This window comes from uncultured Mobiluncus sp., from assembly GCF_947087965.1.
Taxonomy (GTDB): Bacteria; Actinomycetota; Actinomycetes; order Actinomycetales; family Actinomycetaceae; genus Mobiluncus.
Genome location: NZ_CAMUES010000002.1, coordinates 57,672 through 115,342 on the forward strand (window position 1 = coordinate 57,672; position 57,671 = coordinate 115,342).

Below are 57,671 nucleotides of genomic sequence, written 5' to 3' on the forward strand. Positions count from 1 at the left end.
TGTCGCGTTTTTGCAAATTTGTGGATGAAAGTGGAGTAAAGTGGGGTGTAACGAAAACCGTAACGGTATCGGGTCAAAAATCAGCATCACGCTGAGGGTGAAAGGGAAGGTTGTGTTCTTAGGGACCTACGAGCCAAAGCTCGACGACAAGGGTCGCCTGATACTGCCTGCCCGTTTTCGGGAGCAACTCGCAGGCGGAGTGGTTTTGACCAAGGGTCAGGACCACTGCGTTTATGCGTTTGAGACTGGCGAGTTCCAAACCCTGTATACGGAACTTCGCCAGGCTCCCATCACCCACAAGCAGGCGCGGAACTTTTCGCGTGTGCTGCTGTCCGGGGCGAGCGATCAAATCCCGGATAAGCAAGGACGGATTAACATTCCGCCCGCCCTGCGTGAGTATGCCGGACTGGGTCGTGACCTGGCGGTTTTCGGAGCGGGTTCCCGCGTGGAGATTTGGGACCTGAAGACCTGGAACGAATTCTTGGCTGCCGCCGAGGAGGACTTCTCGGAAGTTTCGGAAGAAATCCTTCCGGGACTGCTGTGAGGAAACTCGCGCATAACTGCATAAACCCGCGTGGGTTTGGTGTCCTACCGATTCTGAATGCTCTTCCCCGCAGGCAGACACGGTGGGAAACCTGGCTAACGCGGGAGTCGCTAGAAAAACGGGGGTTACCCCATGAAAAAGGAAGAAACGTGAAATCAGTTGCCGAAATCCACCAGCCGGTGCTGGCTGAGGTGTGCGCTGATTTATTGACGCCCGCTTTGGATTTTGCGCCGGACGCGGCCACCCCACTTTCCTCCACCGCTGATTTTCGCAGTATCCAGGGTCCCGTTTTGGTTGACGCCACTCTTGGTCTGGGGGGACACAGCGCATATCTGTTGGAGCGCCACCCGCAACTGCGCATTATCGGTATCGACCGCGACCCGCAGGCTCGGCGTTTGGCGGCGTCCCGACTCAGTGCTTTTGCGAATCGCCTCAGCATCGCCGGCACAACCTACGGGGAACTGGATTGCATATTGGCGCAGCACGGTCTGAGCCAAGTGGACGGGATTTTGGCAGATTTGGGGGTTTCGTCACTGCAGCTGGACGAGGCGGAGCGCGGTTTTGCTTATGCCCAACCCGAAGCACCGCTGGATATGCGGATGGACCAAACCGCAGGTTTTACCGCCGCCGACTTCCTGAACCTGGCTGAAGCGGAAGAAATCGCCGCGGTGCTCCACACATACGGCGAAGAAAAGTTCTCGTGGCCCATCGCGAAAGCTATCGTGAAGGCCCGTCTGGACCAGCCGTTGCAAGTTTCGGGTCAGCTCGTGGAGATTATCCGCGACACAATTCCTGCCCCGGCTCGTCGCAGTGGAGGGAACCCGGCGAAGCGCACATTCCAAGCCTTGCGAGTGGCGGTCAACGATGAGCTAGGCGACTTGGAACGTTTCCTGGCGAAAGCGCTGTCAACAGTGCGGGTCGGCGGACGCATCGTCATCGAAAGCTATCAGTCCCTGGAAGATCGCTTGGTCAAGCGGGCTTTTGCCACGGGGATTCATCCGGCGGCGCCCAAGGGATTGCCCGTACTGCCTGAGCAGGCGCAGCCTTGGCTGCGCGACCTTACGCACGGCTCGCGTTTAGCTGATGACTCTGAGGTCGCCGACAATCCGCGCGCCGCCTCTCTGCGGCTGCGTGCCGTGGAAAAGACCCGGGAACCCTACCTGGAAAACCTCGCGGGGACCCTTGTGAAAACAAAACAAAAACCGGTGGAAAAACGTTTTCCCACCTTGACGAAACTACGTGCCCAAAACCCTGTTTACCCCCTAACCGAAGGAGACTCACGTGACTAACGCAGCTACTTCCAACCTGGCATTGCGTAAACCCGGCAGCGTTGCCGGGATGCCGCTTCCCGCTCGGAATGCCCCCAGGCCGCAGCTTCAGCTGGTCCCGACTTTTCAAAAGCGGCGCATCACTTGGCCGATGTGGCTGACGGTGGCAGCGATGCTGGTCGCCGCGCTGGTCGTGCCCGTGGTTATCAATACCCAGTTGGCGATGACTTCCTACGATATGTACGCCATGCAAAACGAGTTGAACGCGCTGCAAGATCAGCAAGCCGACCTGGTGACCCAGGCGCGTGAAGCTCAGTCTCCGCAATACTTGGCAAAGAAAGCGCAGGAAATTGGATTGGTTCCGGCAGCCGAACAGGGTTACGTGACGTTGGCGACCGGAGAGATTATTCCAGGGAAAGCCGCACAATAAGGGCTGGCGGGGATAGCGACTGCGCCTAGCTAAACCCCTCGCGGTTACGGCGTGGGAGCGTGAAAACCTGGCAAAGCTGGGCGAAACTGGTCAAGTGAGTAGAGTCCGAAAAAACCTGTTGGTGGGGGCCATTATCGCGGTGCTGTTCATTTTTGCGGTCCGCTTGGTGGTGGTGCAACTGGTGCAGGGACCGGAACTCGCCGCGGCAGCCCAGGATCAACGTAGCCGCACCCACATTATTAAAGCTCAGCGGGGGGATATTTTGGACTCCTCGGGTCGGCAGATGGCGACCTCCGTGAAGCGCTACAACATCGGGGTTAATCAGGTAAAAATCAATACTTATTTTCAGCCGAAAATCGCGGGGAAAGACGCGAAAGGCAAGCCGAAGATTATCTATGACGAATTCGATCGGCCCGAGGTCGCGGCTTATGGACCAGCAGCGGCGGCGAAAAAGCTGGCTCCGCTTTTGGACACCGACCCCGCTGAGCTGGGCGGGAAACTGACCGCTCAGCCTGGCAAAAAACCCTCGACCTTTGTGTATATCGCCAAAGAAGTGACTCCCGAGGTCTGGCGTAAAATTGCGAAGCTGGGGATTCCGGGCATTGAGCCGGAAGAAATCACGAAACGGATTTATCCGAACGGCAACGTGGCCGGCAATATCATCGGTTTCACCGATGTTGATGGAGTGGGTTTAGCCGGGCTGGAACTGAGCCAAAATAGCAAGCTCGCCGGGGTGGACGGCGAAGACTTTACCGAGATTGGCCGGCGGGGACAAACTATTCCGGTCCAGGATAACTATCGTAAAGACGCCATTGCGGGACAAACCATTAAGACGACTATCCTGTTGGACCTGCAAAATACTTGTCAGCAAGTGGTCGAGAAATCCCGCTCTCAGTTCGGGGCGCAATCCGTCATGGCGGAAGTTCAAGAGGTAGGCACCGGAAAGATCCTCGCTCTGTGCGAGACGGATACGGTTAACCCCTCAGAACCTACGAAAACCAGTGAACGGAATCGTGGTTCCAAAGCCGTTTCCACGGTTTACGAGCCGGGTTCTACCCTGAAAGTTCATACGATGGGAGCGGTCATCGATGCCGGTAAAGTGGAGCCCACCAGCACTTTTACCGTGCCAGGTGAAATCACCATGTCTAACGGGCAAAGTTTTCGGGACTCCATTGCTCACGGTACCTATGCTCTGACAGCGGCGGGGATTATTGCCAAATCGTCGAACGTGGGGATTGTCCAGGTTGGTGACTTAATCACGGACACGGACAGGTATCAAAAGCTGAAACAACTTGGTTTTGGTAAACCCACTGGCGTCGAACTGCCTGGTGAGAGTGCCGGGTTGCTCTCCGCCCCCGAGAAATGGGATGGTCGCCAACGCTACACCATCATGTTCGGCCAAGGTATCGCGGCGACTATTCTGCAGGTCACCAACGGTATCGCGACCGTGGCAAACGGGGGAGTAGAAGTGCAACCCCACCTCATCGAATCGTGGACGAAGCCTGGTGGCAGCGTAGAAAAGAAAGCTGTAGACGCGGGTACCAGAGTTTACACCAAGGACACTTCCCGGAAATTGCTAACCATGATGGAGGGGGTCGTCTCACAAAAAGGCGGTGCTCCCGATGCCCAAATCGAGGGATACCCAGTGGCGGGGAAAACCGGTACTACCCAGATTATTGAGGCTAACGGCAGGCAAACCGGGACCGTTGGGTCATTTACTGGGGTGTTTCCCGCCGACAATCCCCGCGTGGTTATCACCGTAGTGGTGCATCGCCCTTCTGCCTCGATATACGGATCCGTGGTCGCGGTCCCGGCGTTTAAAGAGATTGCGGGGGCTACGATTAGAGAGCTGGGAATCCCGCCCACCGACACGAAGCCGCAGTTGTATCCGATTGGAGATTAGAGAAATATGACTCTGGAAGTTGCTTTTGACCCTTACGCGCCGGATCTGCTTCGCTTGCCCTGGGTCGATGTCACGGATTTAGCAAAAGCCGTGGACGGCACGGTTTACGGTAACGGCGGCCGTGTGCGCGGTGCGGTTATTGATAACCGGGTGGTGCGCGGCGGCGAGCTGTTTGTGGCGATGCCGGGGTTCCATGTGCATGGCGCCAAGTTTGCGGCGGATGCCGCCTCGCGCGGGGCCGGAGCTGTGTTGAGCGATCCGGCGGGGATGGCATTCCTCGCGGACTTGGATATCCCCGCTATCATTGTTCCCGATGTGGCTTCCGTAGCTGGTCGGGCCGCTTCTGTCGCCTTCAATAATCCCTGCAAACATTTGAGTGCGTGGGGCGTGACGGGCACGAACGGAAAGACCACCACCACCTATCTTTTGCGTCACATGCTGCATCGGGTCGGGCATCTGTCCTCCCTGGTTGGCACGGTGGAGGCTGCAGTGGGCAAGAAAACCGCCCCCGCTTTCATTACGACTCCGCAAGCCCCGCAGCTGCAAGCCTTTGCGGCCACGACGGTGCAAGAAAATGTGCATCACATGGTGGTGGAAGTATCCTCGCACGCTTTAGCGATGGGGCGGGTGGATCCGCTGCATTTCGCCTGCGCCGGATTTACGAACCTGTCTCAGGATCACTTGGATTACCACGGCACCATGGAGCAATACTTCCAGACCAAGGCCTCGCTGTTTTCCCCGCAGCGCAGTGATCGCCAGGTCATCATTGTTGACGGCGTGTGGGGTCAGCGCTTGGCTGAGCAATTGGAACGCGGCGGCCAACATGATTTTGTAACCCTGTCCCTGACGGGTCGGCCGGCTGATTGGCAAGGGAAAATTATCGAGTTGGAGGGCGGCTTCACCGAACTACGGTTGCGGGCTTTTGACGGCAAAGAGGCCTCTGTGCAGGTCCGGATGCCCGGTACGTTTAACGCAATCAATGCCGCCCTGGCCATCGTCATGGTGGTGACGGGATTGTCCCCCAGCCCGCGTCAGCTGGACGGCGACATTTTGCGCCACCTGACCGTGAATCCCATCCGTCTGGATGTGCCGGGACGTATGGAGCTGCTGTGTGAGGCACCCCGCGTGATTGTGGACTTCGCGCACAACCCGGATTCCACCAAGATTTTGCTGGACACCATGCGGATTTCGACCAAAGGCCGGCTGCTGTTGGTGATGGGCGCTGACGGGCAGCGCGATCCGGGCAAACGGCCGATTTTGGGTCAAATTGCTGCCGAGCTGGCGGATTTCACTTACCTTACGGACGGGGACATTCACGAGGAGGAACCGAGCGGGATTCGCCGGGACGTCATGGCGGGCATGAAGGGCTATGAAGATAAATTTGTGGAGATTGCCCCCCGCGAGATGGCGATTGAGCGAGCCATTTTGGACGCTCGTCCCGAGGATACCGTTGTTATTACGGGGCGGGGTCACGAACCCATCATGTTTACGCCCGAAGGGCAGTATGAGCTTGACGACCGGGTGGTCGCTCGCGAGGCTCTAGCGAAGCGGAGCTGACCCCTTTTCTGACCGGAGCCGGCGTGAGATAAGATTAAAGCCGATTTGTTGGCCTTTTGAAGGAGTCCACCTTTGATAAATATGACCCTAGACGCCATATGTGAGGCGATTGGTATAGAACCTGGGGAAAACTCGACTCGGATTCAAGGCAGAGTACATACCGATTCGCGGCTGGTCAGTACGGGTGATGTCTTTGTGGCGCTGCCCGGAGAAAATACTGACGGGCATCACTTCCTGGGGTCCGTGGCTCGCCGCGGAGGCAGAGTCGCCATCGTCAGCCGCGATCGCGCAGAGATTCTGGACCAGGGGTGGGCTACCGAGGACGAATTGAACCAATTGACTGTATTGCAGGTCCCCGACCCGCAGTATGCTCTGGGGCGATTGGCTCAGGCGCATCTGCGTCAACTGCGTGCCCAAGTCCGCGAGGGAACCGGCCAACTGAAACTTGTCATCGGAATCACCGGTTCTGCCGGCAAAACCACCACCAAGGACCTGACGAAACAGCTTTTATCCACCAAAGGCGCCACTGTCGCCCCCGTAGCATCGTTCAACAACGAGGTTGGCCTGCCGCTCACGGTTCTGGAAGCTGACGCCGCGACCGAGTACCTGGTATTGGAAATGGGCGCTTCGCAACCCGGCGACATTGCCTACCTGACCGATATTGCTCCCCTGGATGTGGCTCTGGTTTTGATGGTGGGGGTGGCGCACCTGGAGTCGTATTCTTCGGTTGAGGCCCTGGCAGCCGAGAAGGCTACCATCCTGGAAAACCTGGGGCCCTCAGGCATGGCCATTTTGAACGCGGATGACCCGCGTGTGGAAGCGATGAGCGGGCGGACTTCGGGACGCCTCATGTACTTTTCGACAAAAAAGAATACCCCGGTGCGCATCACCGACTTGCGCCTGGACGAGGCTTCGCGGGGCAGCTTCCTGCTGCACACTCCCGCCGGTAGCGCCCCGGTTCAGCTACAGCTCCTCGGTGCCCATCACGTCGCTAACGCGTTGGCGGCCGCGGCTATTGCGCATGTCGCGGGCATGACTCCCGCTGAAATTGCGGCCGTGTTGTCAAAAGCCACTCCAGTCAGCGAACACCGCATGAACCTGGTGCATTTGGCGGACGGAGTGGACCTCATAGACGACGCATATAACGCGAACCCGGACTCGGTGCGTGCCGCTTTGGACGTGATTGCGAAATCGGGAGCCACCCGGCGCGTGGTCATCGTCCTGGGAGACATGCTGGAACTGGGCGAAACCGCCCCGCAGCTGCACGGAGAAATCGGACGTTACGCCGCGAACCTCGGAATTTCGGTCCTGCTGACGGTCGGTCCCATGGCGAAACACATCGAAAGCGCCTATTCGGCACTGAAACGTGACGGGGAAAGCCATCAGGTTATGGATGCCACCGCTGCCGGTCGGTTGTTGCAGGAGATTGTGCGTCCTGGTGACTTAATCTTGGTCAAAGGTTCGCATGGTTCGGGACTGTGGAAACTGGCTCAAGAAATTGAAGAAAGGGGCCGCGTCCGATGACTGCGGTATTGACAGCTGGCTTTATCGCCCTGTTATTCTCGCTACTGGTCACCCCGTTCTATGCGAAGTGGCTGGTCAATAAGCAATTCGGTCAGTTTATTCGCCAGGACGGTCCGACCGCGCACTACACGAAGCGCGGCACACCCACTATGGGCGGGGTCATCATTATCCTCGCCATCATTATCGGGTGGGGAGCGGGTCATATTCACCAGGCCATCACCAGCGGCAAAGGCCCCAGCGCTTCGTCCCTAATTCTCATATTTTTGCTGGTCGGACTGGGGTTCATCGGCTGGTTGGACGACTGGATTAAAATTTCTAAGCACCGTTCCTTGGGATTGAACCCAACCGGCAAAATCCTCGGTCAGCTGGCGGTGGGATCCATATTCTCCGGCCTGGCCCTGGGGTTTGAGAACTTGCGCGGCTTGAGCCCCGCCTCCACGAAAATTTCTGTCATCAGGGACACGAACCTGGATTTGGCTTTCGCCGGTTTCGGTCTGGGGGTCGTGCTGTTCCTGATTTGGGCGAACTTCCTGGTGGCGGCCTGGTCTAACGCGGTTAACCTGACGGACGGTCTGGACGGTTTAGCGACCGGAACTTCGATTTTCGTGTTTGGTGGCTATACCTTGATGTCCTACTGGCAGTTCTCGCAGCGCTGCGGCATCGAGGGTACCAGCGCCCCCGCGTGTTACTCAGAAATCCGCGACCCGCTGGATATTGCATTATTCTGTGCGGCTGTGGTCGGCGCCCTGATTGGATTTTTGTGGTGGAATGCCTCACCAGCGCGTATTTTTATGGGCGACACCGGCTCGCTGGCGCTGGGCGGTATTCTGGCGGGGGTGTCGATTTTCACCCACACCGAGTTCCTGGCAATCATTATCGGTGGCCTGTTCGTGATGGAAGTTATCAGCGACATTATTCAGGTCGGGTTCTTTAAAGCCACTCACAAGCGCGTGTTTAAGATGGCCCCAATTCATCACCACTTTGAACTGTTGGGCTGGAAAGAGATTACCGTGGTCGTGCGGTTTTGGATTATTGCCGGGCTGATGGCTGCCGCTGGGGTAGGACTGTTCTATTTCGATTGGGTGATGAAGCTGTGAAAGATACGCAATTTACCGGCGCCTCCATTGGTGTGTTGGGCCTGGGAAAGTCGGGGCGCGCCGCCGCCGCCGTACTGGCCACTCTCGGAGCGCATGTGACCTGCTACGATGTGAACCCAGATGCTGTGGAACAGGCCCGGGAGGAACTCGGCGATCGGGTCGACTATTGCACTGCCAGTGGCGAACAGTTCCAAGGTGAGGCGGCTGCCGGGAACGGACACAAACTTTTCGTGGTTTCCCCGGGGATTGCCCCGCATAATCCCATGTATCGCCTTCCCGAGGCCAGCGCCCCCATATGGTCAGAAGTCGAGTTAGCCTGGCAAATCCAGGAAGCCATCGGTAACCGTAACTGCAAGTGGATGTGCATTACGGGCACGAACGGGAAAACTACCACGACTGGGATGTTGGCGCAGATGCTCATCACCGGCGGTGTGGTGGCGACCGCGGTGGGTAACTACGGCACGCCCATAGTTGAAGTCGCGGCCGAAGGCGCTGTGGACGCGCTGGCGGTGGAGTTGTCTTCGGCACAGCTGCATTCCACGTACAGCCTGAAGCCCTGGGCCTCCGTGTGGCTCAACTTTGCCCCCGATCACCTTGACTGGCACGGTAGCGCCGACGACTACGCTTGGGACAAGTCGAAGGTCTACAGCGGGGTGCAGCGTGCCGCTCTGTATCCCGCCACCGAGGAACTGCCGACCAAGGTACTCAGTAAACGTTTCGTTCAAGACGAGGGCTTTCCCCCGGAAAAGTGCATTGGTTTGACTCCGGGTATTCCCGCTCCGGGTTTCCTGGGCGTGATTGAGGACGTCATCGTGGACCGGGCTTTTGGGGAACACAACGAAACTCAGGCACTGGAACTGGCAACGTTTGCCGACCTGGAACACTTGAGCGGAGCGAAAGTGCCGACATCGGCACTGTTGGCGGATACTTTGGCCGCGGCCGGACTGGCGCGGGCCTACGGTTTGCAGCCCGAATGGGTGCGCCGCGGAATTCTCGAGTTTGAGCTGGCGAAGCATCGCCGTGCCGTGGTCGGCACGTTCGGGGGCGTGACCTATATCGACGACTCCAAAGCTACGAATACGCACGCGGCGGCAGCTTCGCTGCGTGACATTGACGAGAAACGCGCCGTGTGGATTGTCGGGGGAGACGCGAAAGGCCAAGACTTCCACGCTCTGGTGCAGATAGCCGCCCCGAAAGTGAAAGCCGCCGTACTGATTGGCCTGGACCCGGAGCCTTTTGAGAGCGCATTTGCTGAAAACGGCGCGGGAATCCCTCTGAAACGGGTCGCTCCGGGGGACAATCTTATGGAAAGGACGCTTCTAGAGGCGCGAGCTTTAGCCGTTCCGGGGGATACCGTGCTACTGGCTCCGGCGTGTGCCTCGTGGGATCAGTTCAACAACTATCACGAGCGCGGCGACCAATTTGCTCAGGCAGCGCGGAAACTGGGGGAGAACCAAGATGGTGGGGAGGAACAAGGCTCCTGAGGCACCTCGGGACACGAAACTGGCAACGCTTTCCCCGCGAAACTCGACGCCCACCCTGGTTGACGCCAACTCAGCCCAGTCCGCAACGCCAAGCCAGAAAAAATCCGCTCTGCGGGTCCTGTCCGAAGGGTGGAAGAACCAACCGGTTCTGAGCTACTACCTCATTTTGGTCACCACCCTGCTGCTGTTCATCATCGGTTTTATCCTGGTGTTTTCCGCCTCGACCATCACCGCCTTGGAAAGCGGGGTGAATCCGTTCCTGTCCTTTGGAAAACGTTCGCTCATTTACGTGGCGGCGCTGCTGGTTCTGTTTATCGCCTCCAGAGTTCCGCTGACTTTTTATCAAAAGTGGACCTGGTGGTTTTTGGGGGCGGCGTGGCTGCTGCAGATTATGGTGTTCGTTCCGGGTATGCACGGCGCGTCCGCGGGCGGTAACACGAACTGGATTAACCTCGGTGGTGTCATTACCATTCAACCTTCCGAGTTTATGAAGTTGGCTTTGGCTGTCGCGTTGGGGAGGGTCTTGGCAGATCCGGAACTGCGGGAGGCCCGGGACAAGAAACGTTGGCTCATCAACGCGGGCGTGCCAGCAGTGGGGTCGCTGGGTTTGGTCATGATTGGGCGGGATTTGGGTACCGCGATGGTAATGGCAGCGCTCATTTTGTCGGCGATTTTCGTAGCGGGGATTCCCTGGCGCTACCTTGCGGGCATCGTCTTGCTAGGCATTTTTGGGGTCACTTTGGCAGTCATGAGTTCAGCTAACCGCCGCCGGCGGGTCTTTGGCTTTATGGACGCCTCCACCACCGACCCCACCGGCATCGGCTACCAGCGACAACACGGCTTGTGGTCCTTGGCCACCGGGGGATTGACCGGGGTCGGACCGGGTGCCAGCCGGGAAAAATGGTCCTACCTGCCCGAAGCGGATACGGACTACATTTTCGCTATTTTGGGCGAGGAATTCGGGATTTTGGGCACTTTCCTGGTTCTGGGTTTGTTCGTGGTACTGTGCCTGACGATGATGCGGCTGATGAACTCAGAGACAAATCAATTCGTGAGCTACACCGTGGCCGGCATGATGGGCTGGATTTTTTCCCAAGCCATCATCAATATCGGAGCTGTCGTTGGCCTGCTCCCGATTATTGGGGTGCCCTTGCCGTTGATTTCCTCCGGAGGTTCCTCCCTGCTGTCCATCATGGCAGCGATGGGCATGATGATGTGTTTTGCACGCGCTGAACCAGGGGCGGATGCGGCGCTAAAAGCCCGGTTGCGTCCCCTGCGGCGCGGCGCAGCCGTTTTGCTGCCCGGACGGATGCACCGGTAAACGTTTACTTTCCGATGCTGGTGCGGCGCGGAAACCCGGGGAAAACTTTGCTGATAACCGCCACGGCGATCGTGCTCCTGAAAATGTTCCCGGACAAAACACGCTAAAGTTGAGGGTGTGAGTGACATCTCGAAACCGGTCATTGTTTTCGCTGGCGGCGGTACCGCGGGACACGTGAACCCTTTGCTGGCGACTATTGCCGCGCTACAGTCCACCGAATTGGACTTCGAGCCTCTGGTAGTAGGTACTTCCGAGGGCCTGGAAAGCGAACTGGTCCCTGCTGCTGGCTATGAACTGTTAACTATTCCCCGCCTGCCGATGCCACGTCGCCCCAGTTCGGATTTGGTTCGTTTGCCGGTTCGGATGCGTCACGTGGTGGCTTCGCTACGCGATACTTTCCAAGCGCGGGGGGTGCGGCTGGTAGTGGGCTTTGGCGGCTACGTTTCCACTCCCGTGTACTTTGCGGCAAAACGCTCGGGCATTCCTATCGTCATTCATGAACAAAACGCTCGCCCAGGGCTCGCCAACCGGGTAGGGTCACGCTATGCGGCCGGGGTGGGCCTGACTTTTGAGGGAACCGGGCTGAAAGCAAAACACGGCGAGACTCGCGTCGTCGGTCTGCCCCTGCGCCCCAGTATTCTCGAACTGGCCCGTCAGCTAGAAATGCCCCTGACCAGGGACGCGGCGCGAGCTGAAGCTGCCGAATTTTTTGGTTTGCCGGCTTCCCACCCCACGGTGCTGATTACCGGAGGCTCCCTGGGGGCGCAGCGCCTCAACGAAGTCTTGCCCGGCGCGCTTTTGCGGGTGTTCCAGGAAAACCCGACTGCCCAGGTCATTCACCTGACCGGGAAAGGCAAGGACGGTCCTGTCCAGGACTTCGTCGCTGAACATCACCTGGAGCGGCGTTACCAAGTGCGAGACTACCTCACCGAGATGCACTACGGTTTGGCTCTAGCTGACTGTGTGGTGTGTCGAGCGGGGGCGGCAACCGTCGCGGAAAACACCGCCTTGGCGATTCCTACCCTTTATGTGCCCCTGCCCATTGGCAATGGGGAACAAGCCTTGAACGCACAAGGGGTCGTTAACGCCGCGGGGGCGTTCCTACTCGACCAAAAACAACTGACCGAGCAGGCGGCTGCCGAACTGCTGGTGCGTCTGCTAGACCCGGAGCAGAACGCGGCCATGCGTGTGGCGGCAGCTCAGGTCGGAACCACGCATGGCGCCGAAAATCTCTGCGCGCTCATCCTGACAGTTCTGGGCGAAACGACCGGGAAACCCGAGGAGGCCTAAACATGCCCGAAATTAAAGACAGTTCCACGAATTTGTCCAATGTCACACAAGCCCACGAAGTCCCGTCCGATCAGGAGTTCTATCTGATTGGTATCGGCGGAGCCGGCATGAGCGTCCTCGCGCTACTGCTGCACGACTTGGGGTATCATGTGTCCGGTTCTGACCAGGTGCAGGCCGACACCCTGGGTCAGTTGCGAGAGGCAGGCATCACCGTTTTTGTGGGGCATCGCGAGGAACAGGTCCCCGCTAACGCTATTGTGGTGGTGACTTCGGCGGTGCATGAGGACAATCCCGAAGCGGCTCGTGCCCAGGCTCTGGGCTTAGAAATCTGGCATCGTTCCCAGGCTTTAGATTTCTGTACCCGTTCCCACGATTTGGTGGCAGTGGCTGGGGCGCACGGCAAAACCAGCACGTCATCCATGATTGCCCACGCCCTGCTGAAAATCGGGGCGAATCCATCCTTTGCTATTGGGGGAGTTATCGCTGAGCTGGGGACCGGCGCGCGTTTGGGGTCGGGTTCCGCTTTTGTCATCGAGGCTGATGAATCCGACGGGTCTTTCCTGAACTATTCCCCCGCGGTGGAAGTCATCACCAACATAGAGCCTGACCACCTCGATCACTGGGGTAGCGCGGCGGCATTCGAGCAGGCTTTTGTGGATTTCACGGGTCGGTTGCGCGAGGGCGGTGCGCTGGTGCTGTGCGCCGATGATGCCGGGGTCAAGCGGCTTGCCACGCAGGTCTCGGCGCAGCGCGGCGATGGTGGGCCGCGGGTTATTTCCTACGGTTTCGGGGTTCCCTTGGCCGGCGACGTGGTAGTTCAGCTGAGTGACCCAGAGCTGGGGCCGGGCCAAGGACATTGCCAAGTCAGCGTTACCGATGCCGGTCAGCAGGTATTTCACGGTCAGCTCAAGTTGCGGATTGGGGGCCAGCACATGCTGCTGAACGCGGGCGGGGCGCTGGGTGCCGCCTATGCCCTGGGCGTGGACTTGCCTCAGTTTATTGCCGCGTTGGGGACTTTTTCGGGAGCCAGTCGCCGTATGCAACCAGTCGGTGAACGCGATGGCGTACGCATCTACGATGATTACGGACACCACCCGACTGAAATCGCGGCCACTCTGCAGGCGGCTCGCGACTTAGCCGGTACCGGCCGGTTGCTGGTGTGTTTCCAGCCGCATCTGTATTCCCGGACCTATCACAACGTAGAGGCTTTCGCGCGGGTTTTTGCGGCCGTGGATGACCTGACCGTATGCTCGGTCTACGCCGCCCGCGAAGCTCCGATTCCCGGAGTAAACGGCAACATCATCACCGAGCGTCTCGGTCAGGGAACCTACGTGGCGGATATGTACGCGGCGGGACTGCGCGCATTCCACGCCGCCCGTCCCGGCGACCTCTTGCTGTTCTTGGGAGCGGGCTCCATCACCCACGTGGGCCACGCTATCGCCGCGGGACATGACTATGCCTCGGTGGAACAGGCCGCCCAGGCGAAAGAGAGCTAGGCGTGAAACCACCTCCCCGTCCCACCCTTGGGAAGTCCACAGAGAGCCACGACACCGGTCGGGGGCGACACCGCCGACCCGTAGTCGACCCCAAAAGCGTTGACCTCGACAAGGACTCTCCGCACCGCCCTCGTGACCGTGCCGCTGCGACTGATACGGCGAACTCCGAAACGAGTCAACAGAAAACGAAATCGAAAAAGTTGACCCCGGCTCAACTCGATAAACAGGAACGTGACGAAAAGAAGGCCATCAAGAAAACCCAGAAGCGGGCTGCGAAAGCAAACCGGGAGGCGGTGAAAGCGGCCCAAAAGGTTTCTCAGCGCAAACACCATCCCAAGACGTCCCCCGCTGACGGTTCGCGCTACGAGGCGAGTTCCCCTTGGGATTCGCTGCGGGTGGCAAGCGTAGACAATACGCTGCTGGACCGGTTGGAGGAACAGGAGTTCATTCGCCGCCATCGACTGCGACTGCGGATTTCCAGTCTGATTGGGGTATTGGCGGGAGTCCTCATCGTTTTGTACGTCGTGTTTTTTTCACCGCTGTTCACCTACCAACTCGCACAGTGCCATGTCACGGGCGCGCGGAACGTAGACATTAAACAGGTTTGCCAAGCCACTCAGAGCTTCGAGGGGCGCTCTATCACCAGTTTGGCTACGGCGGGAGTAGCGAAGACGGTGCTGCAGGAAGTCAGTGCCCTAAAGGATGCACAAGTCAAGCCCGCGTGGCCGCACGGGTTAGAGATTCACGTGGTGGAGCGCGTTCCGGTAGCCACCGTACGGCAAAACGGCAAAGTTGTGGGGGTGGACCGGTCCGGAGTGATTCTGGAGATTGCCCCTGGTGACGTGGCGGGGCTGCCGCAGCTGGATGTTGACATGGAGAAGCTGGGCGGGCAAACCCGCAAGCTGGTTGATGCGGCCTTGATTGCTTTTGGGGATATGCCTGAGGATTTGCGCTCCATGATTGCTTCGGTGACTTCCGACGACCCGGCTCAGTTGCAGTTTAAACTGCGTGACGGCCGAGCCCTGGTGTGGGGCAATGCGCGTGACTCGGTAGAAAAAGCCCAGGTAGCTAAACTTTTGTTTACGGTACAGGGTGTGAAAGTTGTGGACGTATCCAACCCGGAGCGTCCCTCGACCCGCTAAGCGCAAACGCGGGCTTTTGCCGGGTGAACAGCGTTCGCGATGGTCATCAGTCCGGGAGGGTGAGCGCGGAGAGCGCCGCCAAGTTGGGCCACGAGAGGCGCACATCGGCAGCGGCTTGCAAGGCAGGCTTTGCCAGGTAGGCGACTCCCAATCCGGCGGCGCGCACCATTTTCAGGTCGTTGGCGCCGTCTCCCATCGCCACGCAGCTCTCCACGCTGATTCCGAGTTCGGAGGCCCAAGAACGCAGGCAGGTTTCCTTAGTTTCAGCGGTGACGATATCGCCCTCAGGCTCGCCGGTCAGCTGGCCGTTGGCCACCTCGAAACTGTTTGCCTTGACGAAATCCAGCCCAATTTCCGCCGCGTGCGGCGCTACCAGTTCCCTGAATCCGCCGGAAACTACCCCGACCTTTACGCCGCGGCGATGAAAAGCCGATACCATCTGTGCCGCTCCCGGGGAAAAGTGGTAGTCCTGGCGCACCTGGTCCAAAACACTGGCCGGAAGGCCCCGCAAGGTTCCCATGCGTCGCCGCAGGGATTGGGCAAAATCGAGTTCCCCACGCATGGCGGCAGCGGTGATGGCGGCGACTTCCTCCTGCGTACCGGCGTGAGCAGCTACCAGGTCGATGCCTTCCCCGGTAAACAGGGTGGAGTCCCCGTCCAAAACCACCAGAGCGGGACCGTGCTGGGCCATTGCCCCTGCCGTTATCGCCACAGCCAGGCCCTCTGAGTCAAGATCATGCTCCAAAGCGCGAGTCCACGCGGCTCTCTGTTCGCGAGTCGTGGGGGGTGACGCGGGAACAAACAGCGACACTCGGTCTAGCCCCTCTGCGGAGGACCGGGTGGGGGACGCGGAGGTATTCAGTCCGGTAGCACGAATAACCGCGGATTGAAACGATTCAGGCGTTAAGTCCGCAGAATTTCCCTCCCATACGCAGGAAAAGCGCAGGGGTAGCGAAGTTTCTGTCATGGTCTAGTGTTCGACGCGGGTGTCCTTGGGGACGACAGTAATCCCGGAATCGGTCACCAGGAAACCGCGCGCCCGGTCTTGTTCAAGGTCGACGCCGATGGTAACGCCCTCGCCAACGTAAACGTTCTTGTCCAAGATGGCACGGTCGACTCTCGCGTGCCGTGCCAGCACCACGCCGTTCATCAAGACTGAGTCCGTCACTTCGGACCAGGAGTTCAGGCGAACTCCCGGAGAGAGAATCGAGTGGACACAACGCGCTCCGGAAATAATCGTGCCGCTGGAAACAAAAGAGTCGATGGCGTGACCCATGCGGGAATCATCACCGTAGACGAACTTCGCGGGGGGTAGCTCGCCGTCCACAGTCGTCATAATCGGCCACTTCGGGTTGTATAGGTTAAAGACGGGGTGGACCGCGATGAGATCCATGGAGGCCTCGTAGTAGGCGTCAAGAGTACCGACGTCACGCCAGTAATCCCGGTCCCGTTCGGTCGAGCCGGGGATGTCATTGCGGATAAAGTCGTAGCAGTGAGCTTCCCCGCGGGACACGAAATAGGGCACGATATCCCCGCCCATATCGTGATTTGAATCGTCATTTTGGGAGTCTAGCTGCAATGCCTCGAGCAGGGCATCAGTATTGAACACGTAGTTGCCCATCGATGCCAGTATCTGATCCGGAGCATCTGGCAGTCCGACCGCATCTTGAGGCTTTTCCCGGAAAGCTGCGATTTTACCCGATGCGTCCGCTTCAATGACTCCGAACGAAGAAGCCAAGCTGAGCGGCTGACGGATTCCAGCCACGGTAGCGGGCAGACCGGACGCGATGTGTTCGTTCACCATCTGCGAAAAGTCCATCCGATAAATATTGTCCGCTCCGATAATCAGCACGTAGTCGGGGCGCTCATCACTGATGATGTTCTCAGATTGGAAAATCGCGTCCGCCGAACCCATGTACCAGTGCTTTCCGGTGCGTTGCTGAGCCGGAACCGGTGCCACGTAGTTGCCCAGAATGTTCGACATATGCCACGCTGTGGCGATGTGTCGGTCCAGAGAATGGGACTTGTATTGAGTTAGGACGATGACCCGGTGATAACCGGAGTTCACCACGTTAGACAGCGCGAAGTCAATGAGCCGGTAGTGCCCTCCGAAAGGCACGGCGGGCTTGGCGCGGTCTTCAGTTAAAGGCATCAGGCGTTTGCCTTCGCCACCAGCGAGAATAATTGTCAAAACATTTGGTTTAGCCACGTATTAACCCTAAAAGATTTTTTAGCTTTTGTGGGGCTTTTGGGGCATCTTTTACCAGCAAATGGGATAAGTTAGAAGTGCAGTCGCGGTTCGCTGGCCAGGAATTTTCCGGGAGCGTTACGAACCGGGTTGTCCAGGGTCCATTATTGTGTCGAAGCGAGGTTACCATGCGTGTTGATTTGATGAGTCGGGAATACCCTCCGAAAGTTTATGGGGGTGCTGGGGTTCACGTCACTGAACTTGCTAAGGTTTTGCGTCAGCGGGCAGAAGTCAGGGTGCACTGTTTTGAGGGTCCGCGCGCCGCGGGTACGGAAGGTGGGGAACCGGGGGTCACCGGGTATGACTATCTGGAGGGACTGGCTGACGCCAATGCTGCCATCCGCACTTTGGGCGTGGACTTGGAGTTCGTGGCTGGTGCAGCCGGCGCTGACGTGGTGCATTCCCACACCTGGTACGCGAATATGGGCGGGCATTGGGCTTCCCTGATGTATGACATTCCGCATGTGATTTCCGCGCATTCCCTGGAGCCCTTGCGTCCGTGGAAAGCTGAACAGCTCGGCGGGGGATATCGGATTTCGTCCTGGGCGGAAAAAACCGCTTACGAAGCCGCGGACGCCATCGTGGCGGTGTCCCGCGCTATGAAAGACGACATTCTGCGTTGCTATCCCACAATCGAACCCGACCGCGTCCACGTCATCCACAACGGCATCGACCTGGCAACCTGGGATTTCTCCAATATCACCCCTGAATTCCGCAGCCAGGTCTGGGCTGACTACGGACTGACGGAAGGGGCACCCACGATAGCTTTCGTCGGGCGCATTACCCGGCAAAAGGGCCTGCCCTACCTGCTGCGCGCCCTACGCGACGTACCTCGTGACGCCCAAATCGTCTTGTGTGCGGGGGCACCCGACACCCCAGAGATAATGGCGGAAGTCGAAAGTCTGGTGCGCGAACTGCAGCAGGAACGTCCGGGAGTGGTGTGGATTGCGGATATGTTGGATCGCGCCCACATGATTGCCCTGTTGACCGGCTCGACCCTGTTTGTGACCCCCTCGATTTACGAGCCGCTGGGAATCGTGAACCTAGAGGCAATGGCTTGCGGCTTGCCCGTAGTCGCCACCGACACCGGAGGTATTCCCGACGTGGTCGTCGATGGAGAAACCGGCTTTTTGGTGCCCATTGAACAGGTCAATGATGGTACTGGTAAGCCCCTGCGTCCCGAAGAGTTCGAGCAGGCGATGGCCAAGCGGATCACCGATATGCTGGCAGACCCGTCTCGGGCTCAGGCGATGGGCGAGGCCGGTCGCAAACGTGCCCAAGAACACTTCACCTGGGAGGCCATTGGGGATAAAACCGTGGCGCTGTACGAAAAAGTCATCGCTCAGCGTCACAATTAACCCAAAGCTCCCCCCTCGGATAGGAAAGAACAGTATGACTTTGGTCGCCCGGTGTGACAACGTTGAATTGTGGCGCAATCACACCTCCATCTTGCAGGGCCTCAATTGGCAGATTCACCTGGGACAGCATTGGGTGGTGCTGGGGCCTAACGGGGCGGGAAAAACCACGCTGGTTGATATGCTGGCGGGACGCATTTACCCCTCGCGCGGACGGGTCGAAGTTTTGGACGAAGTTTTGGGGAAAACCGAAATCGCCGAGATTCGTCAGCGGGTGGGCTATGCCTCCCCAGCCCTGGCAGCGCAGATTCCTCCGCAGGAAACCGTGGAAAAGGCCGTGCTGTCCTCCATTTGGGGGGTGACCGCATCCTGGCGGGAGAGCTACGAACCGGTTGACCTGCAGCGCGCCCAAGCCCTGATGGGCATGTTTGAAGTGGCTGACCTGAAAGACCGCGAGTTCGCCACCTTGAGCCAGGGCGAAAAACAGCGCGTTTTGGTGGCGCGGGCCCTGATGATTGACCCAGAGATGCTGATTTTGGACGAACCGGCCGCCGCCCTGGATTTGGGCGGGCGCGAACTGTTGCTGAGCGGCCTGGCGGAATTGGCGCGCGACCCGAAAAGTCCGGTTATGGTCATGGTTACGCATCACCTGGAAGAGATTCCCCCGGGATTTACCCATGCGCTGGCCCTCAAGGAAGGCCGCGTGTTCGCCTCCGGACCGCTCGAAAACGTGCTGACCAGCGCGACTTTGAGTGCTATGTACGGCTTGAACCTTGAGATAACCCACACGGAACAGGGCCGTTACTCCGCCAGAATGAAACTTTAGACCAGGAACTGTGAGCCTCCGGAAAACCGCCGGAACGGACTATGGAAGGGAGACATCGTGGATTCTCGTCAAGAAGACGTGATTCGCCAGGTGGGGGAACGTGACGTCAAGTATGTGCGGCTCATGTTCACCGATGTGTTGGGCGTATTGAAATCTGTCACGATTGCGCCGGTCGAACTGGAACGAGCCTTTACGGAAGGGGTGGCTTTCGACGGTTCCTCCGTGGAAGGCTTCACCCGCGTGGCGGAATCGGATATGCTGCTTTTTCCCGATGCTCAGACGTTCCAGATTTTGCCCCAGCTTGCCGACATTTCGCAGGACACTATTGGGCGGATGTTCTGTGACGTGTACAACCCGGACGGGACCCGCTCGCATTCCGACCCGCGCTACGTGCTGGAACGCACCATGAAACGGGCCCAATCACTGGGCTTCGTACCTTATGCACACCCCGAAATCGAATTTTACCTGTTCAAACAGCCCGGCAGTCTGGAGGAGCGCCTGCGCCCGGTGGACCAGGGCGGTTACTTCGATCACGTTTCGGCAGGTCCGGGCAACACCTTTCGTCGGTGGGCGGTGCGGATGCTGGAAGAGTACGGTATTTCGGTCGAGTTTTCCCATCACGAGGGGGGTCCCGGACAAAACGAAATCGACTTGCGTTCCGTAGACGCTCTGTCTTGTGCGGATAATTTGGTGACCACGCGTGAAGCGGTAGAGGACCTGGCAGAAGTCAAAGGACTGCTGGCGACGTTTATGCCGAAACCGGATATTGATTTTCCCGGTAACGGGATGCACGTGCATTTTTCGTTGTGGGAGGGCGACCAAAACGCGTTCTATGATCCCGCTGCGGCTGACCACCTGTCCATTGTGGGTCGCCAGTTTACCGCCGGTTTGTTGCACTACGCCAAGGAAATCTCGGCTATCGTCAATCAGCACGTGAACTCGTATAAGCGACTGTGGGGTGGGGATGAGGCGCCAGCTTTCGTCTGCTGGGGTCACCATAATCCTTCCGCTCTGATACGCGTGGCGGATCACAAGCCGGGTCTGCACACTTACACCAGGGTCGAGTACCGGGCTCCTGACCCCGCGATGAACCCATACCTGGGGTTTGCCCTGATTATCGAGGCGGGCCTGAAAGGGATTGAACAGCGCCTGGAACTGCCCGAAGAAGCCGAAGACAACGTGTGGGAGATGAGCGATGCGGAACGGAAAGCCTACGGCATCGAGACTCTGCCACGCTCTTTGGAGGACGCGATTCGCTATCTGCAAGATTCCGAGCTGGTGCCGGCGGTTCTGGGTGAAGAAGTCTTCGATTACGTTTTGCGCACGCGGCTGGCGGAATGGACCGAGTACCGCCATCAGGTGACGGAACAAGAGAAGCGCTTGTTGCTGCATCTGCATTAGTCAATGCCAAAAGTTCCTCGCCTCGGTGAGCGGCGGGGGCTGCGGTGCTGAAAGGGTAAAGAATGGCTCGAGAGTATTCCGAAACGGTGGCACTGCTGACCTCCGGGGTGGAAGATGTCGGGCGCGCCAAAACCCTGCTGACCGCCATTATGCAGGCAGCCCCCCAGATTGATATCCCGAAACTCATCGAGAATCTGGGTCAGACCGCGGACCCCGACCAGGTGCTGCTGAGCCTGGACCGAATCTTTTCTGAGGACGTCCGTCACCCCTCGGGCATTACCGCGACGCTGAGTGCCCGCCAAATCGGAAACCGCACGCTGCGCCTCCTGGGTGCCTCCGAATTTTTTGCCAGCTACCTGGTGACCCACCCGGCGGCCCTTGCGCCTCTGGAACAGCAGCCCGAACCGGAAACTTACCTCTCACGGCTACTGAACGCGGTGGGAGCAAAGAACCTGGGAAGCGCCGAAAACCCCTGCTGGGTCGCTGACCCGCAAGCCCACGACCTGGAGCTACGCCGGGTTTACTACGCGCTGCTGGCGCAGCTGGCGGCCGAGGACCTGTCTCACGCGGGAACGGCGGCCAAAGCCGAATTTCAAGCGACCTCCCGGCGCATTAGCGACCTGGTCGACGCGGCTTTGGAGGCCGGTTTGGCGCTGGCACGCCGCGACCACGACCCGGAGGGCCAGATTGCTTTCACCGTGGTGGCGATGGGGAAAACCGGGGCGCGGGAACTGAACTATATTTCTGACGTTGATGTTATCTACGTGGGACAAGCCCGGGACGGCGCCGACCTGGATAGCGCCGAGGCAAATCGGCGTGCCACCGCTATCGCTCAGGCGCTCGGTTCCTATTGCTCCGCGACCGGCCCGGAACCGGCACTGTGGGTGCTGGACACCGCGTTGCGTCCCGAGGGCAAGGACGGCGCCCTGGTTCGTACTTTGGAGTCTCACCTGGACTATTACCAGCGTTGGGCGAAAACTTGGGAGTTCCAGGCGCTGCTGAAGGCGCGTCCGGCCGCGGGGGACCGTGAACTCGGCGCCAGCTACTTGAGCACCATACGTCCTTTTGTGTGGTCCGCGGTGGAACGCGAAGGCTTCGTGGAAGATACGCGTGCTATGCGCCGACGGGTGGAAAAACTGTTGGATCCAAAGAAAGCCGGACGCGAAATCAAGCTCGGTGCCGGGGGGCTGCGTGACGTGGAGTTTACCGTGCAGCTGCTGCAGCTGGTACACGGCCGGGTCGATGAGAGTCTGCGGGTACGCGCGACCCTGGACGCTTTGCAAGCCCTCATTGCTGGAGGCTACATCGGCCGCGAGCAAGGCGAGGAAATGGCGGACTATTACCGTTTCTTGCGTGTCATTGAGCATCGCACCCAGCTGGATCGGATGCGCCGCACCCACCTGTTTCCCCAGGATGCCCAGCTGCGCAGAGTCGCGCGTTCCATTGACGTGACCCGGTTTTCTGAGGGGGCGAAACTGACCCAGGCTTGGCAGGAGGTGCGGCAAAAGGTTCGGGGGTTGCACGAGGAAATCTATTACCGCCCGCTGCTGCCTGCCATGGCGAAACTATCGGCGGGGGTGGCCGCCTTGGATGGTGCCGCTGCGCAGTCCCGACTGCAAGCTATTGGATACCGCGATCCGAAACGAGCCTTGGAACACATCGAGGCTTTGACCAGCGGGGTGAGTCGGCGGGCGGCGATTCAACGCCAGCTGTTGCCGGTGTTGCTGGATTGGCTGGCCGATGGGGTGGATCCGGACGGCGGTTTGTTGGCTTTCAGGCAAGTATCTGACGCCTTGGGGGACACACATTGGTATCTGGGTTTGCTGCGCGATTCGGGTACGGCCGCCCGGAGTTTGACCCGGCTGCTGTCATCTTCGCCACTGGTGGCGGGGTTGTTGCCCGCTAATCCCGACGCTATTAAGTGGCTTGACGACGAAACGCAGTTACGCGGGCGGACTCGCGAGGAGCTGGAGCGCGAAATCCTGGCGTCTTTTGAGCGCCAGCCCGATTTGGACAAGCAAGCCGCGCGGCTGCGGGCAGTGCGGGGTCGGGAGCTGTTGCGGGCGGCTATGGTGGACGTGCTGCAGGGAATTGATCCGCTGCGAACCGCCCAGCGTTTGACCGATGTGGGTGAAGCGGTCCTCGCCGGGGCTCTCGATTTGGCGTTGCGAAAGCTCAACGCGCAACGACCTCCGGATGTCCCCGGTCACAAGGGCGGTGGGGAACCGCAGCCCTCGCAGGTTGCGCCTGCGACGCCCGCGACGCGCGCCCTGGCGTCCGGGGGGTATTATGCCGATTACTTAGTAGTGGGGATGGGTCGGTTTGGTGGCGGGGAATCCGGCTATGCTTCGGACGCCGACGTGGTGTTTTACTATCGTCCGTGGCGAGAGCCAGGCAATCCGGCAGCAGGATATTTGCCCAACGCCCCGGTGGCGGAATCCCCGGCAGAGGGTACAGAGACCGACCCCGCGGCGTCAGAAATTCGCAAACGAGCCGCTGCGGAAGCGGCGAGCTTGGTTAATGCCGTCAGCTCAATCTTAACCGGAGCCCAAGCCGGGGCCTGGCGCGTCGACACTGATTTACGTCCCGAGGGTCGCTCCGGGCCGGTGTCCAAGGACTTGGGGTTGCTGGAGGATTATTATGCACGGTGGGCCAGCGCTTGGGAGCGTCAGGCTCTGCTGCGGGCTCGTCCCGTGGTGGGTTCGCCGACTTTGTGTTCAGATTTTGCCGAGATTGTGGATCCGGTACGGTTTGACACCCCGCCGGCGACAAAGGAGATAAAGGAAATCCGGCGGTTGAAAGCCCGCATGGAGGCCGAACGGATTGGCGGAGGCCAGGTCGCTGGTGCGGGCAAGACCGCGGCGGCGGTCCGCCACGTCAAGCTGGGCCCCGGGGGATTATCTGATGTGGAATGGTCGGTACAATTATTGCAGATGTGCCATGCTAGTGACGTGCCGGGATTGCGCTGTGTGTCTACCGGAGACGCCTTGCGCGCGGCTGTAAGCGCGGGGCTGATTTCCGCCCCGGACGCGGAAACGCTGCGCACCGCGTGGATGATGGCCATGTCGATTCGCGCCGCCAATGTGCTGGGTTCGGGGCGGACTACCGGGAAAAAACTCGACGTGCTGCCGGTCGATCGCCTCCTGGTGACCACCGCGGCGTTGCTGGGTTATGCAGAGGGCGCTCACCAGGACTTGACCGACGACTGGATGCGCACCGCTCGCCTGGCTCGCGGTGTCGTGGAGCAAATCTTTTACGAATAACCCCTTGCCGACTCTCCGAAGAGAACTGAGCAACCGCTCACCTGCAAAATGCAACCACAAGTTGCGGAATATAGATTAGATTCAAGGTGGAGGTGCTGGAATGCAACTGGGGAATTTCTCACAATGATTTGAGGGTGCGATGGCACTCGAAAGAATCTAAGTTAGGAGCATTAGAAATGATAATGGCAGAGAAAATCATTCAGCTACGGAAGAAGAACGGTTGGTCACAGGAAGACTTAGCGGCCGAGTTAGGTGTCAGCAGGCAGGCGATTTCCAAGTGGGAAAGCGCCCAATCAATACCTGACATTACACGAATTTTGGATATGAGCAAGATTTTCTCGGTGAGTACGGATTTCCTGGTCAAAGACGAACTGGAGATGTCCGATGCTACCACATCTGTTCAGGAACCCGCCGTCAGTGATGCCTCCCCCTCCTCGCCGCGCGTCGTTTCCATGGAAGAAGCGGTGGGTTTGCTGGACGTGAAAACACAAAGTTCCAAACTTGCCGCCTGGGGAACCGCGCTGTGCATTTTTGGGGCTGCCTTTCTGGTGCTGTTTACATTCCTCATTGATTTTCCGGGAGTGAGACTTTCGGAAAACTTAAGCTTAAGCATTGGTATGGTGGGAATGGTGATACTGGTAGGAACCGGCGTGGCTGCGCTCACTGCCTATGGAATGCGAGTTAAACCATTCGAATACCTGGAAAAGGAACCCTTTGAAACGGCTTACGGGGTGGATGGCATGGCTAAACAACGCCGGGAAAAATTCCATCAAACCTATGTCACCAAACTGTTTGGCGGGGGATTACTGTGTATGGCAGCCGTTGTCATGGTGTTGCTCGGTTCAATGTGGAGCGAAGATTCCTCTGGTAATACCACTACACTGGTCAGTTTGGTACCCGCAGGGGTCGCTGTTGCCGGCTTCGCCGTCTACCTGTTCATCAGTGCGTCCATTCCAATGAGAGCCTTGCGCCAGCTTTTACAAGAGGAATCAGTGGCGGCTCCGGACAAGCGCTCCGCTCGGATTATCGAGCCCATTTCCACAGCCTATTGGCTTATTGTGTTGGCGGTTTTCCTTGCCTACGGCTTCATCAGTAAAAACTGGGGCATGAGCTGGGTTATTTTCCCGGTTGCTTTGGCTCTATATGGGGCGCTTGTGGCCATTCTGCACGCGATATTGGATAACAAATCCGCCAAATAGACCCGGGGCGGCAAAACAAGCTAAGGTTGGGTGCGGGTGAGAAAGGAAAAACGTTGCGACTGGTATTGATTCGTCATGGACAAACGGACTCGAACCTCTCGGGGGCTTTGGATACGGCTTGGCCGGGACGTCCTCTGAACGCCACGGGGCGCGAGCAGGCGGCGGCTTTGGTCGATAAATATCACAAGTTGGTGGGGGCGGCTCCGCAGCGTTTGGCCAGCTCATTCATCCTTCGGGCGCGCCAAACCGCCGAACCGCTGGCTCAGAGCTTGGGCCTTCCCGTACAGGTGGATCCGGATTTGCGTGAAGTGAGAGCCGGGCTGCTGGAAATGTCCACGACCCAGCAGGACACCAGAGAATACCTCAATACTGCTATTGGCTGGGTGACCGGCGACCTGGACCGGCGGATGCCCGGAGCGGAAACCGGGGCGCAAACTTTGGCACGCTTCGACCGGGGCATTGCGCGGCTGTGCGCCGGGCTGGAGGACGATCCGCAGGCCACCGTGGCGGCCGTCATTCACGGCGCGATTATGCGCGTGTGGGGCGCAAACCGCATCGAGGGGCTGACCCTCGACCTGTTGGCACAGTTCCCTTGCCAAAACTGCTCACTCACGATGGCCACCGGCAGCCCGACCGCCGGTTGGAAAGCTGAGCTGTGGTCGGATCGACGCCTGGAAGATTGGCCGGTGGTGCCCGGAGCTCAACCGCGTACCTCCAAAGAAGCCCGCGAACAGCTGGAATCCGTGCTGCTTAGCTGAGTTCACCCGCTCAGTATCAATGACGCGACACAGTCCCAGAAATCTGCAGAACAGAAAACTATAGAAACGTGAACACCCTAACCAAGTTGATAATTATCCAGGCCGCCGTCCTGTTGTTGCAGATTATCCTGTACTTCGGCTCGGAGCGTTTTCAGCACGTGTTTCATAATCCTCAATGCCGCCTGGATGAGCGCATTCCGCGCATTCCCGCTTTCGTCTATCCGTATGTGCTGTGGTTTCCGCTCATCGTGATATTCCCGGTTTGGCTCTACTATTTTTCACCAGAAAACTGGGTGGCGCTCCAGATGGCGTGGATATTTTGCGTGGTCGTCTCGGTTGCAGCCTACCTCGCATTTCCCACGACTTTTCAACGTCAGGAGCTGGGGCAGGGTCCGACCGAGCGTCTGTTGGCACTGGTGTACAAGACCAGCTATCGCGGGGTCAATTGTGCCCCCAGCCTGCACTGTTCCACTTCGATGATGATTGCTTTCGCGGCCGTGGCGACCGGTCAAATGCCGTGGTGGCTACGCACGATTTTTGTGCTGATATCCGTGTCTATAGTCCTGGCTACCCAGTTCACCAAGCAGCACGCCCTGGTGGATTTGCTGACTGCTATTCCGGTCGCAGCAATATCGTTGACCATAGGTTTTGGCGTGACAGCAGCTGGCGGAACCGAGCCGATTCAGGCGTGGTTTGGTCTATAGCTAGAGCACTTTCGAGACGAACTCGCGGGTGCGGGCTTCGCGGGGATTATCCAAGACCTCGGCGGGACTGCCGATTTCCATGATTTGTCCCTCGTCCATGAAAGCCAGGGTGTGACCGACCTCGCGGGCGAAACCGATTTCGTGGGTCACCACCATCATAGTCATGCCGTCGCGAGCCAAATCTTTCATGACCTGCAGTACTTCTCCGACCAGTTCGGGGTCAAGGGCGGAGGTCGGTTCGTCGAACAGCATCAGTTCGGGGTCCATCGCCAAAGCGCGGGCAATTGCCACTCGCTGCTGCTGGCCGCCGGACAGCTGGGACGGGTAGTGCTCCATCCGGTCGCCCAGACCGACCCGATCTAGCAGTTGCCGAGCTTGCTCGGCGGCTTCGTCCCGGGATTTCCGCAAAACGTGAACCGGGGCTTCCATGACGTTTTCAAGCGCGGTCTTGTGGGGAAACAGGTTGAAACGTTGGAATACCATGCCGATACGTTCCCTTTGGGCGGACACGACTTTATCGGGCAGTTCGCGCAGGACCGTGTTCCGTTCCGTCAAAGCGCCGGTTTTCAGATACCAAGAGCGTTTCCGACCCGGCAGTGGGGCCTTTTCCTCGGACATACCCAACAGTTGACCGTCCAGGTAAATTCTTCCCGAAGTGATGGTTTCCAGCTGGTTAATGCAACGCAAAACTGTAGATTTACCCGAACCGGAAGGTCCAATGAGAACGCATACCTCGCCCTTGTGAATATCTAAGTCAATCCCTTTCAACACGTGCAGGGGACCGAAGTACTTGTGGACGTTACGCAAAGCCACCATGGTGCCCGCCACGTCTGCGGGGGCGGGAATGAGTTCCCCTGGCTGCAAATCCGGGAAAGCATCAACGATACCTCCGAGGTCTGCAGTGTCCAAAGGACTGTTTGTCATCAGGTCGTTACTCAAGATTTCACATCCAATAGCGTTTTCGTTTCCGGGGCTGCGCTGAGAGTTTTGTGGCGCGGCGAAGTGGTGGCTTGTTGAGTGTTGAAGCCTTTACCGAAATATTTCTCAAGGTAGTACTGGCCCACCATCAGGATTGAGGTGATGAGCAGGTACCATATGGCAGCGCAAATCATCATCGGCACCGGCATGAAAGTCAGACGTCCCAGGTTCTGTGCCTGGAAGTTCAGCTCCAAGGTAAACGGCACCACCGAGACCAGGGAAGTCGTTTTCAGCATGGAAATCGTTTCGTTGCCGGTGGGTGGGACAATGACGCGCATGGCTTGCGGAATGATGATGCGGCGCAAAATCATGCCGCGTTTCATGCCCAGCGCGGTCGCTGCCTCCCACTGTCCGGGATTGACCGAGTTCAGCCCGGCGCGCACGATTTCAGCCAGGTAGGCGCCTTCGTTCAAGCCCAGTCCCAGCATGGCTGACCAGAACATGTTTAGCACCAGTTTCGTTTCCACCGCAAACAGTTGAGGTCCGAAAGGAATCCCCAGGGTAATCATCGGGTAGAGCGTCGGCAGCAATCCCCAAAAAATCAACTGGGTGTAAATCGGGGTACCGCGGAAGAACCAGATATAGAACCAAGCCACGGCTTTCAGCACCGGATTCGGAGACTGGCGCATGACCGCCATGGTTATGGCCAGGGTAACGCCGATAGTCATCGCACCTACCGTCAGCGCCAGGGTGAAACCGATGCCCTTAATCAAGTTCGGGTGCGTCAAGTACACCCACACCATTTCCCAGTGATAGTTGGGGTTGGTGAAGAGGGAATTAATCAGCCCCAACACCACCAGCGCGACTACCGCCACGCTCACCCACCTGCCCAAACGGAACACCGGTCGGGGATGGTTGAATTCTAGGTTGTCTTCGCTCATGCGTTTACTCCCTTCGATTCGTTTACTTTGCACAGTCTCGCCGATACGGTTTTCGCTCAGAAGTCCGGGGCGGAAGGTGAGACGCCAAAAGGCTGGGGTGCCGGCTTATTTTCCTACGGAAGTTTTCAGTTCCACTGCGTCGTACAGGCCCGCGCCAGCGCCGTAGTTATCCATGATTTCACGCAGTTTGCCCGAGGCCAACAGGGAATCCATCGCCGCTTTAATGGCGGCGGACAGCTGTTGATTCTGGTTATCCACCACAATCCCGATGGGTCTAGGGTCCAGAATCTGGCCAATTTGCTCCATCTGGCCGCGGGTCTGTTTCACGTAATAGGCCGTGACCGGATCATCGGCGAGCATGGCTTGATACTGACCCGAAATAACCTTCGGGAATACGTTGGATAGCAACTCTTCCTTTTGAATGTCGACCGGTGGTTTGCCGTTGGCTTCGCACTGTTTGCTCATTTTCGGCAACAGTTCCGTTTCCTGCAGCGTACCGGTTTGCACTCCGATGGTTTTGCCGCAAATGTCCTGGGGGTCAAAGCCCTGCGGGTTGCCTTTCGCCACCGCGAACAGGGAGCCCATATCCATATAAGCCAGCATGTCGTAGTTAGCAACACGTTCTTCTGTAACCGTGAACGACGATGCTCCTAAATCGTAAGTCGTGCCAATCTTGGGCAGCAGCGCGCCGAACGCTTCGGTAGTGGTGGTGCCGTCCTCGAGACCCATTGTCAGGGCAATGGCCTTTACCATGTCCACTTCGTAGCCGGTGGGGGTAGTGCCGTCTTCCATCAGGAATTCCGCTGGAGCGTAGCTGGTAGAAGCGCCGTTGCGCAGCACGCCACGTTCCTTCACGTCGGCAGGAACCAGCTCCTCAACCTTGGGGTCGGGCTTAATCGTCGAAAAATCGAACGCGGCGGTGGTATTCGATTGTGGATTAGCAGCATCGTCGCTACCTGCGTTTCCAGTGGAAGCAGTGGAGCATCCGGCTAAGCCCAGAGAAGCTGCAGCTAGAAACATGGCAACGGTAAGACGACGCATGAGATTCTCCTTGTTGACGGTCGTGTAAATGAACTATCAGTATAAATTTACAGAGCCATGCAACTTTATGCAAGTCTTAGCGCATAAAAATAGGAAAAATGTAATAACTTTTCATCCGCACGTCCGGGATAGCCGTGGACAAATTTTATCCGTATAAAGCGCGCCGATTAGGGCGAACCCGGTAGGGATCAATCCCTTTGGGGATAGGCAACCCCTGATTGCGGTGAATCGCCAGCAGTCGTTTTTGCACTGCGGGAATCTCGTTTCGATTCAAAGCACGTGGAGCTTTATACATGGCTTTCATCACGTGTTCCAAGCGAACTTGGCCGTCTTCCGTACCGCATTCCACGGCATGTACCGGCACCTGAGCAACAACCCGCGTGGTCTTTTTCACCTCATCGCTGAGCAGCTTGCTGGCGCGAGTGTGCGGCCCCTCACTGACTAGGAAAATCCCGCGAGGCCCTACGAAACGCCACACCAAGTCCTGATCCTTGTTAACCGCAACGGGTTCTTCCTCGGCGAACCAGGACCGGCGCAGCAGCTGGCGCAGCGCCCCGACACAGCCCTTCATGCCTTCAATCTGGCGCAGCATAGCGCGGGACAACAACGCGGAAATCCAGGCCATCGGCACGACCATCAGCACCAGAACAATGGTGATTGCCCCCATAACCCAGTGCTTGCCCGCAATCATGTACCACACGGTCAAGGCTTCCGCCACGACCAGAGTCGCCAAAATCGCCCACACAATCCACGGGAAGGACCGCCTCACAATGGTGAAAGAGTCCTTTAAGTTTTGGAATATATTGCGTTTCTTTCCGGAGGTGTCGCCCCCGGTCGCGGTGTTGTTTTTCTTAGCCATCGCCTTTATCTTAGGGGATTTTTGCCCCAGGGGTAAACCGAGTTCTGCCGCCGTGTCCAAAGTTATCCACAGGTTTGAAAATGTCTGTTGATTTTTGTTGATGTATTTAGATATATATTGAGCTATGGAACTTGTTGACTATGTCCTATATGAACCGGTTGGGTTTGGTAAAAGCGGCCCCATGTGGCGGGTGGTAGACGACCAGGGCGGGACCCACGCGCTGCAGCTGTTGGGCGGTGCACTGTCGGCTCAACTGGAGTCCCGGCTGCGGACGTTGCGAAAGGTGTCGTGCCCGAACCTGCTGAAACTCCACGAATTGCGTAAACTGACCGATGGCCGCTACGTGGCTATTTTTGAGTATCTAGACGGACAAGACCTGGAAGTGTTGCGGGCGGGACGCGAGTTCAGTATGCCGCAGGTCAACTTCATCGCGCTGTCCCTGGCTCGGGGTTTGGCGGCACTGCACGAGGTCGGTTTGAGTCACGGAGACGTTTCGGCGGCGAATCTGATGGTGACGGCACAAGGCCGGGTGGTCCTGGTGGACTTGCTGGGTGACGTGGGGACGACCAGGGCGTTTAGCGCGCCGGAAACGGAGGGGCTCACTTGGAGCACCGCGGCGGGAGAAGCCTCTGGAGCGGAGGCGGCATCCGCTGTTGCCGCCGGGGCGTCTGTGGCGGTGAATCAAGCCGGTGATGTATACGCGATGGCGCAGGTCCTGCTGGCATTGGGAATGGACGCGGGTCTGTTGAAAGCCGCGTTTAACCCGGTGGCGAGCGCGCGACCCAGCGCGGGGGAACTTGCCGAGGCGTGGGAGAGTCTGCCGTGCTGTGGTATTGACCTGTTGGACGGGTCGGAGCTGATGGCGGCACGGATGCGGGCGGCCGGACGAGACGTGGCCACCGAGCTGGTTACACCGTCGCGCCGTCCGGTGCCAGCGCGGCGCCAACGCCACGAAACTCGCCCGCCCAGCCCGATATTGCGCTGGGGACTGCCGGTTTTGGCGGGAGCGGCGCTGGCGCTGGGAGCGGTCTTGTTTCCGCGATTGGCAGAGCTACCAAGCGCGGCCCAAGCGTTGCCCGCGCAGTCCGCAAAACCGAGCACGGCCGCGCTTTTGACAGACGACACCTTGCCCAGCCTTGCGAGTCAAAAAGGCAGCGCCAACACGCCAAACTCGCCGTACCACACTGCTGCACCCCGTCCCGATGCGATGATGCCTTCTGAAAGCCTCGCGGAACCGGCAGCTCCCGAAAGCTCGCCAACAGCCACGCCACCGGCTGACCTGTTGCCTAATTCACCGGATAGTCAAGCGAAAACCCCGAACTTGCGCGATCCCATCACGGACGACACTTCGGCCCAGGAAATCCTGCAGCTGTTGCTGACCAAACGCGATGCGGCCCTGACACGCCAGGACCGGGCGGCTTTAGAGAAACTCAGTGTCAAGGATTCGATAGCCGGGTCCGCGGATGCGAGTTTGCTGGCTGCTTTGCAGGCCAGTCAAGCCCAGGTTGAGGGCCTGTCCACCGCGGTCAAGTCAGCGACTATCGTGGCGGGCAATAAGGGCGGCGCCGGCAAGAATACGCGTTCAGTGCGTCTGCAGGTGACTCTGACGCAAGGCTCCTACACCCAAATTGACCGTATCGGGAACCGTCACCAAATCGCGGCGATTCCCGATACGGAATCAGAGATTCTGTTATCCGGCAATCCGTGGAAGATTGCTTCGGTGGTCCGACTCGATTGAGCGGGTTATTTCGTGAATCCGGCTCTAGCCCACGTAGGCCAGTACGGTGCCGACATCTACGGTTTCGTCTTCGGTGACGACGATTTGGGTGATGGTGCCGGCTATGGGGGAGGGGATTTCGGTGTCGACTTTGTCGGTGGAGACTTCCAGGAGGGGTTCGTCCAACGTGACAGTATCGCCGACGTTCTTTAGCCACTTTGTGACGGTTCCTTCGGTGACGGATTCACCCAAGGCCGGCATCTTAATGGGCTGACCCGTCCCACTCGCCATCGGGGCCGCCGGAGCTTGTGGTGCCGCCGGAACTTCTGACACGGCCGGAGCCGCCGGGGCTGCCGGAGGAATCGGTGGAACCGGAGGAACCGGGGGAGCCGGAATAGGCGGTGCTACGGGTGCCGCGGGTACTGCCGGAGCGACCGGGGCTTGCGGCGCTGGCGCGGAACCTTGATTATGCGCGAATGCCTCGGCGACCTCGGCAAACAGCTGCGCCAGGCGAGCCATATCCAGCTCTCCGCCTGTAGCCGTGGCGTTGGGCGTGGTCGAAACCGGAGCCGGCAAAACCGGCGGAGTCGGAACTGCCGGAGCGGCCGGAACTTCGGGAACCGGCGGAACAGGTGGCGTAGCAGCCGCGGTAGCCGGCGGCGTGGGCAAAGCCGGAGGAGCTGCAGGAATTGCAGGCGGCACGGGAGGCTGCGGCTGAGCCGGAACGCTACCTGCGGCATCTAAAACATCTTGCTTGCGGATACGTCCGCCTACACCGGTGCCGTGCACCTTGCTGAGGTCAACGCCCTTTTCGGCAGCCAATTTCCGCACAATCGGGGTCGCGTACTCCGCCTGATTACCAGCAGGTGTCGCCGGAGCAGCGGGGGCAACAGGAGCTGCGGGTGCGGCAGGGGTAGAAACCGCGGGCGAAATCGGTGCTGCCGGAGCCTCCGGAGCCGCGGGTGCCACTGGAGTTGCGGGTGCTGCGGGAACCGCGGGCACAACAGGCGCAGCGGGTGTCGAGACTTCCCCACCGATGTAGGCGAGGATGGTGCCGACGTCTACGGTTTCGTCTTCGGTGACGACGATTTGGGTGATGGTGCCGGCTATGGGGGAGGGGATTTCGGTGTCGACTTTGTCGGTGGAGACTTCCAGGAGGGGTTCGTCCAACGTGACAGTATCGCCGACGTTCTTTAGCCACTTTGTGACGGTTCCTTCGGTGACGGATTCACCTAACGCCGGCATCTTAATGGGCTGACCCGTCCCACTCGCCACCGGCGCGATTGGAGCCACCGGAGCCGCTGGAACTTCTGACACGGCCGGAGCCGCCGGAACAGCCGGAGGAATCGGTGGAACCGGAGGAACCGGGGGAGCCGGAATTTCCTCAGCCTTCGGAGGAATCGGCGGAACTGTCGGATAGGACCACTCAACCTGCGCGCCGCCATCGCTACCAGCGGTGACGGTGGAAGGAATTTCGGGATTCGGCAGCTCTGGAACCGCCGGGGCCGCCGGAACAGCCGGGGTGGCACTGACTTCTGAAGCCTCGCCGACTTCAGCCAAAATGGTACCCACATCGACCGTTTCGTCCTCTGGCACCAAAATCTTGGTCAGCACGCCCGCAACGGGACTGGGTATCTCGGTGTCGACCTTATCAGTCGAGACTTCCAGGAGGGGTTCGTCCAGGGTGACGGTGTCGCCAACATTTTTCAGCCATTTCGTGACGGTACCTTCGGTAACCGATTCCCCAAGCGCGGGCATTGCAACTGATTGAGCCATGATTTCGTCTTTCTCCTTTGATTGACTTTCCCGAAGTTTCAGCCGTGCAGCGGCTTGCCAGCCAAAGCCATCGCCGCTTCACCAATCATCTCGTTTTGGGTCGGGTGGGTGTGCATCAGGTAAGCCAAATCCTCGGCATCAGCTTCCCAGTTCACAATGAGCTGTCCTTCACCAATCTGTTCCCCGATACGCTGACCCAAGGCGTGGAAGCCCACAATCGGACCGTCCTTGACCTGAACCAGTTTCACGAACCCGGCCGCTTTCAGCATTTGCGACTTTGCATTGCCCAACATGTTGGACTGTTTCGAGATGACATTGTCCGCGCCGTAAACTTCCTTAGCTTTCGCTTCGGTCAAGCCCACGGAGGCAATTTCGGGTTCACAGAACGTTACGCGCGGAATGTTGTCATTGGGCACGACACGCGGGTTCAGTCCCGCGATTTCCTCAGCCACGAAAACTCCTTGCATTGTGGCGCGGTGTGCCAGCTGCAGACCGGGCACAATGTCTCCGACTGCATAAATATTCCCCACGCCGGTGTGCAGGCGTTCGTTGGCCAATACGAAACCTCGATCCATCGGGATGCCCTGTGCCTCGTAACCCATGTTCGCTGTGTTCGGGCCGCGTCCAATCGCTACCAGCAGGTAATCAGCACGGAGAGTCTGACCGTCCTCGGTGTTGACCGTTACCCCGTACCCGTCCTCTATAGCGTTCTTAAACCGGGTGTTAGTCATGAACTTAATCCCGCGCGCTGTAAACGCCTTTTCCAAGCCCTTAGAAATGTCCTCGTCCTCGTTTGGCACCAGGTGCGGTAAAGCCTCAACGATGGTCACGTCCGCCCCGAAAGACTTCCATACGGAAGCAAACTCGACGCCAATGACCCCGCCGCCCAAAATGACTACTGAACTGGGAACATGATTGAGGAACAGGGCGTGCTCGGAACCGATTATGCGCCCGCCCAGGTTCATCCCCAAAGTCTTGGTGACCGAACCGGAGGCCAATACGATGTTCTTGCCCTTGAGTACCCGATCTCCAGCGGTGACCGTATCGACCCCGCTGAGCACGCCGCGAGCATTGACGAACTCGACCTTGTGACTCTTAATTAACCCGGACAGGCCACGATGCATTTTGTTGATGATTCCGCTTTGGAATTCCAGCACCTTAGCCATATCGACGCCGTTGAAAGCAGAGGAGATGCCCCAATCCGAGGACTCATGCACGGTATCAGCAACTTCCGCGGCCCTCAGCAAAGCCTTGGTCGGTATGCAACCGCGGTGCAAACAGGTGCCGCCGACTTTGTCCGCTTCGACCAAGGCGACGCTCATTCCCAGAGAAGTTGCTCGCAAAGCACAAGCGTAACCGCCATTTCCGCCGCCTAAAATCACTACATCGTATTGTTCTTCGCTCAATGTTCAACTCCAGTTCTGTCAAAGGAACAAATTTCTCAGCAGATTCATTCTTTCACTAAACCTTTTACATGTGTTAATGCAAACAGAGTGAGAGAAAACTGCCGTTAGCGACCCATTTCCGCAATGACGCGCAGTAGGGTACGCACCCCGTAACCAGTACCGCCTTTCGGGGTGTATCCCCAGGCTGAACCACTATTAAAGCCCGGACCGGCAATATCGATATGTGCCCACGGCGTGTCGCCCACAAACTGTTCCAGGAAAATCCCGGCCACCAGCATGCCGGCTTCGCGTTTCGAGGAAGAATTCGCGATGTCAGCCACGTCAGAATGCAAGTGCTCCAACAGGTATTCCGGCAGCGGCGCCGTCCAAGCCGGTTCCCCGACCGCCATGGAGGCATCGCGAATCCGGTCCTTTTGACATCCCATCACCCCGGCCATGCGAGTACCGAAAGCAATTCTCTGGGCGCCGGTCAGGGTGGCCATGTCAATGACCAAGTCGGGATGCTGCGCCACCGCCATAGTCAAACCGTCTGCCAGCACCAAACGTCCCTCCGCATCGGTGTTGGTGATTTCCACGGTTTTCCCGCTTTTCATTGTAATGACGTCATCGACCCGCGATGCGTTGCCGCTGACCAAGTTTTCCGCCAAGCACAGCCACGCCGTGACTTTCACAGGCAGACCCATTTCCGCCGCCGCTAAGCACACCGCTCCCATGGTCGCGGCGCCGGTCATATCCGATTTCATGGTGACCATGGAAGTGCTCGGTTTTAAGCTGTAGCCCCCGGAATCGAAAGTGATGCCCTTGCCAACCAGGGCGACATGCGCTTTCGCTCCCTCGGGCGCGTAGGTCAACTTCACCAGGCAGGGCTTGCGCTTGGAGCCTTTCCCTACCGCGACGAGGCCGCCGAAGCCCTGGTCCTTGAGGTCACGGTAGCTCCACTTTTCAAAGCTGACCGGCAGGTTCTTGCTGGCTTTCTGGAACGCTTTGGCCATAGATTCGGGGTACAGCTCGGAAGGGGAAGTGTTCACCAGGTCGCGGACTCGCGTGACCGCCTTGACGGTAGTTTGCAGTTGGGCCCGCTCCGTATCGCTGAGAGCATCGTGTGCCGGAATACACAGAGTTTTCAGGGTTTTGGCTGGTTTGGACTGATACTTTCCAAAACGATAGGCCCCCAGAAGCGCCCCCTCGACCGTGGCCAGGACTTCCTCCCGGTTCTTTGTGGGGAAAGAAAAAGCGAGTTCTTCACTGGACACACTACGGGTCACGTTGCCGGCCGCTTCGCGGAAGTTCTGGAGCGTTTCGGCGGTATTTTTCGGTGAGCCGACTCCGACAAACACGACGAACGCGGCGGAAAAATCATGCGGGGAGGGAACCCTGTTGACCTCTCCGAGCTTTCCGGTCACTCCGGCAGCGCGGGCAAAATCCCGCAGGGCGGGAAAAGTGGGAACCTGCAGTTCCTTGCCTTCTTTGGCGACAGCAAGCACCAGGGGAGTGGACAGGGCGGGCAAATCTTTAGAAAAAACATCAATCTTGGTCATACCTGAATCCTACGTCCTTTTTCGGGTTGGTTTGCGGTTTTGTCCCCCGCCAAGGGGCTCGGCCCGCGGGTCCGCGGTGTAGAAACGGGTGCGCCGTGAATTAATAATTCGGGATTTACGGGACGGTTTTGGCGCATAAGAGCGAAATTAACTGCGATTTCTGATGATTTATAGGTGTGTTTCAGGTAGGTTTTAAGGGCTGGTCGACATTTTTGACCGGGTTCCGCAGTGCATTCACTGCCGGGATTGAATAACTAAAGAACCTACATGTGCACAGAGTTGCACAAGATGGAGGAAACTGTGACTGTCCGTGTTGGCATTAATGGCTTTGGCCGTATTGGTCGTAACTTCTTCCGCGCCGCCCTGGAGCAGGGCGCGGACATCGAGATTGTTGGCGTGAACGACTTGACCGACAACCATACCTTGTCTCACCTGTTGAAATACGATTCGGTGACCGGCCGCCTGGGCAGAGAAGTCACCTATGATGACGATTCCATTACCGTTGACGGCAAGAAATTTGCCGCGATGGCAGAGCGCGACCCCTCCAACCTGCCTTGGGGCGATTTAGGTGCGGATATTGTGATTGAATCCACCGGCTTCTTTACCGATGGAGACGCGGCTCGCGCCCACATTAAGGCCGGCGCCAAGAAAGTCATTATCTCCGCTCCCGCCAAGGGCAACGTGGATGCGACTTTCGTCATGGGCGTAAACCATGAGACTTACGATCCGGCAAAGCATAACGTGGTTTCTAACGCTTCTTGCACCACGAACTGCCTGGCCCCCATGGCCAAGGTCCTGGACGACGAGTTCGGTATCGACTACGGTCTGATGACCACCATTCACGCCTACACCGGCGACCAGCGCATTCACGACGCTCCGCACAAGGATTTGCGTCGCGCCCGCGCTGCGGCTCAAAACATTGTGCCGACTTCCACCGGTGCTGCTCGCGCGGTCGCCCTGGTGCTTCCCCAGTTGAAGGGCAAGCTCGACGGTTACGCCCTGCGCGTGCCGGTGATTACCGGTTCCGTCACCGACTTGAGCTTCATCCCGAAGAAGTCCTGCTCTATCGATGACATTAATGCCGCGATGAAGGCTGCTGCCGAGGGCTCTTTGAAGGGTATTTTGGCTTACAACGACGATGGCATTGTTTCTACCGACATCGTCACCGACCCGCACTCATCCATTTACGATGCACCGCTGACCAAGCAGATCGACAACATGATTAAGTGCGTGTCCTGGTACGACAACGAATGGGGCTACTCTAACCGCGTGGTTGACCTGACCATGTTCATGGGCAAGCAGCTCTAATTCAGGAGTTTTGAGTGAGATAGGACGCCTGCATTTCTACGCGATTTGCGGGCGTCCTCTCGCATTTTCCTAGTGTTTAAGGAAAGGAATAAATATGCTGAAAACTATCGATTCCTTGGGAGATTTGAGCGGCAAGCGCGTTTTGGTGCGCTGCGACTTTAATGTGCCTCTCAAGGACGGCGTCATTACTGACGATGGGCGTATCCGCGCGGCGCTGCCCACCCTGCAAAAGTTGCTGGACAGCGGAGCGAAAGTTATCACTATGGCTCACCTGGGGCGTCCTAAAGGCCAGGTTATGCCCGAATTTTCTCTGGCTCCAGTAGCGCAGCGCCTTGCTGAACTGATTGGGGTCAAGGTCACTTTGGCTGCGGACACGACCGGTGCGGACGCGGAAGCGAAATCTGCCGCCCTGGCCACCGGCGAAATCCTTATGCTGGAAAACGTCCGGTTCGACCCTCGTGAAACCTCGAAAGACGACGCCGAACGCGCTGCTTTCGCAGCTGAAATGGCGGCGTTGGCGGACTGCTACGTGTCCGATGGCTTTGGGGTAGTGCACCGTAAGCAAACCTCGGTTTATGACGTGGCGAAACTGCTGCCCGCAGCGGCTGGTTTCCTGGTGTTAAAGGAAATTGAGTCCCTGCGCAAGGCTACCGAGAATCCGGAACGGCCTTACACGGTGGTGCTGGGCGGCTCGAAGGTCTCCGACAAACTCGGCGTTATCGCGAACCTGTTGACAAAAGCCGACACCCTGCTGATTGGCGGCGGTATGGCGTTTACGTTCCTGGCGGCGCAAGGATATGCGGTAGGCAAGTCTCTGTTGGAATCCGACCAAATTGACACCGTGAAAGGCTACCTGGATCAGGCGAAACAAAACGGCGTTGAACTGGTGCTGCCGGTAGACGTCGTGGTGGCTCCCGAGTTTAAGGCTGACGCCCCGGCGACCGTAGTGGCCGCCAATGCTATCCCTGAGGACCAGATGGGCCTGGATATCGGGCCGAAATCGGGTGAACTCTTTGCCGCGAAGATTGCCGAGTCAAAGACCGTGGCTTGGAACGGCCCGATGGGTGTGTTCGAGTTCCCGGCTTTCGCGGGCGGCACGAAAGCGGTAGCAAAGGCATTGCAGGACGGCACTGCCTTTGGCATCGTGGGCGGCGGGGACTCCGCAGCAGCGGTGCGCCAGCTGGGCTTTGACGAGTCCAAGTTCAGCCACATCTCAACCGGTGGCGGAGCATCACTAGAATTGTTGGAGGGCAAGGTTTTGCCCGGTATTGAAGTATTGGAGGCCTAAGCATGGCACGTATTCCCCTGATGGCAGGCAACTGGAAGATGAACCTCGACCACCTCGAGGCAATTCAGTTGGTCAATCAGCTGAACCTTGATCTGCAAGATCATCGTCACGACTTTAGCAAGGTGGAAGTGGCAGTCATTCCGCCGTTTACCGACATTCGTTCGGTACAGACCACCATTGATGGTGACGATATGAAGATTAAGTACGGCGCGCAAGACGTCTCCACTCACGACAACGGTGCCTACACCGGCGAAGTGTCCACCGCGATGCTGACCAAGCTGGGCTGCACCTATGTGGTGGTGGGTCACTCGGAACGCCGCGAATATCACCAGGAAAGCGACGCTGTCGTTAATGAAAAGGCGCGCAAGGTTCTGGCGGCGGGTATGGTACCGATTATCTGCTGCGGCGAGGCTCTGGAGGTGCGTAAGGCTGGAAAGCACGTTGAGCACGTTTTGGCGCAGATTGCAGCCGCTTTTGACGCTATCCCTACCCCGGACGCCGCCAAGTGTGTGGTCGCCTATGAACCTATCTGGGCGATTGGCACGGGCGAGACCGCGACCCCGGAAAACGCTGAGGAAGTTTGTGGGGCTATCCGCGCCAAGCTGGCGGAGCTTTACGGTCAGGAAACCGCTGATGGAATCCGCGTCCTCTACGGCGGTTCGGTGAAGTCCGCGAACGTGGCCGAGCTCATGGCTCAACCTAACGTGGACGGCGGCTTGGTCGGCGGAGCTTCTCTGAAAGCCGAAGAATTTGGCAAGATTTGCCGCCTCGGTGAGTAACGCCACGGCACACACACCCTAAAACTCTCCCGGGGAGGCTATTGATAATCAGTAGTCTCCCCGGGAAAATTTTTCTTTCTGACTGACCGCATCGCGGGGGTGGCATCCCACAGCAAAACAAAGCTATAGTGAATTTTGCACGTCATCGTGGAAGGAATCTCAATCATGAACGCAAAGGCAGGATTGCTGGCAGCCGTACTGTTCGTGGCCTCATCTGGTGGGGCATATTCCGCGGCCAACGCAACCACGTTGGATTTTGAGACAACGCCCCAAGCCCTTCCTTCGGTCCAGGTGGCTAACCAGCAACGTCTGGACGGAGCGGACCGGTACGAAACTGCCGTTAAAATCAGCCGCACGATTTTTCCCGTTTCGGCGGGCACAGCCGTGCTGGTCAGCGGGGAAAATTATCCTGACGGTCTGGTGGCGGGCGCCACCGCGGCGCGTTTGGGCGCACCCTTGTTGCTGACCGCTCACTCCAGCCTGCCACCATCGACCGCGGCTGAGTTAAAACGTCTCAATCCGAAGCAAATCCTGCTGGTGGGAGGTTCGGGTGCAATCGATATGGGGATGGAAAACCGCCTGGAAACAATCCTGCCTGGCGCGAAGCTGCTGCGAGTTTCCGGAGAGGACCGATACCAGACAGCAGCAGCGGTTTCGCAGCATTTTTGGGGTTCGGAAACTGATTCGGTGATGTTGGTTTCCGGCAACGATTTCCCTGACGCGCTGGTGGCGGGACCGGCTGCGGCCCGCCTGGGAGCGCCGCTGTTGCTGAGCAACCCCGCGGGATTTGATGCCACAACTGTGACAGAACTGAAACGCCTGAAACCCCAAACCGTTTACGTCATCGGGAAAAAACTCCCTTCCGACGCCTCAGCCCAGCTCCGGGAATCTCTGCCGGGGGTTTCCCTGGTGCCTGTGGGTGGAACTGACCGTTTCGATACGGCATTTAATGTTTCCCAGCAGTTCTGGGGTCAAGGCTTTTCCGGGGCGCTGGTAACTTCGGCCCTGAACTTCCCGGATGCTTTGTTCGGGGCGGTTTTGGCAAAAGCTGCGGGGCTGCCGGTTTTGCTCAGCGGGCCGACGTGCAACAGCCAACCGGTAGTCAAGCGCCTTTCGACTGTGGGGATTAAGATTTTCCTCGGTGGCACCGGTGCCGTGTCGAATGAGGCGACAGGAAAAGTGTGCCCGCCACCGGTGCGGCCCACGGATATAGTTCCTGGACAAAACCACATCTATGCCGCGCAAAGCTACGTTTATCCGGCTGGGCAAGTGCAGGACTGGCTATTGCGCCGCCAAGCCTCGCCGACCTATCCCCAACAAAAAGTCGTGTTCCTGACTTTTGACGATGGACCCTCCGCCAACACCGCCCAGAACCTGCAGACTTTAGCGAGCCGCGGAGTTCACGCCACTTTCTTTGTGGCGACAAACCAGCTGGGCAGTGCCGCTACCCAACAGATTTTGCGCCAAGAACTGCTCAATGGTCATGCGGTGGCGGTGCATACCGCCTCGCATAACTATCAGTATCTATACCCTCGGCGCGTGTGTTCGCCGGCGAATGTCGGGGCAGATTACGCCCGGGCGGTCGATACGGTGCGTTCGATTTTGGGTCCCCAGTGGGGGACCGGCGCTTTCCGGTATCCGGGAGGACAGATGTCGTGGCGCGGCATGGGACCTTGTAACCAGTTGATGGCTTCACGCGCAATGACGTGGATAGATTGGAACGTGGAAATCGGGGACGCGTTGATCCGGTCGTTGAATGCCAACCAGCTGTTGAATCGGATGCGCTCACAGGTTCCGCATACCGGAAACGTGGCAGTCGTGTTGATGCACGATTCGGCGCCAAAAACTGCTACCGTTGCGGCACTGCCCAGCATTATCGACTACTTTGTCGCACAGGGCTACAGTTTTGGCGTTATTGGCTAGCCGCCAAGTGCGTGGTAGCGTGTGAGCCTATCTGTGCTATCGACACCGATGAGACCGCGACCTCGGAAAAAGCCGAGGAAGTTTTTATGATGCCAGCCAGTCATCACTGCCTGAGCGGTAATGCTATTTAGAGTATTTCAGATTCAATCTCTTAACCTCGTCGGCTTTGCCTAGTTTGAACAGGGCGTGAGCAAGCTCATCTTGGGTTATCTCGTTGCCAACTACCAGGTGAGGAAGGTATTTTTGGGTGATTAGCGCCTTTCTCTCGAAAGCTGTCAACTTCTGTGAAGCGCGATCCTTCGGGATTCCCGTGCTCGCTTCGTCATCATTGAACCATTGCAAAAGGTTTAACACGGTCAGATTCTTGGGGTTGCTGAGCGGCTCGAACTTAAAACCATAAAAGTTTTTAGTCGCCAAAGCTTTCGCGAATGCGTCGACTTTCTTAAAAGCGTTTTTTGTCCCCAGAGTTTCGGCATCGTGATACATGACTCCGAGCAAAGACTTTTGAGAATCGGACAGTTTATCGACAAATAGCGCTAGGCGTGGAGCATATTTCTCAAAGGTCTTTGTCCCCGCAGCAAGAACCTTGGGATCCAATTTTTCCGCAACTTTTTTCATTGACTCGTCCACAGCTGGGCTCTGGTCATATTCGAGATCACTATGTCTCTTGTGTACGCTCGCTGCCTCATCGAATCGACTCAAAATGGCTTTGAGACCGCCAGAGAATTTGTCAATAGCCGAGGTATCCTCCATATCGACAATAAAGCATTCCCAATCATATTGAAAGGCTTTGAGGTCGATGCGTTGCAAATCCGAATATCGAGCTGCTCTTTGATCGTTGATTGCCCGGAAAAGACGTTGACCTTCCTCGGTTCTTTTCATAGCCCAGCGAGTTTGCTCTTTATTGACTGTCGCACTTGAAAAATCCTCCAGCTTTCGGTAGAAAGAGCGCCCCGCAAAATCTGAAGAGGCTAAGAATTGGCCTTTAGAGGCTGGAATTTCGTTCTTGCCTGCTGACACGGACTCGCTCCCGGACTTCATCGCTAGCGAGAACATTTCTTTGATATCAGCCTTAATGCCTCGTTCTTCAGAGCTTGAAAGCCAGAGTTTTTCGCTTCCTTGGTAGCCTCGCACCCAGCCAGATTGCACCAAATCCGCGTCCCCAGTCGAGATCGCAGAAGCTACGTTACCGATCAGTGTCACGCAGTCATCAGCGAAGGCTGAAACTCGATCTCGCATCGCGGTATCGAGAGCGGCAATCAGTTTCGCTTGATTCGCTTTGTAGGTCTCATCAGTTTGTCCAGCCTTAATTATCAAATCGCGCCGCCGGGCATATTCCTTTGCGAAAGCGTGTAAAGAATTATCGGCACGACGCAATATGTTGTCTACGCTCGCAAAATCCTCAAAAGCCGCTGCGGCCAATTTAGCAGCATCGCTAATTTCTACATTGTCAGTAATCAGTGAACCTAGATTTAGGCTATCAATCTTGAAACTCGGTGCTGAGTTTATCTGAGTGGAATTAACCATCAAATAATCTGGAGGAGGAACATGAGGTCTAATGCCAAAAATGTCCATGTTAGCTTCCCTCACTTTCTCTTCATCTTGTACAGAGCGCTATAGCATAATTTTACGTCTAGAATCTTCAAAAGTACAGGGTTTTTATGTGATTAGACGTGACAAAATCCGGCGCGCAGATGCCCAACACCCGACCCATCAGAAGTCCTCTCGGTGCCGTGTTAGAGCTTGTCGCTGATACCCCTAGGAATGCAGGTTCGGCAGGACGAAAACGCCAGTGTTCAGCGCCACGCCCGCCAGTGCCGCGCCGATACAGATAAAAATGACCACACCTATCAGCAGCGTGGCTTTCACGGCGTACACAAAGTCAAACTTGGGCTTCCAGGTATAGCCTATAGTGTCCATGATGGCGGTGGAAAATGTCGTGTAGGCCCCCAGGAACCCGGCCTGTAGCACGTCCGCCAACGTGTGCGTGGGTAGCTGGGCTTGCAACGGCCCGCCCATGACGACATCGAGCCACGGTGAGGTCGCGACCCAGCCCACCAGGAAACATCCCGTGATGTTGACGAAAATAATTCCCCAGCCGCCCCACAAGCGCTTCCCGGTCACGGTTTCACTAGGGTGTTTCGCGCTGCGTCGGTCGCGTAACTTGTCGATGAGGTGCGTGGCGAGCTTGTCTATGCCAAAGCGGGCGGCCGCGCCCAGTCCTCCGCCGAGGGCTATGAAAAGTGGAATCATGCTGACCTCCCCGTGCTGGTGGCGCTGGTTCGCGCTGGCTTGGGGTCAGAAGGCCGGGTGGGGGCGTTTTCCAAAGACTCCGTGGACGACTCGGCGGGAGAATCCGTTGCGGACAAGGGCGGCAGGGAGGTTGGGTCGTTAGCGTTGGGCAGCGTAAAGTCGGCGGGAGAGTCGCGGTAGATATCGCCGGACACAAAAGCCCGCCGGGTCCCCAGCCACAGCGCAAACAATCCCACCGGCAGAGCCACGGCAAACATGGCAATCAGCTCCAGCAGATGCCCCAGGTGAAACTGTTGATAAACCACAATCTGCCACACCGGACCCCCGTAAGTCCCCAGTCCACCGCAAAATCCGGTGCCAACCGTCAGCTTCAGGGCTTGGGTGCGGTGACGATACGGATTGGACACCAAACGACCCGTCAAATATGCCAGCACCACCACCGAAATGAGGTTCAAAATCCAGGTGTCGATGTTGACTCCGCCGCCCCCGACAATGACCCGGCAAAGGCCCTGGCAGCTTGGCGAGGACGACACACTACGGGCTACCAAAGACCCACCCCAGCGCAGCAACGACCCTAGTGCGCCACCGATAAAGACAGCGGTGGTGGCGCTGAGAGGGGATAAATCTTTGGGTGTTGCGGTCACGAAATCATCTTAATACCCGGGTCGTGGTATCATTTCAAGGCTGAGTTCGTGAACAGATAAACACAGAGGAAAACATGTTATTTGCTTTCAACATCGTGGCACAGGTGCTTTTGGTTATCACCTCTCTGCTGCTGGTTTTGTCCATTTTGATGCACAAGGGTCAAGGCGGCGGTATGTCCGATATGTTCGGCGGTGGCTTGACTTCGGCTATGTCCTCCTCCGGCGTGGGTCAGCGTAACCTGAATATTTTGACCGTGGTGGTGTCTCTGGTGTGGCTTTTTGCCATCGTGCTGTTCGCCTTCACCATGGATAAGCCGGCGGCGCCTGACGCCAAGGCTAATCAGACGCCTACCGCGCCCATTACGGCTCCGGCCAATCCGACCCCGGCTTTGCCGACCAGCCCCGCTCCGGCTCAAAAGTAAGCCGCATTAAATCTTATAAGTGGAAGCCCCGGAATATTCCGGGGCTTCCAGTGGTCTCTGGGGCTTTTGCCTAGGCTTTCGCCAGGCTCTCTTTCGCTTTCGCGACCACGTTTTCCACGGTGAACCCGAAGTGGGCAAAGTTATCCGCACCGCTTGCCGGAGTACCAAATGTTTCCACCGAGACGGCTGCCCCCGCGTCGCCCAGATAGCGATACCACGGCATCGCCAGTCCGGCTTCGATGGACACCCGGGCGCGGATTGACGCGGGCAAGACCGATTCCCGATAGGCCGCGTCCTGTTCTTCGAACCACTCCAGGCACGGCAGGGAAACGACCCGAGCCGCCACGCCCTCCTGAGCCAGTTGTTCTCCGGCCTGCAAAGCCAGAGCGACTTCAGAACCTGTAGCCAGCAAAATGACCGCGGGATTGTCCCCAAAGTCTTTCAGCACGTAACCGCCGCGCGCCACATTGTTCGCGCTGGCCAAGCCGGTGTCCGCCCCACGTGCGGGATTGGGCAACTTTTGACGGCTCAGCGCCAATCCGGCCGGGCCGCGCCGCCGCATAATCTCTAACCAGGCATAAGCGGTTTCCGCGCCGTCCGCGGGACGTACCACCGCCAGGTTCGGAATGGCGCGCAAGCTGGTCAGCGTCTCTACCGGCTGGTGAGTCGGTCCGTCCTCGCCAACCCCGATAGAATCGTGGGTCCACACGTACGTGACCGGCAGCTTCATCAGCGCTGAGAGGCGCACCGCCCCGCGCATAAAGTCCGAGAACACCAGGAAAGTCCCCGCGTAGGGGCGGGTTAAACCGCTGGTGGCAATGCCGTTGAGGATCCCGGCCATAGCGTGCTCGCGTACCCCGAAGTGCAGGTTGCGTCCCCATTCGCTGACGTCCGTCCACGCTTTTGTGGCGCGATCAGCGGGAGCAAAAGACGGTTCGTCGGCGATGGCGGTGTTGTTGGAGCCTGCCAGGTCCGCGCTGCCACCCCACAACTCGGGTAGCACGCCAGCCAAAGCATTGATGACCTTGCCGGAGGCAGCGCGGGTGGCGATTGCGCTGCCAGGCTCGAACTGCGGCAACGCCGACTCCACATCGGCGGGCAGTTCCCCGTCCTGCAGACGTTTCAACAACGCGGCCTGCTGCGGGTGGGATTGCTGCCAAGCGGCAAAGCGCGGGTCCCACTCGGCTCGGAAAGCCCGGGCGCGCCTCGCGACGTTTTCCCTGGTCGCAGCGACAATTTCGCCAGGAATGTCGAACATCTTAGCGGGGTCCAGTCCCAGCGCGGTCTTGAGACCCTCCAACTCTGAAGCGCCCAGAGCGGAGCCGTGAATGCCACCCTGATTCTGTTTGTTCGGCGAGGGCCAGCCAATAATGGTACGCAACTTAATAATTGAGGGTTTGTGAGTTTCGGCTTTTGCGGCCTCGAACGCGGCAAATAGGGCCTCCAGGTTTTCCACGTAAGACCCGTCGTCTTGCACCCAGGACACTTCTTGGTAGTGCCAACCCTGAGATTCAAACCGGGCGCGAATATCCTCAGTGAAGGCAATCTCAATATCGTCCTCGATAGAAATCCGGTTTTCGTCATACAGATAGATGAGGTTTCCGAGTTCCTGGGTACCCGCCAGAGACATCGCCTCGTAGCTGATGCCTTCCTGCAGGCAGCCGTCCCCGGATACCACATAAATGCGATGGTCGAAGGGACTTTCGTCGGGAGCCGCGTCCGGGTCTAGCAGCCCGCGCAGACGACGTTGTTCCATCGCCATGCCGACCGCGGCCGCGATGCCGGTGCCCAAAGGTCCAGTAGTGACTTCCACACCGGGCTGGTGACGGTATTCGGGATGTCCGGTCAGCAGCCCGCCCGATTGACGGAACTTTTTCAGGTCCTCGAGCTCTATCCCGTAGCCAGCCAGGAACAGTTGCACGTACTGCAGAGCCGAGGCGTGTCCGGCACTCAAAACGAAGCGATCGCGTCCCAGCCACCAGGGGTCTGCCGGATCGCTGCGCATCACATACTGGTAGAGCAGGTAAGCGGCGGGAGCCAGAGAAATTGGGGTTCCCGGGTGCCCGTTACCGGCGTTTTCTACCGCGTCTGCCGCCAGAGCCTTGGCGGCGTTAATCGCCTGTTTGTCCAGTTCACTTGCCACAAATGTCATAACTCATCACCTAAATTATCGGAAAGTCGGATAGATGCTCGCGGATTTTGTCCCCGTCACTCGATACTATAAAAAAACCGGGTGAAAGGGGGAGGATATGGGCTCGCGACCTGCCCCCGATTTTGCGTATCCGGAACGGCTGGACCCCCAACCCTACTTGGACTATCTGGCGGTGGAGCGCGGCGCGTCCCCGCATACCGTAGCGGCCTACACTCGGGATTTGCGGCGTTACGTGGCATTCCTGGTCGCTAACGGTGTCAACAGTCTCGATGAGGTGACCTTGCCGGTTTTGGAGGCGTTTGTACGTGCGTTGGAGACAGGTTTTGCCGATTATGCCGCGGTGGCGCCCTCCTCGGCGCGCCGTGCCATCGCCAGCGTGCGCTCTTGGCATCGCTATGCCTACGAAACCGGGGCGGCTCGCTCGAATCCGACGAAAGGCATAGCGCCTGCCAAGGTCAGCACACACCTGCCCACGGTGTTGACCGTGGAGGAAGTCCAGGCCCTGCTCGAAGCCGCTAGTGCGCCCAGCGACGATAATGCGTTGCGAGATCGGGCGCTGCTGGAGTTCCTCTACGCGACGGGAGCCCGGATTTCCGAGGCGGTTAATCTGGCGGTTGACGATATAGACCTCGATGAAGAGATCCCGCTGGTGCGTCTGTTTGGCAAGGGCCGCAAGGAACGCCTGTCCATGTTGGGTCACCTGGCCAAAGATGCCCTGGAAGCGTACCTGGTGCGGGTGCGCCCGGGCTTGGCAGAAAAAGGTCATTCACAAGGGCGGGTCTTTTTGAATACTTTGGGGCGGCCTCTCAGTCGGCAAAGTGCCTGGGCGATTATCCAGGCCGCGGCGCAGCGCGCCCAAATTACGGTCCCGGTTGGTCCTCATACCCTGCGGCATTGTTTCGCCACGCACCTATTGCAGGGCGGCGCAGACGTCCGGGCGGTACAAGAATTGCTGGGTCACGCCTCGGTTACTACCACCCAGATTTACACGAAAGTCTCAAACGACATGCTCCGGGAAGTCTACGCTTCAGCACACCCCCGTGCGCGTTAACGGCGGAGGCGGCGTAAAAGCGACGTCTGGGGGACGTCGCGCTGCCGGAGCTCCAAGCAGGAAGGGGCATCGCGAAGCGAGTGAGCCATCGCGGTGGTGTGGTGGTATATCAAGGGACAACTTTGGGTAAACTGTAAAGGTGAATGCTAACCAACCCGCGATGATGCCTGTTCCCGATACGGATAAAGAGTACCCCGTTCCGAAGCCTCTCAAAGGCCACGGTCCGGCGCGGATTATAGCCATGTGTAACCAAAAGGGCGGGGTTGGCAAAACTACGACATCCATCAACTTGGCGGCAGCTTTGGCAGAATACGGCCGCAAAGTATTGCTGGTAGATTTCGATCCGCAGGGCGCGGCCTCGGTCGGTTTGGGCATTAACGGTCACGAGATGGACACCACTATCTATTCCCTGATGGTCGGCCCGCACCGCGACTTGACGACTGCTGATGTTATTCACCACACCAGCACGGAAAACCTCGACATCATTCCGGCCAACATTGACCTTTCCGCCGCGGAGCTGCAACTGGTAAATGAAGTGGCCCGGGAATCTATCCTGGCTCGGGTGCTACGGGAAGTAGAACCGGAATATGACGCGATTATTATTGACTGCCAGCCGTCACTAGGTTTGCTCACGGTCAATGCTTTGACGGCGGCTCACGGGGTGATTATTCCGGTATCTACCGAATTTTTCGCCCTGCGCGGAGTGGCGCTGCTGATGGAAACCATTGAAACTGTACGTGACCGGTTGAACCCGAAACTGCAGTTAGACGGTATTTTGGCGACGTTGGTGGACTCGCGAACCCTGCATTCCAAGGAAGTTCAGGAACGCCTGCTCGAAGCCTTCCAAGACAAAATGTTCTCTACCGTCATCAAACGCACCGTGAAGTTCCCCGACTCTACCGTGGCGACCCGACCTATCACCGAATTTGCCCCCACCCACGAAGGTGCCCAAGCCTACCGCCGCTTGGCGCGCGAAGTGATAGCTAAGGGCTATGTCGCCTAACCCTGACCCGAACCTGCCCGACACGGCCCCGGACAACCAAGAACCGACAGACTTGGACACGGCGGACACCCCCGCTTTTGAGGTCCATTCACCCGAGTACACCGGGCCGTTTCACCTGCTGGCGGACTTGGTCGCGAAACGCAAACTGGACATCACCGCTTTTGCCCTCGCCGAAGTGACCGCGGATTTCCTCGCTTACCTGGACAAATGGCCCAATCTGGCCGAAGCGACGGAATTCCTGGTTATCGCGGCAACTCTGTTGGATATCAAAGCGGCGCGGCTCTTGCCGGGCATGACCGACAGTGAGGAGGATCTGGAACTCCTAGAGGCCCAGGACTTGCTGATTTCCCGGCTCATTCAATATCAAACCTACAAAGAAGCCTCGAACTTTGTCGAGGAGCAGCTGGAGGCCTTTCAACTGGTGACAGGACGCGTGCCGGGAGACGAGCCGGCTTTGAAACACGTCTTGGCGGAACTGAAAACCCAGATTGACCCCGAGGAGTTGGCTCGCCGCGCCGCCAGCACCCTGTACGCGGTGCCTCCGCAAGTCCTGGTCGCCCATCTGCATGATCCGCTCGTTTCGGTTCATGAGCAGACTGCGGTGCTGACCGAGCGTCTGAAAGATGCCCGCACCATCACGTTTAAAGAACTTGTGGCAGACGCCAAAACGCTGCCGGTAATCATTTCGCGATTCCTGGCCCTGCTGGATATGTATCGCTCCGGGGTATTGAGTTTTACCCAGGAAAATCCTTTAGGTAAGTTAGTTATAACCTGGGTCGGCTCCAGCGAAACCGAGACCGAACCCCAGATTGAGGACGAATGGGAATGAGCGACGACCAAGAATTATTGGCTTCACTGGAAGCGATTTTGATGATTACCGAAGCGCCGGTAGGCGCGGACGTGTTGTCCGTAGCCTTGCAGACCCCGGAAACAGAGGTGTACGCCGCCCTGCAGGGGTTGGCTGCGGAATATCGCGGTGAAGGCGGGGAGGGAGCCCTATTCGGCCGCCCGCGCGGATTTGAGCTGCGGGAAGTCGGCGGCGGGTGGCGTATCTACGTGGCGCCGCGGTTTCAGACCTTGGTGCAGCGTTTCGTCACCTTGGGTTCGGTCGGTCGACTCTCACAAGCGGCGTTGGAAACGTTGGCGGTGGTGGCTTACAAACAGCCCTGTACCCGCGCCCAAGTTGCCGCCATTCGCGGTGTGAACGTGGATTCGGTCATGCGTAACCTGGCGGCGCGCGGGCTTATCGAGGAATGCGGCCAAACGAACCTTGGAGCTTTGCTGTACCGCACCACCGCGGCTTTCCTGGAACAGACCGGACTGGACAGCCTGGATCAGCTGCCGCCCTTAGCTCCCTATATGCCGGCTAACCCCGATTTGTCTCAGGTCTTGGCGGCGGAAACGGCCGACATGCTGTGGGATGCTCAAACCCAACGCAGCGCGGACGACAGCGAAATCAATGACACAGAAAGCAGTACAGATGACTGAGTCGGAAACCAAAAATACCGTGACCAGTGACGACACGCCCTTGTCCGAGCCGGAAACTGAAAACCAGACCCGCCCCGAAGCCACCAGCGAACCCGAGCGTCTCCAAAAGGTATTATCCCGCGCCTGTGTCGCCTCCAGGCGGGCCAGCGAGGACCTGATTGCGCAAGGCCGCGTCCAGATAAACGGCGAAACCGTGCGCGAAATGGGGGTAAAAGTCCTGCCCACGGACCGGATTACGGTGGACGGTCAGCGGATTCACACCGATACGGTCCTGCAGGTCTGGGCTTTTCACAAGCCTGTTGGCACGGTGTCTTCGATGCAGCCCGAGGACGATCGTCCCTGCATCGGGGACTGGGTGACGAAACTGCCCGAGCGGGTTTATAACGTGGGTCGATTGGATGCAGCTACGGCGGGATTGCTGCTGTTGACCAACAATGGTGAGTTGGCGAATCGGATCATGCATCCGTCCTACGAAGTCCCGAAAACCTATGTTGCGGTGGTGCAAGGCCAGGTCAAGATGGGTTTGGGTAAGGTGTTGCGCCGCGGGGTCGAGCTGGAGGACGGCATGGTGAAAGTTGATAAATTCAAGCTCATCGAAGTGCGCAAAGGATCATCAATCGTGCAGCTGACACTCCATTCGGGCAAGAACCGCGTGGTGCGCCGCCTGCTCTCTGAGGTGGGCCACCCGGTGTCCGCCCTGACTCGCACCGGCATCGCCAACCTGACTTTGGACGGTCTCAAAGAAGGCCAGTTCCGGCTGCTGCATGGCAACGAGTTGGCTACCTTGCAAGAAATGGTGGGACTATGAGCGAAACTTTGCCGCATTCCACCCCGCAGCCCGGTGTCGCCGTGGTCGGTACGCGCGGGCCGGTTTTAATTATCGGCGCGGGTTTAATCGGGGGGTCTGTTGGTTTGGCGCTGCGTCGTGCGGGAGTGGACGTTTACCTGCGGGACGCTTCCCCGACCGCGATGGCTTTGGGTGAGAGCCTGGGAGCCGGCCGGGTCTGGCGTGAGGGTTTGCCCGCGCCTTCACTAGTGTTGGTCGCGACCCCTCCCGATGTGACCGCCGGTGTCGTTTTGGCGGCATTGCGGGAGTTTCCCGCGGCGTTTGTGTTTGATGTCAGTTCCGTGAAGGATGCGGTGGTGCACGAGGTCGTGGCGGGGGATAGTGCCGCGGCGCCGCGCTATTGCTCGGTACACCCCATGGCTGGCAAGGAAGTGAACGGAGTAGGGGCCGCCACCGCGGACTTATTTGCGGGCCGTCCCTGGGTGGTGGTGGCGCACCAGACGACCCGCCCTGATGTGGTGTTGGCGGCGCGAACTTTGGGGACGGACTTGGGTGCGTTCCTGTTGACTTTGGACGCTGACGAGCACGACCGGGCGGTAGCGTTGGTTTCGCACGTGCCGCAGTTGGTGTCGTCCCTGATGGCGGGCCTGCTGGTGACGGCGCCTCCGGCCGCGCTAGAACTAGCGGGGGGCGGTTTGCGCGATGTGACGCGCATTGCGGCTTCTGACCCGCGGCTGTGGAACGCTATCTTGGCAGGCAACGAAACCGCGGTGCGCGAAATCCTGGTGGAGCTGCAAGGTAACCTGCAGGCTCTCATCGCCGGACTGAGCCCGGAAGGCCCTCGCGAAGCCGGCAACCCGGACGGTAATCCGACCGAAACAATCCCACCCACCCGGCCTTGTGACCCCTCTCAGACTGCCGTGCGCACCGCCTGGAATTCTCCCGCCGTAGGCGCCATTAATACCGTGTTGGTGCGCGGTAACGAGGGCGTGGGCCGGATTCCCGGCAAGCACGGTGATGCGGCCTCGAAGTATGGGGTGGTGGCAGTGCTGGTCCCGGACGAGCCGGGTTTCCTGGGACGTTTGTTCAACGAGGTGGGGTCAGCCGGCATCAACGTGGAGGATTTCCGCCTGGAACACTCTTTGGGGCAAGCACGCGGGCTGGCCTACCTGTACGTCACGCCGGCTTCGGTAGAGCCGCTGATGGAACATCTGGCGAAGCAGGGCTGGTCGCTGGCAGAGGTCTGAACCGGGGGCGCGGTACCGCAGTTTTTTGGCATAACGGGTCATAACAAGCCCTTTTTGCCGGTAAGATAGGTTTGCTTAGGGCGTTACCGGTTTCACTGTGGAATACTGGAGCGTTGCTTAATATTTGGAAAGTGTAGGGGAGCATGGAATACGCGAACTATGAGGCATTGCGCGAAAAAATTTTGGGACGCGGGGTAGTGGTCGCCATCGATGGACCCAGCGGTTCGGGCAAATCCACCATTTCGCGCAACGTGGCGGCGGCTCTCGATTTGGGATACCTCGATACGGGAGCGATGTATCGCGCCGCGGCCTGGGGGGTGGAGCACCGCGGCGTGGACCTCAATGATTCCGCAGCCATCGCGGCAGCGGTGCAGACCATGAAATTCACCATCAACGCGGTTCCCCACGCACCCAGGATTTTTGTGGACGGTGTGGATGTCATGCACGTGATTCGCACGGACCACATCAACACCATTGTGTCCGCCGTCTCGAGCGTGCCGGAAGTGCGTACCACGCTGATTGCGCTGCAGCGCGAGATTATCTCTCAGGCGCGCGAATCCACTCGCGGTATCGTGGTGGAAGGCCGGGACATCACCACCGTGGTAGCACCCGAGGCACAAGTGCGGATTCTTTTGACGGCTGATGAGGAGACGCGGGTCAGTCGGCGGGCTTTGGAAGATCAAGGTGATGCCCACAGCGAAACTTTGGACCGGGAACGCTCCCTGGTTTTGGACCGCGATGCCCGCGATGCCAAAGTCACTTCTTTCCACGTGGCCGCCGATGGGGTGACCACGGTGGACTCCACCGATTTGAGCGTGTCGCAAACTTTAGATACGGTTATGCGTCTGATTGATCAGGCAACGAATTGAGACTTGGCCAGGATTCTGGCCAGGCAGTAACGCACGGGGGGAAAATGACTGAGGAAACCACCGGAGACGCCGGGGGCTCGACAGCGGCAAACCAGACCAATCCGGTTGCGCCCAGCGGTGAACTTCCGGAAATGGAATACGAAAACTTTGTCGATGATGGCACGGTAGACCCGGCAGACGCGGCGCGGGAAGCGATGTTGCGCGAGGGTCTGGAAGATTACGACCTCGAGCCGGAGGACTTGGATTTGCTCTCCGGGGACCTGACGCTGGACGCTGCCGGATTGCCCGCCACCCCAAACTGGCCGACCCTCGCCGTGGTGGGCCGTCCCAATGTCGGCAAATCCACCCTGGTGAACCGCATTTTGGGGCGCCGTGAAGCTGTCGTGCTGGACGAACCGGGAGTGACGCGGGACCGGGTCACTTACGATGCAAACTGGAACGGGCGCAACTTCCACCTGGTTGATACCGGCGGCTGGGACGTGGGGGTTTCCGGGCTGGACCGGGCGGTTGCGGATCAGGCCGAAATCGCGATTGACCTGGCTGATGCCGCTCTGTTCGTGGTGGACGCGAACGTGGGGGCGACCGCCACCGATGAACGTTTAATGAAGCTGTTGCGCCGTTCCGGTAAGCCGGTGCTGCTGGTGGCCAACAAAGTCGACTCGGAGCGGCAAGAGGCCGATGCCGCCGCCTTGTGGAACCTCGGCATGGGTCAGCCCTACCCGATTTCTGCCCTGCATGGGCGCGGGACGGGGGATTTGCTGGACGCCATTTTGCAGGTGCTGCCTGAGACTGGGGTCACACCGGTGACTCGTGCTGAGGACTCTACGCCGCGGGTCGCCCTCGTGGGTCGACCCAACGTAGGCAAGTCCTCACTGCTCAACGCCCTTTCCGGGGCGGGACGAGCCGTGGTTTCAGAAGTTCCCGGCACCACCCGTGATCCGGTGGATGAGGTTTTGGAGCTGGACGGGCAGCAGTGGGTTTTTGTAGACACCGCGGGGGTGCGTCGGCGGGTCAAGCGCAGCGTGGGAGCGGATTACTACTCGGTGCTGCGCACTCAAGCTGCCATCGAAAACGCTGATGTGGCGCTGGTCTTGTTGGACGGGGGAGAACCTCTCACGGAACAAGACGTGCGGGTCGTGAACCAAGTCGTCGATGCGGGCCGAGCCTTAGTGCTGGTGAACAACAAGTGGGATCTGGTGGACGAATACCGCCAGGGCGAGTTGAAATACGAACAAGAGTCGGATCTGGCGCACGTGTCTTGGGCACCAAAGATTAACATCTCGGCGAAGACCGGCTGGCACACGAACCGGATTACTCGGGCGTTGCAAGCCGCATTAGAGGGGTGGACGATTCGTATCCCCACTTCGCGTTTGAATGCGTTTTTGGGTGAACTGGTCGCGGCGCATCCCCATCCGCTGCGAGGCGGCAAACAGCCGCGTATCCTCTACGCCACCCAGGCGGGGGTGTGTCCGCCCCGTTTTGTCCTGTTTACGACCGGATTCTTAGATCCGCAATACCGGCGTTTCATCGAACACCGCCTGCGGGACACCTTCGGTTTTGTGGGCACCCCGGTGCGCATCGGAGTGCGGGTGCGCGAAAAGCGGAAAGGTCGCTAAGGATTTTCCGCGATTTTCTAATGAATTATTGCTTTTTCAAGCGTCCGGGACGGCAGCGTTTTTCCCTTCGGTTGCCAATAGGGTAAAGTGTCTATGTTGCTTTTCGGGCAATCGGGCTGTGGCGCAGTTTGGTAGCGCACTTGACTGGGGGTCAAGGGGTCGCAGGTTCAAATCCTGTCAGCCCGACAGTTTGTTTAACGAGTGCTTTCCCACTATCGGCGGTGGCGGCCGGGAAGTTTCTGGCTTCCGAATTGCTGAGAATAAATGTTTTCCTCAAAGTTCGCTATCAACAATTAATTCAAACCAACGGTAGGTCTGAAAACGTGTTCATAAACGTTTGCAAATACCGCCGCACGATTAGCTGTTACGGCGAGATAACCACCATGAGTTAATCCCAAATCTGTGGACAAGCTGGGAAATCACTTAAATTCGCCGAGCGTTCCTGAATGTCTGAGTTTTTTCGGAGTATCTGTGAAAAATGAGTTGGTGGTCGGACAGGACATTTTCTACCTTCTCAGTGTTTTGAGTAGACAATAGACACTTCAGGCTGAGAAATACGGCTCTAAGTGCAATTATGTTAAAAAAATGCTTTTCCGATACGTTTAAATGTCAATACAAAAATCATTTTAATGTCAGGTCAAATGACACTCCCGCCCACACCCCGGATATGTGATGTTGCTCACATAAATCTGTAATCTTTTACCGCTTGTAAGAGTTTTGAATGTTGATAATTCAGCGATTTTTCCTGTCACCCAGCTGAAAACTTACTGAAATGAATAATTTCACCAAATTTTGGGGTGCTTGGGACAGCAACCAATCCGCGTCACTAAGCCAAAAAAGAATATACTTATGAGTACAGGTTGGCTGTCAGGCGGGTAACCGTCAGGCACCGACCGAGGAGCGATATACAGGGTATCGCTGGAGCATGGAGGTCTCCTTATTATGAAAAACTCGCATAAGCTTTACGCCGCAGGAGGCGGCTTACTTATAGCAGCGATGATGGGCTTTGCCCCGTCTTTCGCAGACGACGGCACTCAAGCCGCCATTGAGGCTGACCCCGCTATCGAAGTGGCGGGCGCTACAGCTACTGAAAATAACATTACTGTCGCAGGTGCTGAGGAAACTGCCGAAGCGCAGGAAACTCAGGCTGAACCTCCTACCTCAGAAGAAGCCACGGAAGAAGCTACTCCGGGTCTCGGAGCGGAACCAGCACCGGGTATAGAGCAGCCAGCTGCGGAGGAAACTACTCCAGCTGTTGGAGACCCTAATACTGAGGTTTCCGAGCCAGCTGAGGAACAGACCACTCCGGCCGAAGAAGGACCTGCTACCGAGACTGAGCCCGCTGAAGAAACCGAACCTGCAGAAACGCAGGCAGAAGCGGAGGAAGTTGCCCCCGCCGAACCGGCTGAGGCTCCTGAGCCTGCCCCGGCGCGAATTGTTCCCGTTACTTACGTGGTGCCTCATTACAGCGCAATGGCTTCGGTCTCCACTCCGGTGGCGGCACCTGATCCTCAGGCTCCTGCTCCGTTGCTGACCATGGCAAAGACCGAACAGACACCGGCGGCTGACCCTGCGGCTCAACCACAGGTTACGTGGTTCGAACTTCCGGAACCTGCCGGTCCGGCATTGGTTCCTGGTCAGGCTACGCCGTTGCTGAATGCCGCAGTTTCTGAAGCTCCGGCAGTCAACGCGAACGTGGTTCCTGCCACCGCTGTGCAGACTTCCGCTGTGCAGGCAGCTCCTGCTCAGCAGGCGCAAGCCAATCGGGCTCAGACCGTTGGCGAAGCTGGTAGCTTGAGCCGCTCTTTGGCTCGCACCGGTTCCGTTGCCCAGTA

The 57,671-nt window shown here is 58.2% G+C and carries 47 protein-coding genes and 1 tRNA gene (1 of these 48 only partly in view); 35 read left to right on the forward strand and 13 right to left on the reverse strand.

The features are described 5' to 3' along the window. The first annotated feature begins 112 nt into the window (after positions 1-112). The 12 genes from mraZ (at position 113) to Q0V70_RS02390 (ending at position 15,056) form a co-directional block, all read left to right on the forward strand. The gene (gene mraZ / locus Q0V70_RS02335; protein WP_295026900.1) at positions 113-544 is read left to right on the forward strand and encodes a division/cell wall cluster transcriptional repressor MraZ; all 432 of its coding nucleotides are present in this window, start codon (positions 113-115) and stop codon (positions 542-544) included. A 149-nt stretch (positions 545-693) separates the two neighbouring features. Then, positions 694-1,833, forward strand: coding sequence for a 16S rRNA (cytosine(1402)-N(4))-methyltransferase RsmH (gene rsmH / locus Q0V70_RS02340; RefSeq protein ID WP_297587935.1), 1,140 nt, complete (start codon positions 694-696; stop codon positions 1,831-1,833). Next, positions 1,826-2,242: a hypothetical protein gene (locus Q0V70_RS02345; RefSeq protein ID WP_282921482.1), complete on the forward strand. Its 417-nt coding sequence runs from the start codon at positions 1,826-1,828 to the stop codon at positions 2,240-2,242. Before rsmH ends, Q0V70_RS02345 begins: the two co-directional genes overlap by 8 nt. Positions 2,243-2,336: 94 nt before the next feature. Next, positions 2,337-4,145 (forward strand): penicillin-binding protein 2, encoded by a 1,809-nt coding sequence (locus tag Q0V70_RS02350; RefSeq protein WP_297587938.1) that lies wholly within the window; start codon positions 2,337-2,339, stop codon positions 4,143-4,145. A 6-nt stretch (positions 4,146-4,151) separates the two neighbouring features. After that, a complete protein-coding gene (locus tag Q0V70_RS02355; RefSeq protein WP_297587941.1) occupies positions 4,152-5,702 on the forward strand; it encodes a Mur ligase family protein in 1,551 nt (516 codons plus the stop codon). Between the two features lie 72 nt (positions 5,703-5,774). Continuing rightward, positions 5,775-7,226 carry a UDP-N-acetylmuramoyl-tripeptide--D-alanyl-D-alanine ligase gene (murF, locus tag Q0V70_RS02360; protein WP_366126493.1) on the forward strand — a complete coding sequence of 484 codons (1,452 nt, stop codon included), beginning with the start codon at positions 5,775-5,777 and terminating at the stop codon, positions 7,224-7,226. Continuing rightward, positions 7,223-8,323: a phospho-N-acetylmuramoyl-pentapeptide-transferase gene (gene mraY, locus Q0V70_RS02365; RefSeq protein WP_297587946.1), complete on the forward strand. Its 1,101-nt coding sequence runs from the start codon at positions 7,223-7,225 to the stop codon at positions 8,321-8,323. Before murF ends, mraY begins: the two co-directional genes overlap by 4 nt. Continuing rightward, the gene (gene murD / locus Q0V70_RS02370) at positions 8,320-9,807 is read left to right on the forward strand and encodes a UDP-N-acetylmuramoyl-L-alanine--D-glutamate ligase (protein ID WP_297587949.1); all 1,488 of its coding nucleotides are present in this window, start codon (positions 8,320-8,322) and stop codon (positions 9,805-9,807) included. Before mraY ends, murD begins: the two co-directional genes overlap by 4 nt. After that, entirely contained in the window at positions 9,782-11,128 is a 1,347-nt protein-coding gene (locus tag Q0V70_RS02375) for an FtsW/RodA/SpoVE family cell cycle protein (protein WP_297587952.1), read from the forward strand. Before murD ends, Q0V70_RS02375 begins: the two co-directional genes overlap by 26 nt. A 117-nt stretch (positions 11,129-11,245) precedes the next feature. Further along, entirely contained in the window at positions 11,246-12,418 is a 1,173-nt protein-coding gene (locus Q0V70_RS02380) for a glycosyltransferase (RefSeq protein WP_297587956.1), read from the forward strand. Between the two features lie 2 nt (positions 12,419-12,420). Further along, complete coding sequence (murC, locus tag Q0V70_RS02385; RefSeq protein WP_297587959.1) at positions 12,421-13,914, forward strand: UDP-N-acetylmuramate--L-alanine ligase; 1,494 nt, start codon at positions 12,421-12,423, stop codon at positions 13,912-13,914. A 2-nt stretch (positions 13,915-13,916) separates the two neighbouring features. Continuing rightward, on the forward strand, positions 13,917-15,056 hold the full coding sequence (locus Q0V70_RS02390) for an FtsQ-type POTRA domain-containing protein (protein WP_297587962.1): 1,140 nt from the start codon (positions 13,917-13,919) through the stop codon (positions 15,054-15,056). A 46-nt stretch (positions 15,057-15,102) separates the two neighbouring features. On the opposite strand, the gene serB is transcribed toward Q0V70_RS02390, so the two are convergent. Both serB and glgC read right to left on the reverse strand, forming a co-directional pair. Then, the gene (gene serB, locus Q0V70_RS02395) at positions 15,103-16,023 is read right to left on the reverse strand and encodes a phosphoserine phosphatase SerB (protein WP_297587964.1); all 921 of its coding nucleotides are present in this window, start codon (positions 16,021-16,023) and stop codon (positions 15,103-15,105) included. Between the two features lie 3 nt (positions 16,024-16,026). Further along, positions 16,027-17,265 (reverse strand): glucose-1-phosphate adenylyltransferase, encoded by a 1,239-nt coding sequence (gene glgC / locus Q0V70_RS02400; protein WP_297587967.1) that lies wholly within the window; start codon positions 17,263-17,265, stop codon positions 16,027-16,029. A gap of 167 nt (positions 17,266-17,432) precedes the next feature. Between glgC and glgA the strand changes: the two genes are divergently transcribed. The 7 genes from glgA (at position 17,433) to Q0V70_RS02435 (ending at position 26,810) form a co-directional block, all read left to right on the forward strand. Then, entirely contained in the window at positions 17,433-18,662 is a 1,230-nt protein-coding gene (gene glgA, locus Q0V70_RS02405) for a glycogen synthase (RefSeq protein ID WP_297587970.1), read from the forward strand. Positions 18,663-18,696: 34 nt separating this feature from the next. Next, on the forward strand, positions 18,697-19,485 hold the full coding sequence (locus tag Q0V70_RS02410; protein WP_297587973.1) for an ABC transporter ATP-binding protein: 789 nt from the start codon (positions 18,697-18,699) through the stop codon (positions 19,483-19,485). Positions 19,486-19,542: 57 nt separating this feature from the next. Further along, positions 19,543-20,886, forward strand: coding sequence for a glutamine synthetase family protein (locus Q0V70_RS02415; RefSeq protein ID WP_297587976.1), 1,344 nt, complete (start codon positions 19,543-19,545; stop codon positions 20,884-20,886). A gap of 62 nt (positions 20,887-20,948) precedes the next feature. After that, positions 20,949-24,149: a bifunctional [glutamine synthetase] adenylyltransferase/[glutamine synthetase]-adenylyl-L-tyrosine phosphorylase gene (locus Q0V70_RS02420; protein WP_297587979.1), complete on the forward strand. Its 3,201-nt coding sequence runs from the start codon at positions 20,949-20,951 to the stop codon at positions 24,147-24,149. A gap of 86 nt (positions 24,150-24,235) precedes the next feature. After that, positions 24,236-25,348, forward strand: coding sequence for a helix-turn-helix transcriptional regulator (locus tag Q0V70_RS02425; RefSeq protein ID WP_297587982.1), 1,113 nt, complete (start codon positions 24,236-24,238; stop codon positions 25,346-25,348). Positions 25,349-25,401: 53 nt separating this feature from the next. Beyond that, complete coding sequence (locus tag Q0V70_RS02430) at positions 25,402-26,106, forward strand: histidine phosphatase family protein (protein WP_297587985.1); 705 nt, start codon at positions 25,402-25,404, stop codon at positions 26,104-26,106. A gap of 68 nt (positions 26,107-26,174) precedes the next feature. After that, positions 26,175-26,810 carry a serine/threonine protein phosphatase gene (locus Q0V70_RS02435; RefSeq protein ID WP_297587987.1) on the forward strand — a complete coding sequence of 212 codons (636 nt, stop codon included), beginning with the start codon at positions 26,175-26,177 and terminating at the stop codon, positions 26,808-26,810. On the opposite strand, the gene Q0V70_RS02440 is transcribed toward Q0V70_RS02435, so the two are convergent. The 4 genes from Q0V70_RS02440 to Q0V70_RS02455 form a co-directional block, all read right to left on the reverse strand. Beyond that, on the reverse strand, positions 26,811-27,749 hold the full coding sequence (locus Q0V70_RS02440; protein WP_297587990.1) for an amino acid ABC transporter ATP-binding protein: 939 nt from the start codon (positions 27,747-27,749) through the stop codon (positions 26,811-26,813). Further along, positions 27,746-28,669 carry an amino acid ABC transporter permease gene (locus Q0V70_RS02445; RefSeq protein WP_297587993.1) on the reverse strand — a complete coding sequence of 308 codons (924 nt, stop codon included), beginning with the start codon at positions 28,667-28,669 and terminating at the stop codon, positions 27,746-27,748. The genes Q0V70_RS02440 and Q0V70_RS02445 overlap by 4 nt, the downstream gene beginning before the upstream one ends. A 105-nt stretch (positions 28,670-28,774) precedes the next feature. Continuing rightward, positions 28,775-29,710 (reverse strand): transporter substrate-binding domain-containing protein, encoded by a 936-nt coding sequence (locus Q0V70_RS02450; RefSeq protein ID WP_297587996.1) that lies wholly within the window; start codon positions 29,708-29,710, stop codon positions 28,775-28,777. A 145-nt stretch (positions 29,711-29,855) separates the two neighbouring features. Then, positions 29,856-30,569 (reverse strand): DUF4191 domain-containing protein, encoded by a 714-nt coding sequence (locus tag Q0V70_RS02455; protein ID WP_297587998.1) that lies wholly within the window; start codon positions 30,567-30,569, stop codon positions 29,856-29,858. Between the two features lie 124 nt (positions 30,570-30,693). On the opposite strand from Q0V70_RS02455, the gene Q0V70_RS02460 reads away from it, so the two are divergent. Continuing rightward, positions 30,694-32,307: a protein kinase domain-containing protein gene (locus Q0V70_RS02460; RefSeq protein WP_297588000.1), complete on the forward strand. Its 1,614-nt coding sequence runs from the start codon at positions 30,694-30,696 to the stop codon at positions 32,305-32,307. A 24-nt stretch (positions 32,308-32,331) separates the two neighbouring features. On the opposite strand, the gene Q0V70_RS02465 is transcribed toward Q0V70_RS02460, so the two are convergent. The 3 genes from Q0V70_RS02465 to Q0V70_RS02475 form a co-directional block, all read right to left on the reverse strand. After that, positions 32,332-34,062, reverse strand: a complete 1,731-nt coding sequence (locus tag Q0V70_RS02465; protein WP_297588003.1) for a biotin/lipoyl-containing protein — start codon at positions 34,060-34,062, stop codon at positions 32,332-32,334. A gap of 38 nt (positions 34,063-34,100) precedes the next feature. After that, positions 34,101-35,468 carry a dihydrolipoyl dehydrogenase gene (lpdA, locus tag Q0V70_RS02470; protein ID WP_297588006.1) on the reverse strand — a complete coding sequence of 456 codons (1,368 nt, stop codon included), beginning with the start codon at positions 35,466-35,468 and terminating at the stop codon, positions 34,101-34,103. Between the two features lie 104 nt (positions 35,469-35,572). Next, the gene (locus Q0V70_RS02475; protein ID WP_297588009.1) at positions 35,573-37,006 is read right to left on the reverse strand and encodes a leucyl aminopeptidase; all 1,434 of its coding nucleotides are present in this window, start codon (positions 37,004-37,006) and stop codon (positions 35,573-35,575) included. A 300-nt stretch (positions 37,007-37,306) separates the two neighbouring features. Here Q0V70_RS02475 and gap point away from each other — a divergent pair, with 300 nt between their 5' ends. From gap to Q0V70_RS02495, 4 genes are all read left to right on the forward strand, one after another. Next, positions 37,307-38,314, forward strand: coding sequence for a type I glyceraldehyde-3-phosphate dehydrogenase (gap, locus tag Q0V70_RS02480; protein WP_297588600.1), 1,008 nt, complete (start codon positions 37,307-37,309; stop codon positions 38,312-38,314). Between the two features lie 97 nt (positions 38,315-38,411). Continuing rightward, positions 38,412-39,602 (forward strand): phosphoglycerate kinase, encoded by a 1,191-nt coding sequence (locus Q0V70_RS02485; protein WP_297588603.1) that lies wholly within the window; start codon positions 38,412-38,414, stop codon positions 39,600-39,602. A 2-nt stretch (positions 39,603-39,604) separates the two neighbouring features. Continuing rightward, entirely contained in the window at positions 39,605-40,381 is a 777-nt protein-coding gene (gene tpiA, locus Q0V70_RS02490) for a triose-phosphate isomerase (protein WP_004010716.1), read from the forward strand. A 165-nt stretch (positions 40,382-40,546) separates the two neighbouring features. Then, on the forward strand, positions 40,547-42,304 hold the full coding sequence (locus tag Q0V70_RS02495; RefSeq protein WP_297588013.1) for a cell wall-binding repeat-containing protein: 1,758 nt from the start codon (positions 40,547-40,549) through the stop codon (positions 42,302-42,304). 123 nt (positions 42,305-42,427) lie between these two features. On the opposite strand, the gene Q0V70_RS02500 is transcribed toward Q0V70_RS02495, so the two are convergent. The 3 genes from Q0V70_RS02500 to Q0V70_RS02510 all read right to left on the reverse strand — a co-directional run bounded on the left by Q0V70_RS02500 (position 42,428) and on the right by Q0V70_RS02510 (position 45,201). Next, positions 42,428-43,879, reverse strand: coding sequence for a hypothetical protein (locus Q0V70_RS02500; protein WP_297588015.1), 1,452 nt, complete (start codon positions 43,877-43,879; stop codon positions 42,428-42,430). A gap of 183 nt (positions 43,880-44,062) precedes the next feature. Further along, positions 44,063-44,557 carry a CrcB family protein gene (locus Q0V70_RS02505; protein WP_297588018.1) on the reverse strand — a complete coding sequence of 165 codons (495 nt, stop codon included), beginning with the start codon at positions 44,555-44,557 and terminating at the stop codon, positions 44,063-44,065. Further along, a complete protein-coding gene (locus Q0V70_RS02510) occupies positions 44,554-45,201 on the reverse strand; it encodes a CrcB family protein (RefSeq protein ID WP_297588021.1) in 648 nt (215 codons plus the stop codon). The genes Q0V70_RS02505 and Q0V70_RS02510 overlap by 4 nt, the downstream gene beginning before the upstream one ends. Positions 45,202-45,275: 74 nt before the next feature. Here Q0V70_RS02510 and secG point away from each other — a divergent pair, with 74 nt between their 5' ends. Continuing rightward, positions 45,276-45,623: a preprotein translocase subunit SecG gene (secG, locus tag Q0V70_RS02515; protein ID WP_297346386.1), complete on the forward strand. Its 348-nt coding sequence runs from the start codon at positions 45,276-45,278 to the stop codon at positions 45,621-45,623. A gap of 70 nt (positions 45,624-45,693) precedes the next feature. Here secG and tkt read toward each other — a convergent pair whose 3' ends face one another. After that, positions 45,694-47,775: a transketolase gene (gene tkt, locus Q0V70_RS02520; protein ID WP_297588023.1), complete on the reverse strand. Its 2,082-nt coding sequence runs from the start codon at positions 47,773-47,775 to the stop codon at positions 45,694-45,696. 97 nt (positions 47,776-47,872) lie between these two features. Between tkt and Q0V70_RS02525 the strand changes: the two genes are divergently transcribed. The 10 genes from Q0V70_RS02525 to Q0V70_RS02570 all read left to right on the forward strand — a co-directional run. Continuing rightward, the gene (locus Q0V70_RS02525) at positions 47,873-48,826 is read left to right on the forward strand and encodes a tyrosine recombinase (RefSeq protein WP_297588026.1); all 954 of its coding nucleotides are present in this window, start codon (positions 47,873-47,875) and stop codon (positions 48,824-48,826) included. 160 nt (positions 48,827-48,986) lie between these two features. Next, on the forward strand, positions 48,987-49,829 hold the full coding sequence (locus Q0V70_RS02530) for a ParA family protein (RefSeq protein WP_282922652.1): 843 nt from the start codon (positions 48,987-48,989) through the stop codon (positions 49,827-49,829). Further along, a complete protein-coding gene (locus tag Q0V70_RS02535) occupies positions 49,819-50,658 on the forward strand; it encodes a ScpA family protein (protein ID WP_297588029.1) in 840 nt (279 codons plus the stop codon). Before Q0V70_RS02530 ends, Q0V70_RS02535 begins: the two co-directional genes overlap by 11 nt. Next, the gene (scpB, locus tag Q0V70_RS02540) at positions 50,649-51,317 is read left to right on the forward strand and encodes an SMC-Scp complex subunit ScpB (RefSeq protein ID WP_297588032.1); all 669 of its coding nucleotides are present in this window, start codon (positions 50,649-50,651) and stop codon (positions 51,315-51,317) included. The genes Q0V70_RS02535 and scpB overlap by 10 nt, the downstream gene beginning before the upstream one ends. After that, positions 51,289-52,125, forward strand: a complete 837-nt coding sequence (locus Q0V70_RS02545; RefSeq protein ID WP_297588035.1) for a pseudouridine synthase — start codon at positions 51,289-51,291, stop codon at positions 52,123-52,125. Before scpB ends, Q0V70_RS02545 begins: the two co-directional genes overlap by 29 nt. Beyond that, on the forward strand, positions 52,122-53,351 hold the full coding sequence (locus Q0V70_RS02550) for a prephenate dehydrogenase (protein WP_297588038.1): 1,230 nt from the start codon (positions 52,122-52,124) through the stop codon (positions 53,349-53,351). Before Q0V70_RS02545 ends, Q0V70_RS02550 begins: the two co-directional genes overlap by 4 nt. 143 nt (positions 53,352-53,494) lie before the next feature. Beyond that, on the forward strand, positions 53,495-54,220 hold the full coding sequence (gene cmk / locus Q0V70_RS02555) for a (d)CMP kinase (RefSeq protein ID WP_297588040.1): 726 nt from the start codon (positions 53,495-53,497) through the stop codon (positions 54,218-54,220). A 44-nt stretch (positions 54,221-54,264) separates the two neighbouring features. After that, positions 54,265-55,836: a ribosome biogenesis GTPase Der gene (gene der / locus Q0V70_RS02560; RefSeq protein WP_297588043.1), complete on the forward strand. Its 1,572-nt coding sequence runs from the start codon at positions 54,265-54,267 to the stop codon at positions 55,834-55,836. A 112-nt stretch (positions 55,837-55,948) separates the two neighbouring features. Beyond that, positions 55,949-56,022, forward strand: a tRNA-Pro gene (locus Q0V70_RS02565). Between the two features lie 756 nt (positions 56,023-56,778). After that, a protein-coding gene (locus Q0V70_RS02570; protein WP_297588046.1) for a hypothetical protein crosses the window boundary here: on the forward strand, positions 56,779-57,671 show its 5' portion. 100 nt of this gene lie beyond the right edge of the window; only the first 893 of its 993 coding nucleotides appear in the window; its start codon is at positions 56,779-56,781; its stop codon lies beyond the right edge, outside the window.

Bases quoted from the DNA above. Each gene is read 5' to 3' on its own strand.
- Q0V70_RS02355 (WP_297587941.1), top strand. From the start codon at position 4,152: ATGACTCTGGAAGTTGCTTTTGACCCTTACGCGCCGGATCTGCTTCGC.
- mraY (WP_297587946.1), top strand. From the start codon at position 7,223: ATGACTGCGGTATTGACAGCTGGCTTTATCGCCCTGTTATTCTCGCTA.
- Q0V70_RS02375 (WP_297587952.1), top strand. From the start codon at position 9,782: ATGGTGGGGAGGAACAAGGCTCCTGAGGCACCTCGGGACACGAAACTG.
- murC (WP_297587959.1), top strand. From the start codon at position 12,421: ATGCCCGAAATTAAAGACAGTTCCACGAATTTGTCCAATGTCACACAA.
- serB (WP_297587964.1), bottom strand. From the start codon at position 16,023: ATGACAGAAACTTCGCTACCCCTGCGCTTTTCCTGCGTATGGGAGGGA.
- glgA (WP_297587970.1), top strand. From the start codon at position 17,433: ATGCGTGTTGATTTGATGAGTCGGGAATACCCTCCGAAAGTTTATGGG.
- Q0V70_RS02410 (WP_297587973.1), top strand. From the start codon at position 18,697: ATGACTTTGGTCGCCCGGTGTGACAACGTTGAATTGTGGCGCAATCAC.
- Q0V70_RS02420 (WP_297587979.1), top strand. From the start codon at position 20,949: ATGGCTCGAGAGTATTCCGAAACGGTGGCACTGCTGACCTCCGGGGTG.
- Q0V70_RS02445 (WP_297587993.1), bottom strand. From the start codon at position 28,669: ATGAGCGAAGACAACCTAGAATTCAACCATCCCCGACCGGTGTTCCGT.
- Q0V70_RS02450 (WP_297587996.1), bottom strand. From the start codon at position 29,710: ATGCGTCGTCTTACCGTTGCCATGTTTCTAGCTGCAGCTTCTCTGGGC.
- Q0V70_RS02455 (WP_297587998.1), bottom strand. From the start codon at position 30,569: ATGGCTAAGAAAAACAACACCGCGACCGGGGGCGACACCTCCGGAAAG.
- Q0V70_RS02460 (WP_297588000.1), top strand. From the start codon at position 30,694: ATGGAACTTGTTGACTATGTCCTATATGAACCGGTTGGGTTTGGTAAA.
- Q0V70_RS02465 (WP_297588003.1), bottom strand. From the start codon at position 34,062: ATGGCTCAATCAGTTGCAATGCCCGCGCTTGGGGAATCGGTTACCGAA.
- Q0V70_RS02475 (WP_297588009.1), bottom strand. From the start codon at position 37,006: ATGACCAAGATTGATGTTTTTTCTAAAGATTTGCCCGCCCTGTCCACT.
- tpiA (WP_004010716.1), top strand. From the start codon at position 39,605: ATGGCACGTATTCCCCTGATGGCAGGCAACTGGAAGATGAACCTCGAC.
- Q0V70_RS02495 (WP_297588013.1), top strand. From the start codon at position 40,547: ATGAACGCAAAGGCAGGATTGCTGGCAGCCGTACTGTTCGTGGCCTCA.
- Q0V70_RS02500 (WP_297588015.1), bottom strand. From the start codon at position 43,879: ATGGACATTTTTGGCATTAGACCTCATGTTCCTCCTCCAGATTATTTG.
- Q0V70_RS02505 (WP_297588018.1), bottom strand. From the start codon at position 44,557: ATGATTCCACTTTTCATAGCCCTCGGCGGAGGACTGGGCGCGGCCGCC.
- secG (WP_297346386.1), top strand. From the start codon at position 45,276: ATGTTATTTGCTTTCAACATCGTGGCACAGGTGCTTTTGGTTATCACC.
- tkt (WP_297588023.1), bottom strand. From the start codon at position 47,775: ATGACATTTGTGGCAAGTGAACTGGACAAACAGGCGATTAACGCCGCC.
- Q0V70_RS02525 (WP_297588026.1), top strand. From the start codon at position 47,873: ATGGGCTCGCGACCTGCCCCCGATTTTGCGTATCCGGAACGGCTGGAC.
- Q0V70_RS02530 (WP_282922652.1), top strand. From the start codon at position 48,987: ATGATGCCTGTTCCCGATACGGATAAAGAGTACCCCGTTCCGAAGCCT.
- Q0V70_RS02535 (WP_297588029.1), top strand. From the start codon at position 49,819: ATGTCGCCTAACCCTGACCCGAACCTGCCCGACACGGCCCCGGACAAC.
- scpB (WP_297588032.1), top strand. From the start codon at position 50,649: ATGGGAATGAGCGACGACCAAGAATTATTGGCTTCACTGGAAGCGATT.
- Q0V70_RS02545 (WP_297588035.1), top strand. From the start codon at position 51,289: ATGACACAGAAAGCAGTACAGATGACTGAGTCGGAAACCAAAAATACC.
- Q0V70_RS02550 (WP_297588038.1), top strand. From the start codon at position 52,122: ATGAGCGAAACTTTGCCGCATTCCACCCCGCAGCCCGGTGTCGCCGTG.
- cmk (WP_297588040.1), top strand. From the start codon at position 53,495: ATGGAATACGCGAACTATGAGGCATTGCGCGAAAAAATTTTGGGACGC.
- der (WP_297588043.1), top strand. From the start codon at position 54,265: ATGACTGAGGAAACCACCGGAGACGCCGGGGGCTCGACAGCGGCAAAC.